The sequence below is a fragment of the Undibacterium sp. Ji42W genome, from assembly GCF_049340405.1.
Lineage (GTDB): Bacteria > Pseudomonadota > Gammaproteobacteria > Burkholderiales > Burkholderiaceae_D > Undibacterium.
In genome coordinates this window covers 398,988-455,629 of the sequence record NZ_JBMPOV010000004.1, presented here as the reverse complement: position 1 = coordinate 455,629, position 56,642 = coordinate 398,988, and the positions used below count along the sequence as shown (strand labels likewise).

Below are 56,642 nucleotides of genomic sequence, written 5' to 3'. Positions count from 1 at the left end.
GCGCAGGATAGAATGTCACAAATCATCAAAGCTGCCCTGAATGATGAAATAACCAAGCGCAAAGTGGGTGAAGTAATCTCCACTCAGCGTGGCAAGGTCATGGATGCGATTAAGAAAAAAGTGTCTGATGAAACCAAGCATATTGGCGTTGAGATTGTCGATGTGCGCCTCAAGCGTGTAGATTATGTCGAGCAAATCAATAACTCTGTGTATGACCGTATGAAGGCGGAACGTACCCGTGAAGCAAATGGCTTGCGTTCTACTGGTGCAGCAGAATCTGAAGAAATTCGAGCAGATGCCGACAAGCAAAGGCTGGTGATTAAGGCAGAAGCTAACCGCGATGCGCAAAAAATACGCGGTGCGGGTGATGCAGAAGCATCGCAAATCTATGCGCAAGCATATAGTCAAAGCCCTGAATTTTATAAATTCTATCGCAGTCTGGAAGCGTATACTGCATCATTCAAGAGTAAGAATGATGTTTTGGTAGTAGATCCTAATTCCGAGTTCTTTAAATATTTTAAAGGCCCATCTTCAGTAGGCGGTAATGCTCCTGCAGTAAAGGGTAAGTAATAAGGGTAAAGTGTAAAGTAATTGCCCGCTAAATAAAGTGACTGTAGTGACAAACAGCGATCTGCGCAAATTTTGTGCAGATCGCTGTTTGTCGGATAGCCTAAACTAAATAGTTGTTTTTTTTGATTGTTCTTCATGCCGAATTGGCTTTTACCTGAAAATATTGCTGATATCTTGCCATCAGAAGCACGCAAGATAGAAGAGTTGCGCCGTTTGTTGCTGGATAATTTCAGATTGTATGGTTACGAACTGGTCATGCCCCCCATGCTGGAATACATAGAGTCTCTGCTGACGGGTGCTGGCCAGGATATGGATTTGCGTACCTTCAAACTGGTAGATCAAATCTCTGGCCGCACCATGGGGCTGCGTGCTGACATGACAACACAAGTTGCCCGTATTGATGCACATCTGTTAAACCGCCGCACGGTTACCCGTCTTTGCTATGCAGGTAGTGTCTTGCATACCAAGCCGTCTGGTCTGCATGCTACACGGGAACCTTTGCAAATCGGTGCGGAAATTTACGGCCATGCCGGCCTTGAAGCTGACGCTGAAATTCAAGAGCTGGTATTAGCCTGTCTGGCCCTCGCGCATATTAAAGATGTGCGGCTGGATATGTGCCACGTAGGTGTTTTGCGTGCCTTATTGGCTGCCGATCCGCTGGCAAAGGCAGAAGAAAATACCCTGTATGCCTTGCTTGAGTCTAAAGACTTGCCTAGCATAGACAGGCTCAGCCAGAATTTTTCTCCTGAAGTGCGCGCAGCATTGATGGCTTTGCCAGGTTTATATGGAGATATCTCCATCATTCAAAAAGCGCGTACTGTATTGCCGGCATTCGAAGGCATACAAACAGCGCTGGATGAGCTTGAGCATCTGGTGCGTTTGACAGGCACAGCCCATGTCACGATAGACCTCGCTGATTTGCGTGGCTACCACTATCATAGTGGTGTGATGTTCAATGTATTTGTACCTGGTTTGCCAAACGCGGTTGCACGGGGTGGTCGTTATGATCATGTGGGTGAGGCTTTTGGCCGCTCACGCCCGGCGACAGGATTCTCTCTGGATTTGCGTGAGCTGGCGCGTCTGCTGCCTTCCGCTGAGAGAAAAGACGCAATTCGCGCTCCCTGGGGCAGTGATCCTGCCTTGCGGGAAAAAATCGCCGCATTGCGCAGCGAAGGCGAAATCGTGATTCAAAGCCTGCCAGGGCACGAGAACGAACAAGACGAATTTGATTGCAATCGCGCACTCACTTTCGATGCGGGTAAATGGATTCTTCAAAATGTAGGTTGAGTGATGACACAAACTAAAATTGCAAAAAACGTAGTCGTAATCGGCACCCAGTGGGGCGATGAAGGCAAGGGAAAAATCGTTGACTGGTTGACGGATCACGCTCAGGGCGTCGTGCGTTTTCAAGGCGGTCACAATGCTGGTCATACACTGGTAATCGGTGGTCAGAAAACGGCCTTGCAACTGATACCTTCTGGCATCATGCGCGCTGGAACTGCCTGCTACATCGGCAACGGTGTAGTCTTGTCCGTTCCTGATCTCTTGCGTGAAATTGACAAATTGCAGGCAAATGGCGTCGAAGTTGCTTCGCGCCTCAAGATTTCAGAAGCTTGCCCTGTGATTCTGCCGTATCACACAGCACTTGATGCGGCGCGTGAAATTGCCCGCGGTGCCGCCAAGATCGGCACTACTGGCAAAGGCATAGGCCCTGCTTATGAAGATAAGGTTGCCCGCCGTGCGATCCGCGTAGCTGATTTGCTCAATGAAGAGCGTTTTGCTGAAAAGCTGCGTGATAATCTGGATTATCACAATTTTGTGCTGACCAATTACCTGAAAGCGCCTGCAGTTGAATTCCAAAAAACCCTGGATGACACACTGGCCAATGTGCCGCGTATCCGTCCTATGGTGGCGGACGTTTCCAGTGCCTTGTATGCTGCGCACAAAGCTGGTGCCAGCCTCTTGTTTGAAGGTGCGCAAGGCAGTTTGCTGGACGTCGATCATGGTACTTACCCATTCGTTACATCCAGTAATTGTGTAGCTGGCAATGCCGCTGCTGGTTCTGGTGTTGGTCCTAACATGCTGCATTACATCCTGGGCATCACCAAGGCTTACACAACGCGTGTAGGTTCTGGCCCATTCCCATCTGAACTGCCGACCGATGCAGGCGTAGGCAAGCACCTGGCGAGTGTTGGTCATGAATTTGGTACAGTCACTGGTCGCGCCCGTCGTTGTGGCTGGTTTGATGCTGCGTTGTTGAAGCGCTCTGTGCAAATCAACGGCGTTTCAGGCATGTGCCTGACCAAGCTTGATGTGCTGGACGGTCTGGAAACATTGAAGCTGTGTACCGGTTATAAAGTTGATGGCAAAGTCGTCGATATCTTCCCGGTCGGTGCTGAAGAAGCGGCACGCTGTGAAGCCATCTATGAAGAAATGCCAGGCTGGTCTGATAGTACAGTTGGCGCGCAAAGCATGGATGCGCTGCCAGTCAATGCCCGCAATTACATCATGCGCATTCAGGAGTTGGTTGGTGTTCCTGTCGATATGGTCTCTACCGGACCGGATCGCGAAGAAACCATCGTGTTAAGGCACCCGTTTATTTAAGAAGGAACAATAAAAATATGAATATGCCTGCATCTACAGACAAGGACTTATGGGTTTCCTGGGAAGCCTATCACCGTTCCATCGAGCAGCTTGCATTGAAAGTGCATGAGTCTGGCTGGAAGTTTGATCAAGTCCTGTGTCTCGCCCGTGGTGGCTTGCGTCCTGGTGATATTTTCTCCAGAATTTTTGATGTGCCTCTGGCGATTTTATCGACTAGCTCATACCGTGAAGAATCCGGCACAGTGCAGGGCTCTCTGGATATAGGAAAATATATTTCCATGACCAAGGGAGCATTGCAAGGTAAAGTTTTGGTGGTCGATGACTTGGTTGATTCTGGCGTTACGCTGGAAAAAGTGCTCGTGCATCTGCGTGAAAACTTCCCGGCAGTGACTGAAGTAAAATCAGCCGTGATCTGGTACAAGGCATGTTCATCAGTGGCGCCAGATTATTATCTGGACCATCTGGCAAATAATCCCTGGATACACCAGCCTTTTGAAGAGTATGACAGTATCAGGCCACATCAGTTGAATGCCTGGTTGAAAAAGGGCGCAACATAATTGTTAGTCAAAAAATGGAAGCTATTTGCTTCCGTTTTTTTTGATGTCGGCAGTATGTGATTATCCAGTGTCTTATTATGATGGATGTCTTGTGTTTTACAGAAAAAAGGGGGGGCTTAATTGTTCCTGCCAGACTTTGTTTGTTTTGTATAATGCAGATATGATGCAGCTTGCGCACATGAGAAATGCAAATGAGGCAGATGTGGAATTGAAAAAGCCCGCTGATTTTCATCAGCGGGCTCTCAAATTTGTGGTGCCCACGGAGGGACTCGAACCCCCACACCCGAAGGCACATGGACCTGAACCATGCGCGTCTACCAATTCCGCCACGTGGGCAACGGAAGGCATGATTATAGGGTATTTGACTGGCTTTGGGGAAATATTTTGGGCAAAATTTTGCATCATCATGCTGACGAACAGAAAGTCACCGGCATCGTGGGCAAGAAATGCAGGGGTAGGGAATTTCTTGCTTATACTTGCAAAACTGAATGTGCCAAACGTGAAATTCGAAGTGGAATTGAAAAAGCCCGCTGATTTTCATCAGCGGGCTCTCAAATTTGTGGTGCCCACGGAGGGACTCGAACCCCCACACCCGAAGGCACATGGACCTGAACCATGCGCGTCTACCAATTCCGCCACGTGGGCAACGAAGAACAAGATTATAAATTAATCCAGGCATTTGTCAAGGTCAGCTACCTCGGTAGTACAAGAATTGTTAGGCGAAAGAGGTTTGCTACAGTAAACTATGGCCTGATAAGATTTTGGCGCAAGCCAAATTAACTTTTTTAAGAAAAAATACAAAATTTGAACAAGCATTCATACCCCATCCCCAGTCGCGAAGAGATACTGGGTGTTCTACGTACTAACACGGCAAAAATGACAGCGACTGCGATTGCAGAGGTATTGTCAGTGAAACCTGAGGAGTTAGATGGCATGACACGACGATTAAACGCGATGGAAAGAGATGGGCAAGTCAAAGTAGATAAAGGTGGAAATTATTCCATCGCCAATCAAGATAATTTCATCAGCGGCAAAGTCAGCAGTCATCGCGAAGGTTATGGTTTCCTGATTCCTGATGATGGCAGTGAAGACCTGTTCCTGCCTGAGCGCGAAATGCAAAAGGTCTTGCATGGTGACCGCGTCATGGCCCGCGTTGTCGGCACCGACAGGCGTGGTCGGCTGGAAGGTGGCATTCTTGAGATACTGGACAGAGCCAATACCCACGTTATTGGTCGTCTTCTCAATGAAAACGGCGTCTGGATAGTTGCGCCTGAAGACAAGCGTTTCAGCCAGGATATTTTATTGACTGGCGCACCAGGTAAAGCCAAGGCTGGGCAGGTCGTCAGCGTCGAGTTGACTGAGCAGCCTACCCGTTATGCGCAGCCCGTTGGCAAGATCGTTGAAATACTGGGTGATGTTGATGACCCCGGTATGGAAATCGAAATCGCCGTCAGAAAATTTGGTGTGCCACATGAGTTTTCTGAAGCAGTTAAAAAAGCTGCTGCCAAATTACCGTCAGAAGTCAGGGATAGTGATCTGACAGATCGTGTAGATCTGCGTGACATTCCCCTGGTGACGATTGATGGCGAAGATGCCCGCGATTTTGATGATGCCGTGTACTGTGAGCCAGTCAAAATAGGTCGCAGCAAAGGCCACAGGCTCATCGTTGCGATTGCCGACGTCAGTCATTATGTCAGCCCTAATGACGCGCTGGATGAAGAAGCCTTGTTGCGCAGCACTTCGGTGTATTTCCCGCGCCGGGTGATCCCTATGTTGCCAGAGCGCTTGTCCAATGGCTTGTGCTCGCTTAATCCTGATGTCGATCGCCTGACGCTGGTGTGCGATATGGTGATTACGCAGGATGGTGAAGTCACGGCCTACCAGTTTTATCCGGCTGTCATCCATTCTGCTGCGCGTTTCACATATACAGAAGTGGCAGCCATACTCGGCAATACCAAAGGGCCGGAAGCCGCCAAGCGCATGACGCTGGTACCGCATCTCTTGCACCTGTACGAAGTATTCCAGTCTTTATTGAAGGCCCGCCAGGTGCGTGGTGCTATCGACTTTGAAACGACGGAAACCTATATTGTTTGCAATCCATCTGGCAAGATAGAAAAGATATTGCCACGCACACGTAATGATGCACACAAGCTGATTGAAGAATGCATGTTGGCAGCCAATGTATGCGCAGCAAATTTGCTGGAAACTTATAAGCATCCAGGCACATATCGCATCCATGCCGGACCGACCAAAGAGAAACTGACCCAGGTCAGAAATTTCCTGAAGCAAGTTGGCCTGTTCCTCGGTGGTGGCGACAAGCCAGCCGCATCCGATTATGCCGAGTTGATGAAGAAGGTCAAGGGTAGGCCAGACGCGCCCCTTTTGCAAACCATGTTGCTGCGTTCCATGCAGCAAGCGGTTTATAGCCCGGATAATATCGGCCATTTCGGTTTGTCTTACGATGCTTACGCCCACTTCACCAGCCCGATACGCCGTTACCCTGATTTGCTGACGCACAGAGCTATCAAGGCAATCTTGCAGGGGCGCAAATACGAGCCCAAAGGAATCGATCTGACGCTCTTGAATACTTCAGTATCGAACGCCACCAGAAAACAGCAGATTGCTGACAAGGCTGCGGGCAAGAAGAAAGAAGAGAAAGAACAGACTATCTGGGATGCTCTGGGTGTTCACTGTTCTGCCAATGAGCGTCGTGCTGACGAAGCATCACGCGATGTCGAAGCCTGGCTAAAGTGCTATTTCATACGTAACAAGGTAGGCGAAGAATTCACAGGCATGATCACTGGTGTGACACAGTTTGGTATTTTTGTTCAGCTGGATGAAATTTTCATCGAAGGCCTTGTGCATGTGACTGAACTGGGCGCTGATTACTTCCAATATGACGAAGCGCGCCATGAGCTGCGCGGCGAACGTACCGGCAAGCGTTATCAGTTGACCGATAAAGTCACGGTGCAAGTCAGTCGCGTTGACCTGGACGCCCGCAAGATAGATTTGGCCATAGTCCAAGCCGTGTCGCCACGCTCTGCAGGTTTGGTCGATACTCGTGGTGCAGCTGTGAATGAGAAAAATCGCAAGGGTGCTACCAGTGCCAAGAAAGCGTTGCCTGTTCCTGAAGAAAAAGCCGTGGCAAATTATGGCAGAGGTGGTAAAACTGCTCCGGCCAAAAAAGTAAAAGAAGAAAGTTTTTCTGGTGGACGTCGCCAGAAATCCTCACCTGCTGTCGCCAGTGCGAAGAAAAAAGCACCTGCAGCTGCTGGTAAGTCAGCGAAGAAAAGACGTTAGTACCTTAAAGAAAAGCATGTAAAGAAAAGAATGAAATGAAAAGTAAAATGATTTTTGGTTTCCATGCGGTGACCTCCCGGATCCGTCATGAAGCCTCTTCCGTCGAAGAAATCTATGTAGATTCTTCCCGCGTCGATGGTCGCATGAAAGATTTATTGCAAGCGGCAAAAGCTGCTGGTGTGCGCATCATTCCGGCGGATGATCAGCGCCTCAGCAATATCGTCGGTACACGCCGCCATCAGGGTGTAGTGGCGAAGGCCAGTGAACTGTCACTGGCACGCAATCTTGATGAATTGCTGGATGCAATTGACGGCCCGCCTTTGCTGCTGGTACTGGATGGTATTACTGATCCGCATAATCTGGGTGCCTGCCTGCGGGTAGCTGACGGTGCTGGTGCGCATGCGGTTATTGCTCCCAAGGACAGGGCAGTGGGCTTGAATGCAACAGCCGCCAAGGTTGCCAGTGGTGCTGCGGAAACAGTGCCTTATATTACCGTCACCAATCTGGCGCGCACCCTGCGTGAATTGAAAGATCGTGACATCTGGCTGGTCGGCACGACAGATGAAGTGGAAAAAAATATCTATGATGTGGATTTCAAAGTTGGTTGCGCTATCGTCATGGGTTCTGAGGGTGAGGGCATGCGCCGCCTGACCCGTGAAACCTGCGATATGCTGGTCAGTGTTCCCATGTTCGGTTCTGTAGAAAGCCTGAATGTCTCCGTGGCGTCAGGTGTTTGTCTGTACGAAGCCCGCCGTCAGCGTCTGTAAGATCGTCGCGTCTGGTATTCATGATTTTTGGTGCCGGGCGCAGCTTTTTCAGAAATACGCTACTATCTTATTCCCCTCCGTCATAACCATATAAATTCCATGTTTGACCGCCTGAGAGAAGATATAGCCAGTATTATCAAGAAAGATCCTGCTGCCCGTAATGCCTGGGAGGTAATCACTTGTTATCCTGGTTTTCAGGCTATCCTCATGCATGGTTGGGCGCAATGGTGCTGGAAACGCGGTTTGAAATGGCTGGGTCGTTTTATCTCTCATATTGCCCGGGTACTGACCGGCATAGAAATTCACCCTGGTGCGACGATAGGTCGCCGGGTATTTATTGACCATGGTTTTGGTGTGGTTATTGGCGAAACGGCAGAAATAGGTGATGACTGCACGATCTACCAGGGCGTGACTCTGGGCGGTACCTCATTGTCGCGTGGCGCAAAACGTCATCCTACCCTGGAGGCGGGTGTCATTGTCGGTGCAGGTGCCAAAGTACTGGGTGGTTTTACTATTGGAGCAGGTGCCAAGATAGGATCAAACTCTGTGGTACTCAAGCCGGTGCCTGCTGGTGGTACTGCGGTTGGTAATCCTGCTCACGTCATCAAAAAAGAATTAGCTTCTGCAGATTCAGAAACTGCACATTTGTTCACCGCATATGGCGTGACTCAAAACAGTGACGACCCAATTTCCAAAGTCCTGCACAAGCTGATTGATCACGCTGCCGCACAGCAAGAACAGATAGAGAAATTATCTGCAGCTTTGGCGCAATCCGGTATCGTCTGTGACGCCCGGTCTGAGGTGGGTAAGCTGATACCGGAGCAGATTAATAGCCTGGTTGACTGATTCTTAATCCATCCATGAGTTAGGCACCAGCGCTAGTCTGGTAGGCCAACTGATTGATATGAAGTCTAATCTGTGGCAATAGCTCGCTGGCAGTCAAGCCTATCGGTCCTGTTCCATTTTTTACCAGTACATCGGCTGCATGACCATGCACCCAAGTTGCTATCCGCGCTGCATCCATGCTATTGCTAAGCTGCGCCAGTAAAGCGCCTGCTGCACCTGCCAGCACATCTCCCGTGCCACCACTGGCCAGGGCTGGGTTGCCAGTCGTATTGATATATAGCTTGCCATCTGCATCGCAAATAATGCTGCCTGAACCCTTGAGTATCACTACTGCATTGAATTTTCGCGCCAGTTCCAGTGTCGCATGCAAGCGCTTATTCTGTATCTCAGCGACACTCTTGTTCAGTAATCTCGCCGCCTCCAATGGATGTGGCGTGAGCATGCACGGGGTACTTCTGTCGTGTAATAAGGCTTGCAATTTGCTGTCTGCAGCAATCAGGTTCAAGGCATCGGCATCAATGACCAGTGCTTGCGCAGTTTGAATTGCACTGCGGAGTAAGGCATGAGCTGTGTTTGAAGTACCCAGCCCTGGTCCTATGACCACAGTTGCCTCTGCCAGACTTATCTCTCCAGCCTGACGAAACATGATTTCCGGGTGCAGGCTGTCGTAAGCTGGTGCTTCGGCCAGCATGCTGCAGTAAATCCTCCCGGCACCTGCATATTGTGCGGCCCTTGCCGCAAGTATGGCTGCGCCTGCCATGCCCTTGGCACCGCCAAGTACTATGACGTCACCAAAACTGCCTTTATGGCTGTTTTGTTTGCGAGGCTTTAGAATCCGCAGGAGGGAAGTGCGTTCGTTCAGATGGCTGCGACATTCAGGAAAGAAATCGTCGGAAATATCCAAAGTGTTGACCGTAATCTTGCCTGCATAGTCTTTGCCTGATCCTGTATGCAATCCAGGTTTATTGGAGATAAAAGTGATGGTATGGCTGGCTTGAATAAGCACGCTGTCGTGACTTACAGGCTGGCCGGTATCGGCATTCAGACCACTGGGAACATCAATCGCCAGTACTGGGATAGCCTTTTCAGACGCGAGTCGGTTCATGAAATTGATTAGCCTGGCGATGTCAGCTTCCGGTGCCCGCTTCAGACCTATGCCGAATAAGCCATCAATAATCAGGCTCCAGTTTTGTGATCGCGTATTGAGTAATGTGTGAAGGTCCGCAAACTCCAGCCCGGCATTGCGGGCTCTTTGCAGCGCGGCCTGCGCATCTGGAGAGTATTTCTCAAATGCCCCGCACATGAGGCAAACCGCTTTGAAGCCCTGTCTGGATAGCTGATATCCGGCCTCATAAGCATCTCCTCCATTATTGCCCGGCCCTGCCAGTATCAATATGGGATATTGCGTGTTCACGCAAATTTTCGCCGCCAGTCCTGCCGTCGCCAGCCCGGCTTTCTGCATGAGCGTGATCTCACTCTGATGTGCCAGTGCACGGGCCTCTATTTCACGTATCTGTTCTACGTTATAAAGCCTGGCTTCCCCGGCAAATACCCCGCATGACATAATTTACCTCTTTATCGGGAGCGGTGTAGTCTGGCCTAAGGACTGTATCATTTCCAGGCCACTCTGGAACAGGTTTTGCAGCGGCAGCAGCAGGTAAGGCATGATCAGGGCCACCATCAAAAAACCTACGCCTATGGTGATAGGAAAACCTATCCCAAACAAATTCAATTGAGGTGCAGCGCGTGTCAATATGCCGAGGGCGACGTTGGTCACCAGCAGGGCTGCAACAATGGGGAGCGAGAGGTGCATGCCCACGCTGAAAATTTGCTCCCCCCAGATTGCCAGCTTTTGATAATTGAGACCAGATTGATAGGTGGTTGCAATAGGCATGGTATGAAAGCTCTCAACCAGCGCCGCCAGCATGGAAAGATGTACATTCAGCGTCAGCATCAGCAAAGTCGATGTCAGCACCAGAAATTGCGCAATCGCTGACGAGCGCCCCTGGGTCTGCGGATCAAAAAAAGTCGCAAAGCCCAGTCCCATCGTCAAGCCAGAAACCTCACCAGCCATCTCTATTGCAGAAAAGACGACGCGCATGACAAAGCCCATTGCCAATCCTATGATGAGTTGCTGTGCGAGTACCAAAATACCATTCAGGGAAACCGGGTCAAGATCAGATATCGTTGGCAGGGTAGGAGCGACAATCAGCGATAAGACTACACCCAGCGCGATCTTGATTTGTACCGGGACAGTGTTATTGCCAAATGGCGGGGCAACCGCAATTAGCCCCAGTATCCTGGTCAGAGGCCAGATAAAGGAATTGATCAGTGCAATCAGTTCATTGCTGGAAAAAGAGATCATGGAATTGCGATGGTACGCAAATCAGGCTGCCATGGTGGCGATGCTGGAAAACATCTGGCGCATGTAATCCATGAGGACTGAAAGCATCCAGGGCCCCGCAATAATGAGTGTGACAAAGATGCCTATCAGCTTCGGAATGAAAGACAGAGTCGTTTCATTGATTTGCGTGGCTGCCTGGAAAATACTGACGATCAGACCTATGCCCAGCGCCACCAGTAGCAAGGGGGCAGACACCATTAGGGTGACTTCCATGGCTTGGCGGCCTAATGTCATTACGCTATCGGGTGTCATGGTGAACCTTAGTAAAAACTTTGTGCGAGTGAACCTATCAACAATTGCCAGCCATCAACAAGTACAAAGAGCATGAGCTTGAAGGGCAGCGATACGATGGCAGGTGAGACCATCATCATACCCATGGACATCAGCACGCTGGCAACCACCATGTCGATGATGAGGAAGGGGATGAAGATGGCAAAACTGATTTGAAAAGCAGTTTTCAGTTCACTGGTAATAAAGGCAGGGATCAAAATTCGCAAAGGTACATCTTCCGGCCCTTGCAACTCAGGGGTATTGGATAATTTTACATACAGGGCCAGATCAGTCTGTCTGGTTTGCTTCATCATGAATTGTTTCAGCGGGGTTGCTCCCTTATCCAGAGCAACCTGCATGGTGATCTTGTTTTCAGTAAACGGCTGATAAGCTTCAGCATAGATTTTGTCAAACACCGGCCCCATGACGAACAGGGTCAGGAACAGAGATAAACCCACCATTACCTGATTCGGCGGTGCAGACTGGGTACCCAACGCTTGCCTGAGCAAAGACAAGACAATGATGATGCGGGTAAAGCTGGTCATCATCAGCAAGGCAGCCGGCAAAAAGCTGAGCGCAGTCAGGAACAGCAGCGTTTGTATGCTGAGTGAATAGTTTTGTCCACCGCCGGGTGCGGGTGTGCTGGTAATCGCTTGCAGGCCCCCGTTGGCCTGGGCCATGGCGGCTTCTGGCAAGGCCAGGCCGCACAACAAGAGAGCCAGCCAGATGAATGGCAGATGAGAGCACAAAATTTTCATGCGATGTAGTTACCTGTTGTCAGACGGCTCTGTAGATTGCTCAGCGGTTCGCCCAGCATTGCGTTTTTCCAGCGTGCGTTTAAGCCAGGCAGAAAAAGGATCATTTGCGGCTATTTGTGCTGACTGATTAAGCAATTCTTGCTGTTTGGGCATGCTGCCCAGATGATTGATATTGCTTGCAGTCACGCCAAGGATCAGCCATTGGTCGCCTACTTCAACTACCATCACTCGTTCACGATTGCCTACGCTGATACCGCCAATGATTTTGACCGGGATTTTATTGCCCGCATTTATGGGACCCAGCCGGCGCATGAGCCAGGCGGCCATGACAACCAGTCCCAGCACCAGAAGTAGTGCTGTAGCAATTTGTAAAAAACCACCGCTAGGTGACACTGGCGCAGTCTCGGCAGCAAACGCGGAACTGCCAATAGTCGCCAATATTAACGACATAAAATAAGACAATTTCATCTTCATTTATTGAGTTTGCGTATGCGTTCTGCAGGCGTCACGATATCCGTCAGGCGTATACCAAACTTATCGTTGACCACAACTACCTCACCCTGAGCAATCAGGCAGCCATTCACCAACACATCCATAGGTTCGCCAGCCAGTCCGTCAAGTTCGACCACGGAGCCTTGTGCCAGTTGCAGCAGGTTTTTGATGGCAATCTTGGTTCTGCCCAGCTCTACCGTCAGTTGAACCGGTATATCGAGAATGAAGTCGATGTCATTATGGGTTTCTGGCGCAGTACTGCTCTTGCCGCTGAATTCTTTGAAAATGGCAGCGGTCGCTGGTGGTGCTTCAGGCTTTTCGGCTGCTGCAGCTTCTGCTCTTTCCTGTTCTGCAATCGCAGCACCCCAGTCATCTTCACTGATAGGTGTATCGCCGTTGTCATCCATGATTTTCTCCTTGTGCTACTTCCTGTACGCTGGAGCTGATCAGCTTCTCCACACGCAAGGCATACTGTCCGTTAAATACACCATATTTGCACTCCATCACAGGAGTGCCGTCAACTTTTGCTGAAATAATTTCTGGTATCGAAAGAGGAATGATATCGCCTTCCTTCATGTTCAGTATATCGCCCAGAGTGACGCGCGTGGTGCCCAGATCTGCAACTATTTCAACTTCTGCTATCTGTATCTGCTGCGTCATCAGCCGCACCCAGCGTTTATCTACCTCCAGGGTTTCACCTTGCAGGCTACTGGTGAGGATGTCGCGTATGGGTTCTATGGTGGAATACGGCATGCATAAATGCATTTCACCACTGACTGGCCCCAGTTCTATCGTGAAGGTGGTTGATACGACGACTTCATTCGGGGTTGCAATATTGGCGAATTGGGTATTCATTTCTGAGCGTATATATTCAAACTCTATGGGATAGACTGGCTCCCAGGATTTGGAATAGGTTTCAAAAATGATTTCCAGTATGCGGTGAATGATGCGTTGTTCAGTCTGGGTAAAGTCACGACCTTCAACCCGGGTATGGAAGCGGCCGTCACCACCAAACAGATTATCCACCAGCAAAAACACCAGGCCAGGATCAAGCACGATCAATGAGGTGCCGCGCAAAGGCTTCATGTGTACCAGATTCAGATTGGTAGGCACCACCAGATTACGGATGAATTCACTGTACTTCGATACCCTGACAGTACCAACGGAAACCTCTGCACTGCGGCGTAGGAAATTGAACAAACCTATGCGCAACAAGCGGGCAAAACGTTCATTGATAATTTCCAGCGTTGGCATACGGCCACGGACGATACGCTCTTGCGTGGCAAGATTGTAGGGCCGGACACCGGAAGTATCCTCGAGAGATTGCGAGTCGTCCTGATCTCCCGTGACACCCTTCAAAAGGGCATCAACTTCTTCCTGGGAGAGAAAATTATCTGACATGGTTTTATTGGACTACAAAAGACGTAAAGAAAACACCACTGACTTTTTGTGGTTCTCCCTTTGCCGTGAAAGGCAGGGCAACTTTTTCAATAATGTCATTGACCAGTCTTTCCTTGCCTTCGGACGATAAAATTTCAGATGCATCCTTGCTTGACAGCAGCAACAGTAAGCGGCTGCGCACTTGCGGCATATTGGCCTTGATCAGATTGACCTGTTCTTCATCCTGCACTTGCAGCGTCATGCTGATTTGCAGATATTTGTCACCATCGTTTGATTGCAGGTTCACCGTAAATGGTTCGAGCGCAAGAAATACAGGGGCTTTTGCCGGTTCGGTCTTATGTTCTTTTTCTTTGTTGGCCGGTGCTTTTTTAGACAGAAAAAAAGCTGCGCCGCCGCCAGCAGCGACCAGTAAGACGACAACCGCAGCAATGATGATCAGGAGCTTTTTCTTCGACTTTCCTGCTGGAGCATCGCTTGCTTCCGCTGCTTTCGCTGGTGCTTTCGCCATGGTTTTCCTCTCTGTAGGCAATACATGCCATGATTTTTACGTATTATGCTTGAAGGCAGGCATTTAATATCCGGGAAAAAGAGGGCGTATTTCAGCTTATCTCTGATGTTTGCAAAGTAGTGAACTCACTTCATTGCCTGGATCAGCCTGTTCATGATCATTCTACATGCATGTACAAGTTTTTTTCCAGAGAGTAGAACCTGATCTTGCTGCGTATGAGCAATACTTTTGTGTCAGAGAGTGAAATAGGGCTACAACATTGGGCCGGTCTGCGAATCCGGCCGCCATTGCGCGGCATTAGCTCAAGAAATGGTAGAGGTGACAGGAGCCTCAGGCAAAGGTATCTACCAATCCGTTATTTGTCTGTATCCTGGCCGGTGCCGTACTTGTCGTGCTGATCGTATTGTCAGGCAAATCAACGCCAGTTCTTGCCTGGCCAAGGCTGCGTGGCTGTTGTTGCGCGAAATTTTGTCCCTGGCCTGCTGCCTGTGAATTAACAGAGAAGCCTGTCAATTGAACGCCCGCATCGCTGAGCATTTGTTTTAAGCGCGGCAAGGCCGCTTCCAGTGCTTCCCTGACTTCAGGCTGGGCGGAAGAAAAACTGGCGCTTGCTTGTTCATTGCTGACCTTCAGCACGACCTGTAAGGGTCCGAGGTCCGGTGGGTTCAATGTCAACTCTGCTGATTGCAAGCCCTCACCCACCATCCAGACAACTTTTTGGCCTACTGCTTTATCCCAGCCATTGCTGCCAACGCGTGGTGCAATTTGCTCTGCTGCCAGCACTGCGGCATTGAATTGTGTACTACTGACCGCATTAGCTGCAATCGCAGGCGGTGCCATGACTTGCTGGCTGTCTTTGGCGGTTGCACCTGTTTTGACTTCAGATATACGTTCTGCCATGGCATCCTTTGCCTGTGCAATATCATTGGCAAACGATTTTGGCGTGTCCGCCGTACTTGCTACGGGGCGGGCATCCCCAATTTTGTCGTTGGTGGCTTTCGCCAAACTCAGGTCGCTGATCTTGGCGTCACTAACAGTTGTTTCGGAAGGTGTGTCTGCGCTGACTGTAGTTGCCCCTTTGCTTGTCAGTGCATCTTTTGGTGCTGGAGAGGTGAGTTCAGCCGTGCGGCTAATGGCATCCATCAATTTTCCGGCCTCTTTATCAAGAGGTGAAGCTACTGCATTTTGACCATTCTCTGCGAGTCTGGCCGTGGTTTTGCCGTCAGCCTTGCTGGCAATCATTTGCGCAGCAATTGCTGCCACATCAGCTTTTCCAACAGGGTCCTCAGGCTTGATTTGTTCCTCGCCTGTTGATTTGTTATTAAGCCGCGTAGTGACCAAATCCTGATTTTCAGCGCCTGACTTTGTCAGGCTTGCGACCGTATTGCTGTCGATCAAATCGCTTGCGATTGCCGTTGTGTCTGTACTGGTGACCGCTGCAAGACTATTGTTTTTGCTGGTATCAATATCGCTGGCAACAGGTTTCTTGGCTATATCTGCAGCCGCAGGAGCAGGATTGAGATTGCCTACCAAGGCCAGAATTTGTTCGCTGATACTGAGTTCATCTTCTTTTTTGACATCAGTCTCGTCTTCTTTGGTAACTGTGGCATCAGTATTTGCCGTGTCTGTTTTTACTGCACCAGTATTGGCATTGGCAGCTGCATTGTCGTCATTTTTTGCCAATTTATTGCCTGCATTAGCCTGATTATTAGCATTACCGTTGTTGTTAACGTTATTGTTGGTGTTGCTATTTGTCGCGTTATTGTTGTTTTTGTTGGCTTGAGGGGGCTTGTTCGCGTTGTTGGCACTCGCAGGGCGCGGCGCTTCCATCTCCGGCCTTTTTGCGCCAGAAATTTCTTTGTTCAACATTTGATTGAAATTGTTTTCGTTATTGCCAGACGAGCTGTTTTTGCTCGCTTTGGTGGCCGCAGCAGTTTTGTCTGTCGCTGTCAGTAGAGGATTAGCTTGCATTTGCGGTACCTGTAGATAAATTAGCGCTTGTAAAAGAGGGCGCGCGCTGCCATTTCATCGGTTTGCTTCTGATCTCGTTTTGCTTCTTTCTTTTGCTGCACAGTTTGTGCCCGGTTTTGCAAAGTGTCATAAGAAAGGCGTTTTTTTTCGCTTGCCTGCCATTCGGTTTTTGCCATGACGATGCGATGTTCTGCATCCATGACTACTTGCTTTTGTCCGTCTATGGCTGAATCAAGTTTGGCCAAAAAAGATAAAAAATTCGTATATTGCGATACATTCAAGCCCTTAGCGGCACCATCCTGCAATCTTTCCGCGTAATCATCGCGGTATTGTTGCAGCAAACTAAGTTTTTTCTCGGTATCTTCATGCGCACGTATGGCCTTACCCAGAAGTTTGGCGGCATCGTCAACTTCTCTTTCTGTAATTTCTATCAGTGTGCTAATTGGTGATTTCAACGCCATGGTGATTTAAGTATAGTCGCTGGCAGGATTTTCTATCCGTTGAATAGAGCCTGAAGTTGGCTCAAGCTTTCGGGAATGCTGCATTTTTCAGTAATATCTTGTTGCAAAAAGGCAACTATCCGTCCGTTGAGGCGTATCGCTTCATCCAGCAAGGGATCAGATCCTGGTGAATAGGCGCCAACGCTGATCAAATCCCGGCTACGTTCATAGCGTGAATATAATTGTTTTAACCTTCTGGCCAAAGCCTGATGTTCGGGCGTGGTTATGCCATGCATGGCGCGGCTGATCGATTGTTCAATATCAATGGCAGGGTAGTGGCCGCTTTCTGCCAAGGTACGGTTCAGGACAATATGACCATCCAGAATTGCCCTGGCAGCATCTGCGATAGGGTCTTGCTGATCATCACCTTCGGTCAATACCGTATAAAAGGCGGTAATTGACCCGCCTCCAGATTTGCCATTGCCCGCCCGTTCAACTAATACAGGCAACTTGGCAAATACGGAGGGGGGATATCCCTTGGTTGCTGGCGGTTCACCTATGGCCAGGGCAATTTCCCTTTGGGCCATGGCATAACGGGTCAACGAGTCCATGATTAGCAATACGCTGCGGCCCTGATCCCTGAAATATTCAGCAATGGTGGTTGCATAGGCTGCGCCTTGCAAACGCATCAAGGGAGGGGCGTCGGCTGGCGCGGCTACGACAACGGAGCGGGCCAGGCCTTCAGTACCAAGAATCTGCTCAATAAATTCCTTGACCTCACGTCCACGCTCACCAATCAAGCCTACCACGATGATGTCGGCAGCGGTATAGCGGGCCATCATGCCCAGCAACACGCTTTTACCTACGCCTGAACCGGCAAAAAGGCCCAGTCGCTGGCCTTTGCCAACGCTGAGCATGCTATTGATGGCGCGTACACCCACATCCAGTGTTTCAACAATCGGGGCACGTTCCAGCGGATTGTAGATGCGTGCACCCAAAGGGGCTGATTCGTGTGTGCCTAGTGGGCCAAGTGTGTCAAGAGGGCGGCCATTACCATCCAGAACGCGACCAAGCAGCTCATAGCCTACTGGCAGATGACGGCTGCGGTCGCTGGGACGGCGGCGTGGGTGATTGGCAATTTCATGCGCTTCAGGTTCTGCCGGAAAAACCGGGGAGCCAGGTGTCACGCCGTCAAGATCACTGTGTGGCATTAAAAACAGCCTGTCACCGTCAAAGCCGACGACCTCGGCTTCTATTTTTGCACCGCTTTGCAGATGAATGCTACAGGCACTGCCGACTGGCAGGCGCAAGCCTACTGCTTCCATCACCAGGCCAGTGACGCGGGTGACTCTGCCAGACATGGACGTGGTTTGTGCATGATAAACTTGCTCACGACCTAGATTGAGCTTGGATTTCCAGTCGTTGATGAAGGTATCTGACATGTGCGTCAGCCTTCTTTGCGATCACTGATTTGCATGCTGTCCAGCAGCTTTTGCCAGCGGCTTGGGTAGCTTGCATCGACGAGATTATGCTGGGTTTCCAGTTTGCAGCCACCGCGTGCCATCATGGGATCGACGATGATGCGCCAGCCATCTTCACTCAGTGTTTCACCGAGCTGATTTTTAACCATGGCTGCGTCTTCAGGGTTCAATAAAATATGGGCAGGTTGCTGTACGTTCGCCAACTGTGCAATGGCGTCTTCGACGATAGGTAATATCACGGTCGGATCGCTATCGAGTTTAGCTTTGAGCATGGTTTTTGCCATGTCTAGCGCAAGATACATTAATTCACTGCCCATTTGCTGGGATGCTGAATGCAATTGCTCCGAGAATGCCTGCGCCAAGAGTTGCAAGGAGTGGATTTCAGTTTGCACTTGTTCCATCGTTTCAGCATACGCAGTTTCCTGACCATCTTTAAGGCCACGTTCGTAGGCTTCTTTGTAACCAGCCGCAAAACCTTCCTGTTTAGCTGCCTCCCTCGCTTTGTCAGCTTCCAGTCGGCTTTGGGCAGCCTGGTTCGCATTTGCTGCCCTGACTTCTTCTACCTGAGCAGGTCGATTGTCCCCAAAAGACGCCATTTCCCAGCGCTGGAATGCTGTCATGTCACCTCTACGGGGAGTATTATTAGACATAGGCATCTTCGCCTTTTGCACCTAACATGATCTGGCCTTCGTCGGCCAGGCGTCGGACAATGAGCAGGATCTGTTTTTGTTGCGTTTCCACTTCAGACAAGCGTACCGGGCCTTTGGATTCCAGATCCTCGCGCATCATTTCTGCAGCGCGTTGCGACATATTCTTGAAGATTTTTTCGCGCATATCCTGATTTGCACCTTTCAGGGCGACGATCAGTGAATCAGACTGTACTTCGCGCAACAGTAACTGTATGCCCTTGTCATCAATTTCAAGGATGTTATCGAAGACAAACATTTCATCCATGATCTTTTCTGCCATGTCGCCATCGTATTTGCGCAGATTATCCATGACTGACGCTTCATTCTCGCCACTCATGAAGTTCAAAATTTCTGCGGCAGCACGGACGCCGCCTATGGATTTTTTCTTCAGGCTTTCGTTGCCTGTCAGCAGCTTGGTCAGTACGTCATTCAGTTCGCGCAATGCAGTTGGCTGGATGCCGTCGAGCGTTGCGATACGCAGCACGATGTCATTGCGCAGGCGTTCGGTAAACTGGTTCAGGATCTCGCAAGCCTGATCACTTTCCAGATGGACCAGGATGGTGGCAATAATTTGCGGATGCTCATTCTTGATCAACTCTGCAACCGAGGGTGAATCCATCCATTTCAGGCTCTCTATCCCGCTGGCATCCTTGCCACCGAGAATACGGTTCAATAAAGAAGCGGCCTTGTCGTCGCCCAGGGCTTTGGTCAGTACGTTGCGGATGTATTCATCTGAATCCAGACCGACCGAGGAACTGAGGTCGGCCGCCGATTTGAATTCTTCCAGAACCTTGGCGATGGCCTCATGCGGGATGGCACCGATAGCAGCCATGGCTGCACCGATTTTTTGCACCTCGCGCGGGCCAAGATATTTCATGACCTCGGCAGCGCCATCTTCACCCAGTGCCAACATCAGGGTGGCGGCTTTTTGGACTCCATCTTCACTCATTGCTGACCCATGCCTTTACTACGTTAGCCACAATACGTGGATCGTCTTTTGCCAGTTGTTTCGCCATTTCCAGATTCATTTCATAACTGGAACCATGTCTGGTATTCTGTAGTTCTGCTTCTTTCGACAAATTAACAATGGCAGCTTCTTCTTCCTCTTTTTCTGCTTCTTCCTGCGCCCGTTTTTCAGCGTCCATTGCTTCCAGAGTTGCTTTGTCTTTGCCCATCATCTTCAGTAACATGGGTTTCAAGAAGCCAAAAAACAAGTAGGCAAGGACGATGGCAACACCTATGTATTTGGCGATTTCTTTAGCCATTTGCAATACATCAGGTTGTTTCCACAGTGGTAAATCCACTATAGGCTCTTTTTCAGGGCTGGCAAAGGGGCTGTTGACTACGTTCAAGGTATCGCCACGGTCTTTGTTGAAACCCATGGCTTCTCTGGTGAGGTCAGTGATCTGGGTTTTTTCTATGTCTGTCAACGGACGTGTCGTGGTTTTGCCATTTTTATCTGTTTCTGTTTTGTAATTGATGACTACAGCAACAGAAAGACGTTTCACCCCGCCCATAGGTTGCTGCGTATAGCGTATGGTCTTGTCCACTTCAAAGTTCATGGTGGAGTCTTTTTGCATCAGGCCTGCGCTGGATGCGGCACTCTGTGTATTGGCTGCACCGCTGGCGACGATGGGGGCTGTTGCCGGGACTGGTGGTTGATTACTCAATGCCCCTGGTATGCCGGATGGGTTGCCCGCCTTGTTATACGACTCGCTGGTTTGCTGGCTACGTATGGCGGAAGCCTCAGGCGGTGAATTGGGCTTGTAAGTTTCAGCGGCTTGTTCTGAGCGTGAGAAATCGATATCTGCAGTCGCTTCAGCGCGCACATTATTGGCACCTACGATAGGTGAAATAATCGACTCTATGCGTTTGATAATGTTTTGCTGATATTCCTGTACGTATTTAAGTTGTGATGGGTCAAGGCTGTTGTTCGCCATCTGTTTGGTCGGATCTGACAGTAAATTGCCATTTTGATCGACGATAGTGACATTCTTGGCAGATAACTCAGGCACGCTACTGGCAACCAGATGAATGATGGCGCTGACCTGCTGTTGATCAAGCACACGGCTGGGGTAAAGATTCAATAAGACCGAGGCGGTCGGTTTTTGCTGGTCGCGGATAAAAACCTGTGATTTGGGAATGGCCAGATGTACGCGTGCAGTCTGGACTGATGAGACCGCCTGGATAGAGCGCGCCAACTCACCTTCCAATGCACGTTGAAAATTCACTTGTTCCAGAAACTGTGAGATACCCAGCTTTTGGTTTTCCATCAATTCAAAACCGACATTGCCGCCTTTGGGCAGGCCCTGTGACGCCAGTTTCAGACGCGCATCGTGGACCTGGTTGGCGGGCACAAGGATGGCATTGCCACCTTCTGAGTATTTGTAAGGAATGTTTAATTGTTGTAATGAGGCAACAATGGCACCACCGTCCCTGTCATTAAAGTTGGAAAACAAGACCTTGTAATCAGGTTGCTGGCTCCATAGCCATACACCCACCATGATGGCAATGGTAATTGCGGCACCGACCGACAGCATGATGTTGCGCATGGCGGGCGTCTGCGGCAAGCCAAATATGCCCGACAGGGCAGGTCCAGGCGGGGCAATTGCTATATTTTCTGCGGTTGCCATAGTTCACCTTGTGCTAAGTAATGTGTCAGTGGATTGCATGCTTGCTGTTCCAGATATGGTTTTTTCCTTGATAGCGATTTTCCACTTAATTACCGAAATCAAACGCAGGAAAAACGATGCCTTTACAGTTCTTTTCCAAGCTCCCATTTGCCTTCTGGGTGTTAATGTAGCAAATGTGAAAGTCCACAAGATAGGTGATCAAATGAAAATGGGGGGCATAGACGCCAGCCGCATAGAAACCATGGTTGCGCAATTAAAAGCGACCGCGGCCAGAATGGAAGCGAGTTCAGGTCTGGGAGTGAGTACGACAGATGGTACGGCAGCTCCTGGCAGGCTGGATTTTGCAGAGGCATTAAAGGCTTCGCTGGAGAGCGTGAATCAATCTCAGATCAGTTCACAGCAACTGGGACAAAAGTTTGCTATGGGTGATGATAAAGTCAGTTTGTCTGATGTCATGATTTCCATGCAAAAAGCCAATATCTCGTTCCAGACCACCGTGCAGGTGAGGAATAAACTGGTATCGGCTTATCATGACATCATGAATATGCAGATATAAGCGCTCAGCAAAAGTGCGCGCAGGTTTTAGAGACGGGCCCTGGCATCAGTCGTCAGTCTGAAAAATAAAGTCCGATTGCTGGAAATGGGGCTATGCCTGCGCAACTACTCAGCTAACTATGTATTAATTTTTAGCGTATACCGGTTAACTTGGCATTGCGTTCCCGCTCGAGCTTCATGATGTAGCGCTGTATGCTCGCCAGTACGCCGTTGGACATGTTAATGAACTGGCAGCCGAGGCGGCGATTTGATTTGCCATTCAACAAAACCAGATCCTGAGAGTTACGGATTTGCAGTATCACATCTACCAGGCCTATGGTCGGCAAATCAAGTTTGCATTGCTCATAGATAATACCTATGGTGCTATCCAGGATTTTTCTTTCATCCAGTATTGCTATGCCACCACAGCTGATATCTACCAACGCGAGCTTCAATGTTTCCTGTCTATCCTCCAGATGCACGGGTATCATCGCACGGATAGGGTTGGATAAAGGGGTATTGATACGATAATATTCGCGCCTTTGCAGACGTATCATATTCGTTGGTATTTCAAACTGTAGGGCAGGGCGATCTTCAAACTCTATGCGTTCAAGATTCGATGCAGAAAACTGTATGCTGATCCTGTCTAGCAGGCCTTCAAACGATACTCTTGGAGCCTCAATGATGCGCTGGTTTGCCAATTGACCAGGAGCACTATCAATGATCACCAGATTGGTGTCGTCATCAACGTCAAGTATGGAGGTGATGAATACTTCTGAGCCACTATTGATGAGCATGCTGATCAATTGTTTGCTTTCTTTCAGGCCGCGCAACAGACCGATGATTTCCCGGCGGGAATCAACTTGAAACGGGCTTTGATTTTCTGTACCCAGACTCGGAGGTGTCGATGGCATATTTTTATAGTCGTATTTTAAAATTGGGGCTGTTTAATTATTGTTGCCCTGAAGTCTCCGAAATTGTCTCAGACTTTTCCGTATCAATATGGTAAAGCCAAGCGAGCAGTTCTGCAACTGCCCGATACAGGGCAGGAGGAATATCCCGGTCAAGATCGACTTTCATGAGCAAAGAGACTAATTCTTTGGACTGATGTACATGCACGCCATGCTCTTTTGCCCTGTTGATGATTTCTTCGGCAATCAAACCTTTGCCTTTGGCAACTACTTTAGGCGCTGCATCACCATTCTGGTAAGCCAGAGCAACGGCATTTTGTACTGGTTTGACTGGCGGATCAGCTGCGCTCATTTTTATTCACCACAAAAGACATCAGTGGTGAACCGGCCACCTGCATGGCAGTTGCCAGTTCACTTGCGTGATCCTTTAGGGCAGAGACAGTGCTACTTTGCTCAGCCCGTAAGGACAGGCCCAGATTACTTGACTGTAGATTGATGATCGCTGTGACTGGCCCCAGATTGGGCAAATCAAAGCGAACCACCGATTGCCAGTTTACATTCTCAATTTCCTGCTGATGGCGATCTCCCTGGCTTTCTTTTTTTATTTCCCATTCGATTTTTTGTCCGGGGAAAAGCTCTCCCTGCCATCGTACAATATTTTGTTCCAGAACATTTAATTGCTGGTGAATTATTTGCCCCATTTCTTTATTGACAGGGCTTAAAGCTGTAGCAGGGTTGCTGGCAGTGATGTCGGTGGCGCCAATTTTTGCTTGAGGCTCTGCCTTGATGTCATTGATAGGCCGCTTGCCCTGTGCCCATTCTGCAACATGGGATTCATAAAACAAGCCGCTGGTGCTGATCTGGTGCTGGAGCTTACTCGCTGTCGTACTGGTGTCTTTTAATTCCACTGCAGTAGCAACGATCGGAGTCTGGCTGGCAATACTCAGTTTCTCCCCTTGATTGGGGGCAGTCTGCAAAATTTGAGTAATGAATTTCCCTGTGTTGCTCAGTGATGTCGGTGCGCTGCTCAGGCGATCCGGTGTCGTATCAAAGGCATTGTTATTGCCAGGGAAGAGCTTGCCGTTGATTTCTCCCTGTTTTGCAGTCGTTACTTCATGTGGGCTGACTTTGGGGGAGTTGATGCCAGTATCATTGTTGACCTTCCTGGCAGCTTCATTCACTGACAAACTGACTATGCTCGAAGTATCGGCTTTAATGCTTGTTTCTGGAGTGCTTGGTCTGCTGATTGTTTGCGAGACTGGTGTCTCCACTTCATTGACAGCCGCACCGAGATAATTACTGGTTTGAAGCTGTGGGCGCTTGTCAGCACCTACAGCGTAGTTTTGCGGTAGCGGAGTAGGGAACTGGGCGTCGCCGTTGTGTTCCAGCAGGAAGGTGGGGCGGGGTTCGGTTGCGATCAGTCGCAATGGAATCTGGTCGCCTGTTTTTGTACCTTCTGGCAGCATCATCTTGGCGGTAATGCCTGCCACCCGCACGGTAAAACTGCCATCCATCAACTTCGACAGGATTTCGCCTTTGAGCAATTGCCCGGTAACCAGTTGCGCCAGTTTTGGAGTGATGTCCTGCCTGGTTTCGTTGATGGATAATGCTGCTGCTGGTGCCTCGATATTGGCAACTGGTTTGGACAAACTATCGAGTGGGGTAGCCATAAAAATCAGGCTGCACTACCTGCACCATAAGCATTAGATAATTTTCTGTTGGTACTGGAGTTTTTTATCAGATCTGACAACTGCGCCATCCATGGTTCGGTAATATCACGGATTTCCTTGTCGTCAGCAAGAATTTTCTTGATGATGCGGACTTTCTTGTCGCGCATGTCTGCGGACAGGTCAAAAGGGATTTCGCTTTCACGTATGGTTTGCACGCGGCTGGAGCAGTCATTCTCCAGTTGTTCCAGCAGCTCCCAATTGCCTGAGCGTGCTGCTTCAAGCATATTGCCTGTAATTGCGGCAACATTTTCATACAATGAGATTAGTTCCAGACTATTCATCTTGATTCAAGCCTCAACAAAGTTGGCAGGACGAGGGGACAATGGGTCCATATTCATTTTTGGTGCTTCTGCGACAGGTTCGTTGCTGGGTGCAATCGCTTCCCATGAAGATTTTAAATCCCTTAAGAGATTTTTTACTTCATTGAGCATGTCATCGTTATTGTCCAAATTGGCGCGAATCAAACGGGCGCTCATATATTCGTAAAGCGCATCAAGATTATTGGCTATTTCACCACCTGCCTTCTTATCGAGACTTGCGCGCAGTCCGTTTTCGATAATGGCGATAGCTTTTGAAATTGACTGGCCTTTAGAGGCAATTTCACCGTTGCTTAAGTGTTGCGATGCATTGGAGATCGCTACGATTGCTCCTTCAAAAAGCATCACAATCAATTTATGGGGACTGGCAGCAATCACGCCAGTCTCTATGCCAACTTTTGCGTAGGCATTTGCACCACGTACTTGAGATGAGCCAAACATAGCGATTAATCCTCTCTGATATTATTGATACTGCTAACCACATTCACTTCGTACTTGACGTCAGTGCTGCCAGTTGTTGCGTGAGAAATGAACTAGTATTATTCAAACTACTAACAATAGTGTCCAAAGCTGTAAATTGTGCCCGGTAGCGTGCTTCTGTATCGAACAGGCGGCTATTTAAAATATCCCTTTGTTTGCCTATGTCCTTGATGCTACGGTTGATACCATCTGTAGCACTGGATATAGAGCCTGAAGTGCCAACAACACTAGACAGCAAAGACGATACCTGAGATGCATAACCTCTTGAAAAATTGACCGTACCGCGTGCGCCAAGTGAGCCACCGCTGACCAATATTTTCAAACCTTCGGCATCGGAACCAGTCGCGCCCGTCAAATATTGCCCACTACCGGCTGCTGTAATGCCATTCAGTTTCCCTGCTACGTCCACGCCCGCAGTACCATTCAGCACAGTACCGGTAAAGCTGGCTGCACCAGTACCTGTGCCATCAGCCAGACTCACATTCGACGCGCTGCCATAGCGGGTTGATTGCAATTGCAACTGGCCGCTGCCATTGATCGTTGCAGTGACTGTTGAGCTGTTGTCTTTGAATATAGAGTTGCCATTGATCGAAGTCTGCAGCAAGGTCGCCAGTGAAGACGCCGTGTAAGTGCCCGCAGCCAGCGACACCAGAGACGTCTTTCCATCCAGGGTTACATTGATGCCAGTGTTGGCAGCAATGGTGGTGCTGGCAGCAGTCAGGTCCAAGTCGCCTTGCAAACCACCTTGCGTGGCAATGGCTGTGATTTCCAGTCCATAAGCGCCTTGTTTGGTTGCGCTGGTCGAACTGGTATAACTGACCAGGCTGTCCGTTGCTTTGCCGACAGAGGCAAACAGACCGCTGATTTCATTGAAATTCGTCGACAAGGCAGTATTTAGTTTCGAAGAATCTACAGAAAGTGTACCGTCTTTTTGAAAACTGATGCCTATGCTGGCGAGACTCGTGATATTCCCACCCAGCCCGTTGACAGCGGTACTGAGTGTCGACCTGATCTGGCTTTGTACATTCCTGGCGGTAGAATCGCCAATTAGGATGCCGCCTTTTTGCGTACTGGCATCGTAACCGGTCAGGGTTTTTAACGTGGCCTGAAAGTCATTAAAGCCTTTCACAAAACCATTGATTGCAGATTGTATCCCGCTGGTATTGGCGCTCAATGACAAACTGGTCGTGCCCACTTTGCTCAGGTTCAGGGTTGTGCCCTGTATGGCGCCAGTTACCGCATTGGATGTACTGGAAATTGCAATACCATTAACAGTCAGCGCTGCATTTTGTGCCGTCGTTGTTTCCGTAAAATTTTGTGCGCCAGCCGGATCATAATTCACCAGGCTTTGAATTGCGGCATCGCCAGTAGCAGAGATTTTCAAGCTAGAAGTGGCACCAGTTTTTGCTGATGTAAGCACAAGATGATAGGGCGTAGCACTGCCGTCACCAACAATGGCTGCAGTTGCACCTACCTTTGCGGCATTAATTGCATCACGAATACCTTGCAGCGAATTGTTCGCGCCATCGATCGTCACTGTACCGATCGATTGTGTTGCATCCTGGGTAAAAGTCGAACCTGTATACACGCCATTTGCAGAAGTGCCGCCAGCGATAGTGCCAAACTCGAAGTTGATTGTCGTGCTGGTGCCGCTACCTATGCTCGCAGTGGAGCTGAGTTGACCAGCACTGGAAATAGTTTGCGCCTGTGCCAGCTTGGTGACATTGACGTTATAGCTACCTTGAGTAGAAACGCTGGTGGTGGTGGCAGATAAAATTGAGCTGTCGCCTGCAGAAGCAGTAAGCGACTGGAAAGTGCCCAGATTGCTGAGGCCGGTAACATTGGACTGAAAAACGCTGAGCGCGCTATTAAGCGTGCCATAAGCAGATAGCTTTGCCTGAAAACTGGCTTCTTTCTTCGCCAGTGTTGTCAGTGGCTGACTCTCCACCTGCATTAGTTTGGTAATGAGACCGTTGACGTCCAGATTGGCGCCTAAGCCTGTCGATTGTATGCCCACATTGTTCCCCTTGTCAGACCGTACTGTACTAAATTATCGGCAAAGACAAACCAGACTTTAGAGGGGAATTTACATGCCAATTTAAAACTTAGATGCAGGACTGACTATAGATTAGCTAATTACGCTTGTTGTTTGATCAATAGACCTTGTAGTTTATCCAGAGAGCGCGATATTTCAAGGGCTTCTTCAGACGGGATCTGGCGCAAGACTTCTTTGGTTTGCAGATCAACCACCTTCACGACTACTTTATTACTATGTTCTTCTACACTGAATTCCAGGGATTGTGACAGAGACTGGATTGTTTTGTTGATATCGTCGACTGCTTTGGTCACTTTATCAAATTCTGGTGGTGTTGACGCAGAGGAGGCTGCCTTGACCGCATCAATGGTTTGCGTTGAAGCTGCTGCAGACTTATAAACGGGTGAGCTGGTATCAGGTGCGACTGTACGATCGGCGATCAGTTGTCCTGATGGAGATGCGCTCCCTATCGACCGGATGTCCATGATCTTTTCCTTCAAGAAAAATACCCCTGATCAAAAAGATGACCAGGGGGACATGCTTTATGCTTTAAGTATAAACCTAATTTACTTAAGCCTACTTCTATTAGCCACGCAACAGGGCCAGAACGCCGTTTGGCAAGCCATTTGCCTGAGCCAAAATCGCTGTACCAGCTTGTTGTAACACTTGGCCACGAGTCAGGGACGCTGTTTCTTGGGCGAAATCTGCATCACGGATACGGCTGCGGGATGCTGTCAAGTTTTCAGAGTTAGTCTGCAAACTTTCGATCGCGGAAGAGAAACGGTTTTGATACGCACCCAGAGAAGCCCGGGAACTATTGATTGACTGCAATGCCGCATCAATGGTCGTCAGCGCAGAGGTGGCCCCGGCAGCCGTACCCAGATTCAGTGACGATACACCAGCACCAACCGTTACCGAAGCAGATGTAAAGGCACCTGTCAGATTGGCAGCTGTCAAACCAGTACCTGTACCGTTAGCCAGAGTGATACCAGCAGAGCTGGTAGAAGTCAGTGACAGTGTTGATGTAGCTACGTCAGTTGCGCCAGTTGCTGATACGGTAATACCTGTATTTGCAGCGGCAGCCGCAGCGTTTGAGCTCGCTGTTACAGTGATGTTACGGCCATCGGCAGCAGCCAGTGCAACTGCACCAGTTGATGTATTGAATGTTGCTGTAACGCCTGTTTGTGTACTGATTGCATTGACAGCAGCAGCTACTTGAGCACCACGTTGTGCGCCAGAAGTAGATGCATTCAAGGCACCCAGATTTACGCCGTTAATAGTAATGTCGCCAGAAGCAATGGCTGTTGCAGAAGTGCTTGCAGTACCTGCAACAGTTGTCGAACCAACAGTTGCTGTAACACCTGTGCTGCCGCTGATTGCATTGATCGCAGCTGCTTTGGAGATGCCGCTAGCTGTAGAGTTGGAGAAGGATACGCCATCTGCTGCAGAAGCACCAACTTGGTAGCCATTGATGGACAAGTCACCAGCAGCCAGGGCTGTGGTAGTAACTGCACCGGCACCGGCAACTGTTGTTGCGTAGCTGGAAGATGCACCGACACCCAAGGCACTAGATTTTGCGCTGGAGATGGAAGCGATACTGATTTGATCGTTCGATGTACCGTTAGCGCCAACTTGGAAAGTTTGTGCGGAGAAGCTACCGTCAAGCAGGTTCACACCGTTGAAGTTAGTGCTGCTGGCAACGCGGTTGATCTCAGAAATCAGCTGACTTGCTTCATTGTTCAGAGCGGCACGATCAGAAACGCTGTTAGAACCGTTGGCAGATTGTACGGCCAGATCACGAATACGTTGCAAGTTGGAACCGATTTGTTGTAATGCGCCCTCAGCAGTTTGCGCCAGGGAGATACCGTCGTTCGCATTACGTGCAGCTTGATTCAAGCCACCAATTTGAGAAGACAGACGTTCGGAAATAGCCAGACCAGCGGCATCATCTTTGGCGCTATTAATACGCAGACCGGAAGACAGACGTTGCAGGGAAGTGTTCAGAGCAGATTGGGATGTGCTCAAGTTACGTTGTGCATTCAGCGATGCAATATTGGTATTAATAACAGCCATGGTAATTCTCCCTAAGTTATTCAAATTGGCGTAGTAGCCTGAAACTTTGGTCTTTCGTGCTGACTATTGGACCGCCGTTGTAAAGGGTATCGGTACAGATAAAAAAAGTTTTAGCGTGTTTCTGAAAATAAATCTTATTTTTTTCGCTCAAGTTTTTTTAGTCATTCCGCTTGTCGGCGCTTTTTTTAAATACTTTAGGGTCTAATTTGATTTAGTTTTGGGGCTTTATTTAACACATGGAAACAAATTCATTGGTTATAAAATAAGCCTGAGCAGGGTTGTTTCTGGTATTTTCCATTCTATGCATGCAGTTTTACTCATTTTGCTTAAATAATTTGTAAGCAAACCGAGGCATTTGTAAAAATAATTAATGATAAAAAATCTTACTTAGGAACTGGTCATGGCAAAAACAGGTTTTGATGCCCGAAAAGCAATGCGTGAAGTTCATAAGTTTTTCGATGCTGGAGCGCTGGCCGAGGCAAAACATGCCGCACTGAATATTATCCGGCATTTTCCGCGCCATGCTGAAGCGCTCTATGCTTTAGCCAGAATCTGTGGCGATACAAACGAGTGCGATGAAGGTATGACGTATATCAAGCTCGCCTTTGACGTCATGCCACATTTTGCTGATAACAGGAAAATCGCTTTCGGTATATTTAATAAGTACTTATTGGCAAAGCAGTATGCGCAACTGGAAGATGGCAGTTTGTGGCTGTCATCTTATTTGCCTCGTGATGGCATCGTCTGGGATTATCTTGGTCTTGCCAGGATAGAACAGGCCAAATTCCCTCAGGCTTTGGATGCATTAAGCAAGGCAGTTAGCCTGTTGCCGAATAATTCGCATGTTCTTGTAAATATGGGAAATGTGCTGATTTCCCTGGAGCGCTGCGCCGACGCTATTGTTTATCTGGAAAAAGCACTGGCGATACAGCCAGATATGGTGGTCGGGCTAAATAATCTTGGCAATGCGCAACGTTTTATTGGTAAAACAGAAGAGGCGATTGCCAGTATATCGAAAGCTGTTCAATTAAACCCCAACCTGGCCTACCTGTTTAACAATCTTGGGTTGGCTTATCGCGAGCACAGCATGTACAGCGTCGCTATTGAGCAATACCGGCATGCCTTGCAATTGCAACCCGATCTGGTTCAGGTTTACCCTAATCTGATTGATGCTCTGCGTCAGAACGGGCAGGTGCAAGAATCTATAGAATGCGGTCAGCATGCCTTGACACTGACGCAGAATATTCCAGAGATCTGGGCCGCCTATGGTGATACCTTGCGTGAAGCAAATCACCTGGATGCAGCGATAGAAGCCTACATAAAAACACTGTCTTTCAGACAAGATGGTGAATCATCTTTCAACAGAAAAATTTATACCAACTTATTGTTTTGCCTGAATTACCATCCAGATTTGACGCCGGAAGTCATTTTTAATGCTTACCACGAGTTTGATGTACGGTTTACCGCTCCACTAAAGGCAACATGGAGGGCATTTGAAAATGCCCCTATACCTGGCAAACGGCTTAAAGTAGGCTATGTGACCCAAGCTTTTTACAATCATGTTTGCAAGTATTTTCTTTTGCCACTCATAGAAGCGCATGACAAAGGGCAGGTTGAAGTGTATGCCTATGCCAATCCACCGTTTGAGGACGAGGTCACAGACTATTATAAAAAACAGGTAGACCATTGGGTGCCAACCCGGGATATGACAGATGAGGTGCTGGCAGAACGTATTCGTGCTGATGGCATCGATATCTTGGTGGATGTCGCGGGTCATACCAATGGTAACCGCCTGTCGGTATTCGCACGCAAACCGGCACCAGTTTCCTTGCATTGGCTTGAATATGGTTATACAACTGGCTTGAGTGCGATTGATTATTACTTGACGGACAAGCCCACAATTACGGACAATTGCGCCCATTTATTTTCAGAGAAAGTATGGTGCCTGGATGGTCCTGCATATGTATACAGACCCGACACGCGCAAGGCAGAACTGACAACTTCGCCTTTTGAACAGACTGGCATGGTTACCTTTGGCAGTTTGTCACGCTCCACCAGGATTAATCACCGTGTTGTACGTGTTTGGGCAACGATACTGGATGCGATGCCCAATTCCCAGTTGATCATTAATAGTGGCGACTTCAAGGATCCGCAAGTACAGGATGAAATGGCGTCAAGGTTCATGCGTTATGGAATCGAACGTTCACGTTTGCATATAGGCTTTACTACACCTTCCTGGGAAGTGCTGAAACATATAGATATCAGTCTGGATTGTTTTCCGCATAATTCAGGAACGACCTTGCTGGAATCTTTATATATGGGCATTCCGTTCATCTCCCTGGCAGACCGGCCTTCTGTTGGCCGTATCGGCGCAAGTATTCTGACTGCGATTGGCCATGAAGAATGGCAAGCGTATACTGAGGATGAATATGCGCAAAAAGCCATTATTCTGGCGCACGATCTGGATGGATTACGCAGACTAAGGGGCAGTTTGCGTCAGGAAATGGAGCAGTCTCTGCTCATGGACGAGCCGGCTTTTGCACGTTCAGTAGAAAAAGCATTTCGCCAGATGTGGCAAATTTATTGTGAAGGACAATAAGAGTGAAGGCAGTTATCTTAGCCGGTGGCCTGGGGACGCGTATTTCTGAAGAAACCCACCTCAAGCCCAAGCCCATGATAGAGATAGGAGGGCATCCTATACTCTGGCACATCATGAAGTCGTACTCGGCGCATGGTGTGAATGAATTCGTGATCTGTTGTGGCTACAAGGGCTATTTGATCAAGGAATATTTCGCCAATTATTTCCTGCATATGTCAGATGTCACTTTCGATATGCAGAATAATAGTATGGAGGTGCATGAGCACCATGCCGAACCCTGGAAGGTAACCCTGGTGGATACCGGGGAAGACACCATGACTGGCGGGCGTCTCAAGCGTGTCGCCCGTTATTTGCAGGGTGAAGAAGCATTTTGCTTTACCTATGGTGATGGTGTTGCAGACCTGGATATTGCTGCTTCCATCGCATTCCATAAACAGCATGGCAAACTGGCTACCGTGACAGCAGTTCTTCCGCCCGGACGCTATGGCGCACTGGAACGTGACGGTAATCAGGTCGCCGGTTTTATCGAAAAGCCGCGTGGTGATGGTGGCTGGATCAACGGCGGATATTTCGTGCTGTCTCCCAAAGTGCTGGATTTTATCGATAATGATGGCGTTAGCTGGGAAGCCGCGCCACTTGCCGAATTGGCCAAACGCCAGGAATTAATGGCCTTCGAGCACAGTGGATTTTGGCAGCCCATGGATACGCTGCGTGAAAAAAATCTGCTGGAAGACTTGTGGCAATCAGGAAAAGCACCGTGGCGAGTATGGTAAATCACATCACAAAAACAAGCATCGTTGATCCCGCCTTCTGGCGCGGGCGGCGTATCTTGCTGACCGGGCACACTGGTTTTAAGGGCGCCTGGCTGGCATACTGGCTGTCTGGCATGGGCGCTGTGGTGCACGGGCTGGCTTTGGCGCCAGCAACCGAACCTAATTTGTTCGATTTGCTGACGATTGAAGACAAGGTCAGCAGTCACATTGGCGATATACGCGATATTCATGCGGTGACCGCTGCGATGGATGCGTGTCAGCCAGAGTTTGTATTCCATCTGGCAGCCCAGGCCCTGGTGCGCGCTAGTTATCGTGAGCCTCTGGCGACTTTTGCCAGCAATATCATGGGCACAGCCAATCTGCTGGAGGCACTCAGGGGGCGCAGCGATGTAAAACTTGCACTGATCGTCACGACGGATAAAGTCTATCGCAATCTTGAGCAGATCAATCCTTATCCAGAAACTGCTGAATTAGGTGGCCATGACCCGTATAGTGCCAGCAAAGCTGCGGCAGAACTGGTGCTGGCAAGCTATCGCGCTTCATTTCTGGCCGGGCAGGGCACCGCCGTGTTGGCAGCCAGGGCCGGGAATGTGATTGGCGGGGGCGACTGGTCTGAAGACAGATTGCTGCCAGATGCTGTAAAAGCCTGGCAAAGCGGGCAGACTTTGCAGATTCGCCGTCCCGACTCTGTCCGGCCATGGCAGCATGTACTGGAACCACTGTCAGCATATCTGTGTCTTGCCCAGTATGCGCATGCTAATCCACAGGCCAGCCATGCCTGGAACATAGGCCCCGATGATGCAGCAAGTGTAAGAGCAGTAGTAAAGCTTGCACAGGCTGCTTATGGCAGTGGGCAGACTGAATTTGCGGCTGATATTGTTGGCCCGCATGAAGCGGCCTTATTGGCATTGGATGCCAGTAAATTGAGGCAGACCCTGGGGGTTGCCCCGCGCTGGAATCTTGAGCAGGCGGTCAGCCGCAGTATGCACTGGTATCGTGATTTTGCACAAGGTCAGTGTGCTGCAGAATTATGTGACCAGGATATTGCCGCTTTCATGGCAGGTAATGCATGATGCAAGTCTCAGCCTCAGGCCGCTTTGAGATTTTATCGACGCCTTTGGATAGCCTCTACCTGCTGCAAAGAAAAGTGCTGGGTGATCAGCGTGGTTATTTTCAACGCATGTTTTGCGCAACAGATTTGGCCGGGCTAGGCTGGCACGAGCCAATCGCACAAGTGAATCATACCTATACTTCAGTGAAGGGGTCGATACGCGGCATGCACCTGCAATTGCCCCCAAGTGCAGAAATGAAATTAATCACCTGCATGAAAGGCGAGGTCTGGGATGTGGCCGTAGATTTGCGTGCTGATTCTGCCACTTTCTTGCAGTCGCATTCTGTGTTGCTGTCACAAGCGAACCAGCGCTCGTTTTTAATACCTGCCGGTTTCGCTCATGGTTTTCAAACCATGTCGGATGAGGTTGAGATGCTATATTGCCATAGCAAGCCTTACGTACCTGCAGATGAAATGGGATTAAACCCATTTGATGCCCGGTTAGCAATAGAATGGCCTGTGGGGACAACCGAGATGTCGGATAAAGACCGCAACTGGCCCATGTTAAGTAAAGAATTTCAAGGAGTGATTGTATGAAGTGCAGGCATTGCGCGCATGAATTGACGCAAACCTTTCTCGATCTTGGTTCAGCACCACCATCGAATGCTTATTTAAAACCAGAAGCCCTGAGCCAGGCAGAAATCTGGCTACCTTTGAAGGTAATGGTTTGTGATGCTTGCTGGCTGGCACAAACCCTGGATTTTACCGGGCGTGAAAATTTATTCGATGCCGACTACGCCTATTTCAGTTCATTTTCTTCTAGCTGGCTGGCCCATGCGAAGAAATTTGTTGAAGCGATGTGCCAGGATTTGGGCTTGAATTCGCAAAGCCTGGTGATGGAAGTGGCAGCAAACGATGGATACTTGTTGCAATATGTGCAAGAGGTCGGCATCCCCTGTTTTGGTGTGGAACCAACCGCCAGTACCGCTGAGGCAGCAAGGAAAAAAGGCATCAATATCGTAGAGCGCTTCTTTGGCGTAGAACTGGCTCACGAGATATTGGCGCGTGGTCAGCGCGTCGATCTATCAGTAGCAAATAATGTATTGGCGCATGTGCCTGACATTAATGATTTTGTCGCTGGCTTTAGCCTGCTCTTAAGTGAGCAAGGTGTCGCCAGTTTTGAATTCCCGCATTTGTTGAATATGGTGGAGCAAAACCAGTTTGATACTGCTTATCATGAACATTATTCTTATTTGTCATTGCATGCGGTCAGGACGGTGTTTGCAAAAAACGGATTGCATGTATTTGATGTACAGGAGTGGCCAACGCATGGTGGCAGTTTGCGCGTGCTTGCGCAGAGAATGGATATCAGGTACCGCGAAGAAAAAGCCAGTGTCGCGCAAGTACTGCAAGCAGAACAGGCAGCGGGTATTCTCAGTGACGATTTCTATAAGGCGGCACAGCACAAGGCAGAGTCTGCCAAGTTTGCATTGCTGGAGTTTTTACTCAACGCAAAACGCAATGGCAAGCGTGTAGCCGCCTACGGCGCTGCTGCCAAGGGCAATACCTTGCTGAACTTTTCTGGAGTCAGGCCTGATCTCTTGCCGTATGTGGTGGATATCAACACCCATAAGCAAGGTAAGTTCATGCCTGGCAGCCATATACCTATTGTTGACATTCATCATTTAGTGGCAGATAAACCGGATTTCATTCTTATTTTGCCCTGGAATTTGCAGGCAGAAATCATGCAAGACCTCGCCCAGGCAAAAAACTGGGGCGCGCAATTCGTCGTTGCGATTCCTCAATTAACGGTGGTGTAAGAGCTCAGCATGATAGAAATACATCCAGATGCGCGAATTTCCAAATTGGCTGATATTGAAGATTCAGTCAGAGGGACGCGCATTATCATAGGTGCTTTTTCCAGCATAGACAGCTTTGTCAAATTCAAGCCTGCCGGTGGCGTGGCCGATGTTGTGATTGGTGAGCGCAGTGTCATCAATTCTGGCTGCGTGCTGTATACGGGGAACGGCATCGTGATAGGAAATGATGTGGCGATTGCCGCCAATTGTACTTTTGCGCCAGTCAATCATGCCTATCACGACAAAAGCCGGCGCATCAATCAACAAGGTTTCTTGCCTGGCAAAGGTGGCATAGTCATTGAAGACGATGTCTGGATAGGGGCAAATTGCGTGATACTTGATGGTGCCATTTTAAGGCAGGGTTGCGTCATAGGTGCGGGTTCTATCGTCCGTTCTGAGGTCGCTGCGTACTCCATCAATGTTGGCAACCCCTTGCAACAAATCGGGATGCGCAAATGAGCGAGACTTTGCGCGCAACCCTGATAGGTGGCAAAGGCTTTGTTGGGCGGCATCTGCACCAGGCTTTGCGAGCAAACGGGTGGGACAGTTATGTCGCAGAGCGTGATGATTCACGGCTGGCGACGGATGATCTGGGTCATGTTTTTTATTGCGCTGGCCTGACGGCAGATTTCCGGCAACGCCCCTATGCTACAGTAGATGCCCATGTGCACTTGCTATCAAGTATTTTGCAACAAGCCCAGTTTGCCAGTCTGACTTACTTGTCGAGTACCCGTGTTTATGCTGGCGCTACGAATACGCAAGAAGACACAGCATTGACCGTCAGCTCTCATTTGTCTGGTGATTTATATAACATTTCCAAACTCATGGGTGAAAGCCTGTGCCTGCATGGTGGTCGCAATGTGCGCGTAGTCCGTTTATCGAATGTGTATGGAGCAGGGATGCCAGAGCAGAATTTCCTGGCAGATATCTTGAATGCCGCAACAAAAACGAAAAGGGTGGTATTTCGCAGCAGTCCTGATTCAGAAAAAGATTACATTTCCATCGCAGATGTAGTGCGTTTTTTACCCATAATTGCTACACAAGGTGAGATTGGCATATACAATTTAGCCAGGGGCAGGAATACTAAGCATGCCAGAATAGCAGCTTTGCTGGAACAGTTCGGGATCAGTTGTGAATTCGAAAATCATGCGCAGTGCATCAGTTTTCCGCCTATTTCTACATTAAAGCTGGAGTCCTTGTCCGGTCAGCCGGAGTTGGATATAACAAGTGAATTACCAGCGCTTTTTAATCATTACACAAAAAACCATGAACCCGATTAAACAATTTGAAGCAGAACGCGATGCCCGTATAGAGCAATTGGGCAAAGATCTTGAGTTCCAGGCGCAGTCCCGCGATTGGCTGGAGCAAAGCATGCGTCGTCAGTATGTTTATAACTTTTCATGGTTGGGGCGACCCATCATACAAAACCCGATAGACATGATGGCGATGCAAGAACTGATCTGGACGGTGCAGCCAGACCTCATCATAGAAACCGGTATTGCTCATGGCGGTTCTATTATTTACTCCGCTTCCTTGCTGGAGTTAAATGCTGCTTGCGGTGGTAATCCTGATGCTAAAGTTATTGGCATCGATATTGATATTCGAGAACACAATAAGGAAGCAATTCTGCAACACCCTATGTCCAGACGTATCCAGATGCTGCAAGGATCAAGTGTCGCTACTGAGATTGTGGATCAAGTGAAGGCAATTGCACAAGGTAAGCAAAAAGTCTTGGTATTCCTGGATTCCAACCATACCTACGAACATGTATTGGCTGAGTTGCAGGCTTACGCACCATTGGTAACGAAAGACAGTTATTGCGTCGTATTTGATACTTTTGTAGAAGATGTGCCGGCAGATGTCTTTGATAATCGTCCGTGGCAGCCGGGAAATAGCCCGAAGACTGCCGTTTTCGAATATCTGAAAACCCATCCAGAATTTGTGATAGACAAGGCCATGGATTATAAATTGCAGATTACCGTTGCACCTGATGGTTTCCTGAAACGGGTCAGCTAGAAAAAAGCTCAAAAAAACACGGAGGACATCATTTTGTCCTCCGTGTTTTTTTATATTCTCTTTACTAATCCGCGATATATATACACCTGATACGCTGATCCCCTGATATCAGCCCGCCTTGATGACGCGGTTTTTCCCTGATTGTTTTGCCTCATACATTGCCTTATCGGCACGCTTGATGGTTTCTTCTTGCGGCTCAAGCGGATTGCGCAAGGCAACCCCCGCACTGAAAGTAATGAACAAGCGTTGATCATTGGCTGTGAAGAAGTGTTTTGTCAGTTCTCTTTGTACGCGCATCATGGCCTGAGCAGCTTCTTCCAGCTGCGTTTCCGGCATGATGATGACAAATTCCTCACCACCGTACCGTGCTACCACGTCGATGGATCTCAGGGTTTGCTTGACGATACGTACCAGGTGAACCAGCGCCTCATCACCGGCGGCGTGGCCGTGGGTGTCATTGAGCTTCTTGAAGTTATCAAGATCCAGCAGGGCTACGCAAAGTGGTGTGTTACGACGGTCAGACCTGTCGGCTTCACGTTCAAATACATCGTCCATGCCTCTGCGGTTCAGGCTGCCTGTCAGTTGGTCTTCCCTGACCAGTTCGCTCATGTGGGCAAGCTTGTTTTCCAGTTCCTTGATGCGTGCTTCTGCCTCACTGACCTCTTTTTGGGCGGCGACTATCATGTCGCGCGAACGCAGGGTTTCAGACTGGACTTCCTTGGTTTCGTTGAGGATATTCCGGATCAGGTCGTTGACCTCGGCAACATTCTTGGCGGAACTCAGTTGTTGTGAATAGGTACCCATCTTGTGCTGATAAGCCCCAGTGCTGTCTGCCATGGCATTCAATCTGTCGATAAACGCCGTCATCATGTTCTTGACAGAGGTTTTTGACTCGTCAATACTGGTTTTCAGTACGCCTTGCTTATAGATGACATCTTTCAGGCTGCGCGTGGCTTCTTGCAGGGCACGGTGATCAATCGGGCCTGCGATGAGATTTTGTACTACCTCGATCTGGCCACGTAGCCAGTTATCGTTGTCGAGCAGATCGTGGATATTGGTCAGCAGAAGGTCAAACAGGCGCAGCAGCAATTCCTGTTGTTCAGCGCTGTCACCACTTTGCAGTTCAATCTGAAAGCACAATTGCTTGAGTCTGCCAGCAATCAGATTCAGCTCACCTTCATTGCCAGCAACCTTGACTGCCGTGCCCAGGCTTTCCGACTCTTCTGCAAGTTGCGGGCTAGGTTTCAACAGTGACGTGAGGGCAAGTGTCAGGGTGCGGTACAGCAAGTCCTTAAGTATGCGCAATCTGCCATCTTCAACCGGGCCATCATCAACCAGCGAGATGCTTTTGTTGGCAACAGGCAGTGGCAGCGGATCGACGAGACTGATGTTACTGGACGGTGCTGCCGGCGGTGCCGTAATACGTTCAGCCAGTTGGGTCAGGCCCCGGCCATAATCTTGCCAGTTGCCAGTTTTGATGGCCCGGCTGAAGCGTTGGCCAAAAGTGGACATCTCACCTGTCGAAATTTGCAGGCTGTTGGCAAAATTGGCAAGTAAAATCTCGGCTGGCGGAATGACTGGGGCTGCCTCCACTTCAGGCGGGGCTTCTACCGGAGTATCTGGAATGCCAGCAATGTCGTTATATAGTTTGCGGTAGGCTTCGGGTGTTGGCGCGATACGCTGTATCGCCAATTGTTTGAATGTCTCGCGCGCAATATCTGTGGGACTTTTAAACTGCGAATTATTTGGAGTTTTCGACATTTTGCTTTGCCAATGACCTTGCTAACAAGAGTATTGCCTACGACATTAATATTGCCGCTTAATCTACAAGCTGATTTTTTATTGCATAGTGCGTTAATTCAGCATTGTGCCGCAATTTCATCTTCAATAGAATTCTCGACCTGTATTCACTAATGGTTTTTACAGAAAGTGACAATTCTTTTGCGATATCGCTGACAGACTTGCCAGACGCGATTAAAGTCATGGTTTGAAACTCACGGTCAGACAGGGTTTTGTGCAGCGCATCTTCATGTTCTTGGTTCAGGTTGTTTGCCAGCTCCTGGGTAAGTTGCGTGCTGATGTATTTCAAGCCACGGGCTACCTGCCGTATCGCTTCTAGGATTTGCGCGCTGCTGCATTGCTTGTTCAGAAAACCAGAGGCGCCAGCTTTCAAGGCACGGACTGCATACTGGTCTTCTCTGTGGATGGAGAACATGAGGACTGCAATATGTGGTTTCTCGGACTTGATTTGCTTTAAAACTTCTATGCCATTCCTGTCTGGCAGGGCAATGTCCAGCAACATGACCTCAAAATCGAGCTGACGGCTCAGGCGTATCGCCTCCAGGCCTGTTTCTGCCTCTGCGATGAGCGCCATATCTGTTGTGGTTGAGATAATGCTCTTTATCCCTTCCCTGACCACCGCATGATCATCGACCATGAGTACGTTGATTGCTGCTTTTTCTGTCATGCAAAATCCATTTTCTTATTCAGGCAACTTGGTATTGCCAAACATCCTATCAGTACTGATATTGAATGGTAACGGCAAGCAAAGTATTCTTCTATTTTATAAGCTAAGTGTGGGCTTTCGGTGCCACAAAGAAAATTATTTTGATCAACTCCGCTACAATGATTATATGAGCAAAGCATTTATGAAAGAAGCAGACCCTGACGACGAAGAAGAATTCGGTGCGCCAGCTATTCCTGCGGGTGTAAAAAACTATATGACGCCGCAAGGGCATCAGCGCATGAAGGACGAGTTCTTGCAACTCATGGACGTTGAGCGACCTGAAATTGTCAATATCGTGCACTGGGCTGCTTCCAATGGTGACCGTTCCGAGAACGGCGACTATATCTATGGCAAAAAACGTTTGCGTGAAATAGACAGGCGCATACGGTTTTTGACCAAACGCCTTGATATTGCCGAAGTCTTTGACCCACGTATTCATCATGGTTCTGATCAAATCTATTTTGGTGCCACCGTCACCTATGAAAACCAGCATGGTGAATCACATACTGTGACGATAGTCGGTGTTGATGAGTTTGATCCTCTGCAAGGCAAGATCAGCTGGATTTCTCCTGTAGCCAGAGCACTTATCAAGGCCAGGGTTGACGATACAGTGACCTTGCGTACCCCGGGTGGGATAGAGGAATTGACCATACTTGAGGTTGATTACCCGGCATAAGATTTTTAATTTGGCGATGAATCCACATGTCCCTTGTTTATTCCAAACTCAACCATCCCTTGCGCGTACCGCTGGCAGCGGAAGTCCATTCCAGGCCTTCATTACGCTTGCATGCACCAGAGACGCTAACTCATCTGGCGATTTTTGCCAGGAATGATGCCCATCTCGGTGGCGATAATCTGCTGACGCAACAAGTCATATTGGGCGACTTTTGCCGGCACTTTGCTGTGGCGAGCCCCTCAGGTGATGCCAAGTATTTCTTTCATGATTTCGGACGTTTTCGCCTTAAATGGGAGTGCCATACAGAGTTTGCCACTTATACCTTTGTGGAAAGCCAGGCAGAGCCGCATGATAGCGTTCAGCATGAGACCGAGTTGTCCCAGGTATTTGCCAATGTTCCCATCCGGCATTTGCCTCAGCACTGGTTGTTTGAATTGCAGGAAAAGGTCATGGTCGCCACCCATGTGGCCCTTATTCCAGAAGCGCAAGAATTTCATCCGCCTTCGCCAGTAAAGCAGATATTTGAGGGTGGGGTGGTGGTGGGCAGTGAAGTCTTGAGTCGCGGTGAAGTGTGGACAGATTTTCTGATACAGGCTGATGGCTTCAGCCGCTTCGTCGTCATGGATAATGGCTTTCTGGATCAACAGGCGGGCCGCACGGTGCAGCGGCTGCTGGAGATCGAGACCTACAGGATGATGGCACTGCTGGGTTTGCCGCATGCGCAAAATGCTTCTTTTGTGTTGAATGATATCGAGAGTGCGCTGGTGACCCTGACTGCAGCGATGACCATGGCGGGTAATGGTCATGGTGAATCAAGTTCGACAGACGCCGAGCAAAGCTTGCTGCGGCAAATTATCGACCTGGCTGCCCGTACTGAAAAACTGGCGCTGGAAAACAGTTATCGCTTCGCGGCTTCCAAGGCTTATTTCAAGCTGGTGCAGTCGCGTATTGCCGAGTTACGTGAATTCAGGATAGAAGGTGTGCCGACCATAGGTGAATTCATGGACAGACGTCTGGCACCAGCCATGAACACCTGTGAAGCTATCGTAAGACGGCAAGAAACACTGGCAGAGCGTATCGCCAATACCAATGATCTGTTACGCACCAGGGTAGGCATCGTACAGGAGCAGCAAAATCGCAAGATATTGCAAAGCATGAATGCCAGGGCGGGCCAGCAATTGCGTTTGCAGCAGGCGGTCGAGGGTTTGTCGGTTGTGGCAATCAGCTATTATATGACGGGCCTGGTCTACTATACGGGCAAGGGCTTGAAGGCGATCGGTTTGCCGATTAACCCAGATATTCTGGCGGGCCTGTCTTTGCCCGTGATTGCTGGCGTGGTCTGGTGGGGTTTGCGCAAGATGCACAAGACTATACACTAACGATAAGTGTCAACCGTGTTCCCTGATAATGCGGGTGACGCCATTCAAATGCTTGATGTTGCGCATGATTTTTGCGAGATGGGTGCGGTCTTCGATCTGTATCGTGAAGTGAATATTGGTCATGTCATTGGCGTCACCATCTTCCATATTGACATGGCTGATATTTGCATCTGATTCGCCTATCTCCGCGGCGATGCGGGCAAGGGCACCACGTTCATTGGTCACCGTGACGGCAATGCGGCAATCAAAGCGACGGTTCAGGTCTTCACCCCAATTCACATCGATCCAGCGGTCTGGTTCCTTGATGTGCAGACGCTTGGCATGTTCGCAATCATCCGTATGCACAACCAGACCCTGATCACGTTTGAGCTGGCCAACAATGCCATCGCCTGGTATCGGCAGGCAGCAGGCCGCCAGTTGCACCGACAAGCCTTCGCTGCCATAGATAATGACGGGGTCGCGCTTATTGCTTATTTTGTCGCCATATTGCTGGAAAGGGATGGACGGTGAATCATCTTCCACCAGATCAAGTATATGTCTGGCCACAAGCGCTGCCATGCGTTTGCCTATGCCGATATCGGTGTGAATCTCATCAAGGGATTTTGCGCTGGATTCATTGAGCAGCTTATCGACCAGGCTATCCGGCAAGTCAGGGTTCAAATTCACTGACACCAAAGCCTGCGCCAGCAATTGCTTGCCCAGTTCTGTCGATTCATTCAGGTTGATCGTACGCAGGTAGTGGCGTATCGCGGATCTGGCCTTGCCAGTGCGCACATAAGTCAGCCAATTAGGCGTAGGGCGTGAATTGGGTGAAGTGATAATCTCGACGATGTCGCCATTTTTCAATTCAGAGCGCAGTGGTACCGGTTCATGATTAATGCGTGTAGCAATCGCCTGGTCACCAATATCAGTATGTATATTGTAGGCAAAGTCCAAAGCTGTTGCTCCGCGTGGCAGGGCAATAATTTTGGATTTTGGGGTGAACACATAAACAGAGTCAGGGAACAAGTCGATTTTGACATGCTCCAAAAATTCCGCAGAGTCACCGGTCTGTTTTTGTATGTCCAGCAGAGATTGCAGCCAGGCGTGCGTGCGCTGTTGCAAGTCGGTCAGGCTACCTTCTTCATTCTTGTACAGCCAGTGTGCAGCGACGCCTGATTCGGCAACATGGTGCATATCACGCGTGCGTATCTGGAATTCGACGGGCGTACCGTAAGGACCAATCAACGTCGTGTGCAGGGATTGATAGCCATTGGTCTTGGGGATGGCAATATAGTCCTTGAACTTGCCTGGCATGGGCTTGTACAGGGCATGCAAACTACCCAGCGCATAATAGCTGTCTCGAAAATCGCTAACCACGATACGGAAACCATACACGTCAAGTACCTGGGAAAAACTTAAGTGTTTGTCGTGCATTTTGCGGTAAATGCCGTACAGGGTTTTTTCACGGCCATATACTTCAGCCTTCAATCCAGCTTCGGCCAGGGCGGTTTTTACTGCATCCATGATCTTGTTGACAACTTCGCGACGGTTGCCGCGCGCCGCTTTGACCGCTTTTGACAGTGTGCGATAACGCATAGGGTAAAGATGCGAAAACGCCAGATCCTGTAACTCACGGTAGATATTATTCAGTCCCAGTCTGTGCGCTATAGGCACATACACATCCATGGTTTCGCGTGAGATACGGCGCTTTTTTTCCGCCGACATGAAGTCCAGCGTGCGCATATTGTGCAGGCGGTCGGCCAGCTTGACCAGAATCACGCGCACATCCCTCGCCATCGCGAGTAACATCTTGCGGAAGTTTTCTGCCTGTGCCTCTATCTGGCTCTGGAATTCTATTTTTTCCAGTTTGGAGAGACCATCAACCAGGGTGGCAACTGGTGCGCCAAAGCGCTCGATAAGCTCGTCTTTTTTAACGTCCTGATCTTCCATCACATCATGCAAGAGCGCAGCCATAATAGCTTGCACGTCCAGCTTCCATTCCGCACAGATTTCTGCCACAGCGATGGGGTGGGAGATATAGGGCTCACCAGACTTGCGTACCTGACCCAAATGCATTTCATCAGAAAAGCGATAGGCTTCCTTGACCAGCTTCAATTCACTGGCCGACATGTATTCGCTGATGCGGTTGGTTAATGCAGTAATGGAGGCGACACCGGTATTCGTTGATGATGCACGAATATGGTCTATTTCATCCAGGTGGGAGGTATGCTTGTTGATGGTATTAATGCTGCCAGGGATATTAACCGTAGTCGCAGGGCTGCGCATGACAGCCAGCGCGACAGGACTTGAATCGGCCGGTTTGTTTTCCAGAGATGAATGACTATCATTAAGGTTCATTCTGTAATTCCCGGCCGGATAAGGCGTGAAGAAGGAGCGGCTAAGAATGCAGATGCGGTTGTTTACACCGGCACTTTTTTCAACATTTCTATACCAATTTTACCTTCAGCGATTTCACGCAGGGCGATGACCGTCGGTTTGTCTTTGGAGTCAACCTTAGGTGTGTGGCCTTGCAGCAGTTGGCGTGCGCGGTAAGTGGCGCACAGTGTCAACTGGAAACGATTAGGGATTTGTTTCAATGCATCTTCAATGGTAATACGTGCCATATTTTTTCCTCGATACTAAAAATTCACTAAATTGGGTTTGCGAATCAATTCGCGTTGGCGTGAATGCCAAGTTGGGTGAACAGCTCGTAGTGGCGTGTTGCCTGTTGTGCAAATCGGCAGCGCGTGGCTTTCACAATTGCATTCAATTCTGACAAGGCTGTTGCAAAGTCTTGATTAATAATAACATATTCGAACTCTGGAGAGTGCGCCATTTCACCGCCAGCAGCCAAAATGCGCTTGGTAATGACATGCGGCTCGTCCTGGCCGCGCTTCCTCAGGCGCTCTTCAAGTGCCGGGATGGAGGGCGGCAAGATGAAAATGCCAACAGCGCCAGGGAACTGTTTCCTGACTTGCTGCGCACCTTGCCAGTCTATTTCCAGCAAAACATCGGTGCCAGAGCGCATCTGGTCTTCTATGATAATGCGTGAAGTACCATAGTAATTCCCAAATACTTCTGCCGACTCCAGAAATTCACCCTGCGCCTTGCGCACCAGAAAATCTTCTGGTGTCGTGAAATGGTATTCCCGGCCATCTTGCTCGCCTGGACGCGGTGCGCGGGTAGTGAAAGAGATTGATAATTTGATCGCAGGTTCTTGCGCCAGCAGGGCATTGACCAGCGAAGACTTACCCGCACCAGAGGGGGCGGCGACCACAAAAAGACTGCCAGCAGTCGTATTATTGGTTTGCATGATGTTCCTCCGGTAGATTAATTCGGGTCAGCTCAGGTCATTTGCAAGATAAAATCGGGCTGCATACTCCTGTCAGCCCTTATCCCGAAACATTTCCCAAGAAAAAGAGTGCGGGAGTATAAGCAAATGTGCCTGTTTATTCAAGGTTTTGCACTTGTTCGCGCATCTGTTCTATGAATAACTTCAATTCCATGGATGCATCAGACAATTCCTTGGATGCTGCTTTAGAGCCCAGAGTATTCGCTTCGCGATTCAATTCCTGCATCATGAAATCCAGTCGTTTGCCAACCTGGCCACCTTTTTTCAGGATGTGCCTGGTTTCTGTCAAATGGGCTGACAGGCGCGCCAACTCTTCGGCCACATCCACGCGTATGCCATACATGGTCACTTCCTGACGGATGCGGTCCAGCGCTTCTTCGCGGGAGATGGTCTGACCAGCGTTATTGCCGCTGGATTGCAGAGCCAGACCCAAGGCTTCTTCCAGTCTAGTAGTGGCCTTTTGCTGGAATTGCTGGACGATTTGTGGCATCAAAGGCGTGATACGGATGACAATTTCTTCCATTGCCGCGATGCGGCTCAACAGCACTTGCTCCAGCGCTGCACCTTCACGCTCACGGCTGACGACGAATGCTTCCAGCGTCTTGTTGATCGTGTCATTGATAGCAGTTTGCAAGAATTCAGCATTGATTTCGCTTTCTTCTATGACGCCGGGCCAGCGTAGGATTTCATTGGTGCTCAGGGGTATAGCATCAGGGAACTGCTGTTTCAGATTGACCTGGAAACTGGCAAGCTGCTCTAGCAAGCTTGCATTGAGGCTTTTATTATGTGTTTCTGTCAGTTTTTTGCCAAAACTGAAGCGACACTCCACTTTGCCGCGCGCCAGCTTGCGCGTCAGTGCTTCGCGAAACTGCGATTCAACCGAGCGAAACTCGTCGTTAATACGAAATTGCAGGTCCAAAAAGCGAGAATTGACGCTTTTGATCTCTATGGTAATGGTGCCAGCATCGGTTTCATTGGTGCTGGTGGCATAACCTGTCATGCTGAAAATGCTCAAGGTAATTCCTTAAAAAAGCGTGAACTGTGTACTGGAGTGGCAAAATTGCGCATTAGACACTAGGATATTCTTTACAAATACCGCAATAATCAACACAATCCGTTTTGTATAGTGAATTGGACGATTGATGGCCGCACAAAATAACGCACCTCTGCCAGATGGACTGGAAATTGCCGGATACCGCATTGTAAAGAAAATTGCGTCCGGTGGCTTTAGTATTGTATATCTGGCTTCTGACGAAGATGGCAACGCAGTTGCAATTAAAGAGTATTTGCCCAGCTCCCTGGCTTTACGCCAGCAAGGTGAACTGGTGCCAGCAATCTCGAATGAGAACTTGCCGATTTACCGCATAGGATTGAAGTGTTTTTTTGAAGAGGGCCGTGCACTGGCACGCATCTCGCACCCGAATGTGGTCAGCGTTATCAATTTCTTCCGGGCCAATGAAACTGTGTACATGGTCATGGCTTATGAATCTGGCCGCTCTTTGCAAGAACACATCCTGCGTCGTCGCGACAAAGGTGAAAAGCCACTGGTGTCAGAACGCTTCATCCGTCGCATGTTTAATCAGGTCATGAATGGCTTGCGTGAAGTGCATACCAATAAGCTGCTGCATCTGGACTTGAAACCAGCGAATATCTACCTGCGTCTGGATGGTACGCCCATTTTGCTGGACTTTGGCGCTGCCCGCCAAACTCTTAAAACTGACATACCCAAGCTCTACCCAATGTATACTCCGGGTTTTGCTGCGCCAGAGTTGTATTTAAAGAATGGCAATCTGGGGCCATGGACTGATATTTACAGTATTGGTGCTTCGATTTTTGCTTGCATGGTAGGTGCGCCACCGCAACCTTCAGACCAGCGCAAGACCAGTGACAAGATGGAAGGGCACTACCGCAAGCTGGAAGGTTTATACTCTTCAGAACTGATAGAAGTAGTACGCTGGTGCCTGCAACTGGATCCGCTGGAGCGGCCGCAAAGTGTGTTTGCCCTGCAAAAAGCCTTGGCTATCCAGGCACAACCGCAGCGGGAATTGACCTTTATGGAAAAAATGACATTGAAGTTCAAGACCCTGATTGCTGGAAGAAGAAAAAAAGTCGAAAGCGATCATACGACCATACAGGAAAGCACCCTGAATTAAAGCTGCATTAAGCTGGTAAAGCTGTTTTCGCTGTGAATGTTCGTCGCTGGTCAGGCTCTGGAGCAAATGTATGCGCTCCCTGGCTTGTTTGTATCAATAACCATTATAAAGTTTTAAAAATCTCATGCGTTTTTCCGTTTATCAAGAAAGTCATATTGGTGGCCGCAAGGTCAACCAGGATCGTATGGGTTACAGTTTTACCCGCGATTCGATTTTGCTTTTGCTGGCGGACGGCATGGGTGGTCACATCATGGGCGAAATGGCCGCAGCCATTGCCATGCAAACTATAGGTAACCTGTTCCAGCAGCAAGCACATCCGATGATAGGGCGGCCAGAGCGCTTCATGGAAGACAGCTTCCTGGCGGCTCATCAAGAGATACATCGTTATCGTGCCATCAATAATCTGCCCGAAACACCACGTACGACCATCGTTGCCTGCCTGATACAAAACGGCTATGCCTATTGGGCGCACTGCGGTGATTCACGTTTGTACTGGATGCGTCAGGGCCAGATTTTGTTGCGCACCAAAGATCACTCCCGTCTGGAAACCCTGATTGCCCAGGGCAAGGTTGATCCGGCAGAAAGACACACCCATCCTGACCGCAATAAACTGTTCAACTGCCTGGGTGCACCCAATGCACCTATTGTTGAATTGTCACGCCGCGCGGTATTGCAGCCTGGCGATTTGCTGTTACTGTGTTCTGATGGCCTGTGGTCTGTCTTGCCTGACCATATGCTGGCGCAGCGCCTGCATGACCACACCATCGTGCGTGCCGTGCCTGAGCTGATACGCTCGGCCGTTGATATCGCTGGCAAGCAAAGCGACAATGTCACGGCGCTGGCCATGATGTGGGAAGGTGACGACAGGATGGATAATTCCACCATCATCTCGACCAATACCTTGCCTATAGGCTCGGTCACGACCACCATACAGGCCCCAGTCGATGCAGAAATTGAAACCACCGATGGTGACGTCTTCAATGACGCCGAAATTGAAAAAGCCATAGCAGAAATTCGCAACGCGATCCACAAATCATCACGCATCACCTCCAAGAACTAAACATCATGTCAAACTCATTTCGCCCTAGCGGGCGCGCACCGGATGCACTGCGTCCGGTGGTTATCAGCCGCCATTTTACCAAGCATGCAGAAGGTTCTGTCCTTATCGAATTTGGCGACACCCGTGTTATTTGTACCGCGAGTATAGAAGACAAGGTGCCAGGCTTTTTGAAAGGCAAAGGGCAGGGCTGGATGACTGCAGAATACGGCATGTTGCCACGCTCCACCCATAGCCGTATGGACAGGGAAGCAGCCAAGGGCAAACAATCGGGCCGCACCCAGGAAATCCAGCGCCTGATAGGCCGTTCCCTGCGTTCAGCCTTTGATCTCGAAGCCTTTGGTGAGCGTACCCTGCATATAGACTGTGATGTGATCCAGGCGGATGGTGGTACCCGCACTGCTTCCATTACCGGCGCCATGGTCGCAGCCTATGACGCATTTACCAAGCTTGTAGAGCGTGAAGTCATTCCCGCCGTCCCACTCCGCCATTTTGTGGCAGCTATCTCGGTTGGTGTGTATCAGTCCCAGCCTGTGCTGGATCTGGATTATCCAGAAGATTCTCAATGCGACACTGACATGAATGTCGTCATGACTGAACATGGCCACTTTGTTGAAGTGCAGGGCACAGCAGAAGGTGAAGCATTTGACCGCATGACCATGAATGCCTTGCTGAATCTGGCACATGACGGTATTGCCGATCTGATCGCCTTGCAAAAAGAAGTATTGGGTTTGCAGGTCAGTTGATTGGAAGTATGAGTATAAGAGTAGATGAGTATGAGCAAAAACCAGAAAATAGTCCTGGCCTCGAATAATCAGGGCAAGCTCAAAGAGTTTTACCAGATACTGTCACCGCTGGGTATAGACCTCAGGGCACAATCTGAATTTGACGTGCCTGAAGCTGAGGAGCCTTATCCCAGCTTTGTCGAAAATGCGCTGACCAAGGCCAGGCATGCATCACGCCTGACGGGTTTGCCAGCGCTGGCCGATGATTCAGGCATCTGCGTGAATGCCCTGCAAGGTGCACCTGGTGTGCTGTCTGCCCGCTTTGCTGGTGAGCCCAAGTCTGATGTGCGCAACAACCAAAAGCTCATCGCAGATTTGGCTGGCATGGCTGATAAGTCCGCCTATTATTACTGTGTGCTGGTCTTTGTGCGTTCAGAATCTGACCCGCAGCCCGTAATTGCCGATGGTATCTGGACGGGTGAGATTATTGCAGATGCGCGTGGTGAAAACGGTTTTGGCTATGACCCACACTTTTTCATCCCCAGTTTGAACAAGACTGTGGCTGAACTCGCAGCAGCAGAAAAGAATCAATTGTCACACCGTGGGCAAGCCTTGCGCGCCCTTGTAGAAAAACTGAAATGATACCCATCAAGCCCATAGCGGCAAGCCAGCCAGTGCAAAAAAAATCACCGGATTTATCGAATATACCCGGTAACGTGGCCAGCCAGTATCTTGCACCAGGCAACCTCAACCTGACGCAATTGCCGCCGCTATCGCTATACATCCATTTCCCCTGGTGTGTGCGCAAATGCCCTTATTGCGATTTCAATTCGCATGAAGTCAAAGGCAGCTTCGACGAGTCCGCCTACCTGGATGCCATGCGCGCTGATCTGGAAGCAGCCTTGCCACTGATTTGGGGTCGCAAGATTTACACCATCTTCATCGGCGGGGGTACGCCCAGCCTGATGTCGGCGGCTGGGTTGGACAGATTGCTTTCTGACGTGCGTACGCTATTGCCACTGGATGGCAATGCAGAAATCACCATGGAAGCCAATCCCGGTACTTTTGAAGCAGAAAAATTTCGCTCTTATCGCCAAAGCGGCATCAACCGCTTGTCGATAGGCATACAAAGTTTCAACTCCAAAAATCTGGCAGCTTTGGGCCGTATCCATGATGGTGACGAGGCGCGCAGGGCCATAGAAATCGCGCAGGCAAATTTCGATAACTTCAATCTGGACCTCATGTTTGCCCTGCCAGGCCAGACCATGGATGAAGTCAGGGAAGATGTGGAAACAGCCATTTCTTTCGCACCACCACATCTGTCGCTATACCACCTGACGCTGGAACCCAATACCTATTTCGCCAAGTTCCCACCAGCGATACCTGATGACGATCTCAGCGCAGAAATGCAAGACCTCATCCACGGGCGCATGGCAGCAGCAGGCTACGGCAATTATGAAGTCTCTGCCTATGCGCAAGCGGGCAAGGCATCAAAGCACAATCTCAATTACTGGAACTTTGGTGATTACCTTGGCATAGGCGCGGGTGCGCATTCAAAAATATCTTTCCCACACCGGGTAGTACGTCAGGCGCGCTACAAGCAACCCAAGGCTTATATGGACGCCATGGCTGCTGGTAATTGCATACAGGAGTCGCATGAAATTCCTGTGGATGAAATGGGTTTTGAATTCATGTTGAATGCACTGCGCTTGCAACAAGGGTTCAAGGTCAATTTGTTCCAGGAGCGCACTGGCATGCTGCTCAACAGTATAGAAAAAGAATTGCTGATTGCTGAGAGCAAAGGTCTGCTTTACCGCGACCATGAAATCATTTCCCCCACACCGCTGGGCAAACAATTTTTGAATGACCTGCAACAGATATTCCTCGGTAGCGAATAATTTATTTGCCTGAATTAAGTCTGACACGAGTCCAATAAAGCATGGCATTTTTACTACATGCTTTATTGGTGAAATCTAAAATATCTCCTATCCTGATAGCTGAGTATCAGCATCCATATGCCTGTTGGAACATCAACAGCGAGGCAGTTTTAAGTTGGAATTCTGGTAATTGTGTCAGATTGCACTCATCAAGTATCAAAATACCTCACCTGTCGCTTTAAATTGTGTTGCAATTGGTTAAGTCCCAAACTAATATCTCTACCAATTTTTGTAACATTTGACATCTTTCTTTATGACTCTGGCTCGTGGAATAGGCACTTTATTGCCCGTGATGAATAGCAAGCAACAGTTGCTTGCACTTCAAGCTGATTTTGGTGCTTTGCCAATCGGCGATGTCATTGCTTTGCTCCAGTTTTTGCATGAAAAAGAAATCTTTTCGAGACTTTCTGGCATTTCTGTTCTGGTCAGGATTGCAGATCCCCTGCTTGTCCCGGCAGACATCGATACACGCTTGCCACTGGCACGCATAGTCCTCGGTGTGCCTGCAAAATCTACAGAAGACAAGGAAGTGCAAACCAGGCTTAAGTATTTCAACTCGCATGGCGCACGCATCATCATTGATGATTTGCAGGCGCACGACAATGCGATATGGGAAGGCGCAAAAAAAATCAGTGTTGATTGCAGCAAGAACATTCCTGCCCACATCAAACCTTTGCTGTTACGCCTGCACGGCGGAGATCACCTGGCGCAACATCTGCCTCATGCAGCCTTGCAAGAGCAGGCGCATGAGGCCGGTTTTAAATGGTTCTCTGGTGATTATGCATTTCACCCACCCGTCAGCAACAAAGCAGCAGATGCCACTGCCAGAACACGTTTATTGAAGTTACTGGGCCTGGTCGCCCGAGATGCAGAATCGCGCGAACTGGAAGAATTATTCAAGCAAGATGCAACCCTGTCCTTCATGCTGTTCAAGCTCGTCAGTTCTGCCGCCTTTGCGCAAACCGTGCGGGTGTCCAGCTTTGGTCAGGCTATTAACTTGCTGGGGCGCAGACAGTTGCAAAGATGGCTGCAATTATTACTGTATGCACGCCAGCTAGATCACAGCGGCAGCTTGAACCCCCTGATGCCGCGCGCCGCATTTCGCGCCAGCTTGATGGAAGCAATTTGCCTCAAGCGTGGCGGCAACAAGGATGAGCTCGATTGTGCCTTCATGGTCGGCATGTTTTCTTTGCTCGACAAACTGTTTGGCAATCCCCTGGTTGAAGTGCTGCAACCTCTAAACCTGCATACAGAAGTGCTCGATGCCTTGCTGCATAAATCAGGCACGCTAGGCAAAAGCCTGGATCTGGTAGAAAGGGCAGACCGTCCTCTCAAAGACTTTGATGCTGGCTTGACAGGCGAACTGGGCTTGAGTGCCGATGATTATTACGACTGCATGATCACTGCATATACATGGGTGAATCAGGTTTGCCAGGATATGTAGCCAATGACCAGACAAGCTGCGATAGACGAACTCGAAGTTGGTGCCAGTCTCGGAGAGGCTGTCTTGTGCCTGCAAGGTCAGGAGCTCGACGCCGCTTTAAATCGCATAGTCAAAGAAGTTTTTCGTGACGCCAATGCGGCATTTCGCCGGGGCAAACTGGATGAACAAAAAACACAGGTTGATGTGCTGTGCATGGCATCACCTGAGACCTATTACATCCTGTCCGGTAAAAAAGGGCAGATCAACGAAGCCGACCTGGCAAAACTAAATACCCTTGCCAGCCTCACCGCCAAGCTGTTTTGCAAACGCGCAAAACTTGACCAGGAGTTACAGGCATCTGCCCAGGCACAATGGCAACAGACCCAGATCATCGACCAGATTCACGAGTCCGTCGTTACCATGGATTTGGCAGGTTTCATCCTTAGTTGGAACCGCGGCGCAGAAAGACTCTTTGGCTATGTCGCGCAAGAAGTCATAGGCAAAAACATCCTGTTCTTATACGACGATGAGGGCGAACCGGATCCCCATTTGTATGACAGCTTCCTTGAGCATGGTGGTCGCGAAATGGAGGTGCGCCGCAAGAAAAAATCTGGCGACGTATTCTGGGCCAGCCTCAGCCTCTCACCTTTATGCGATGCCCAAGGCCTGCCCATAGGTATCATAGGCTATCTCAGCGATATCACTGCCCGCAAAGAAGCAGAACAAAAAATCAATCACCTCGCTTATTACGATGCACTGACCAACCTGCCCAACCGCAGCCTGTTCCGGCAACTCGTCGATAATGCACTGTTGCACTCACAAAGAAACAGCAGCAGCGCTGCGATTATCTTTCTTGACCTGAACCGTTTTAAACTCATCAATGACACACTTGGTCATGACATAGGCAATGAGTTATTGCGCCAGGTCGCCGCCCGGTTCTTGCTAACCCTGCGCGAGAATGACATCGTAGCCCGCCTTGGTAGCGACGAATTCGCCATCGCCGTACTTGACATCAACCAGCATTTCCATGCCAGCCTGGTCGTACAAAAACTCTTGCAGTCATTGAATGACGCCTTCATCGTCTCTGGCCACGAATTGCGCGTCGGTGCCAGCATAGGCATCAGCATCTTCCCGCAAGACGGCAATGACGCCAATGCCTTGCTGCAAAAAGCCGACATCGCCATGTACAAGGCCAAGCGTAGCGCCGGCAATGTCTCTGGCAGTTTTGTGTTTTACAGCGACAGCATGAACCAGAGCATCGCTGGCAGGTTGTATCTTGAATCCAGCATGCGCAAGGCGCTGGAAAATCAGGAATTTTATTTGCAGTACCAACCCAAAGTCGATATCAAAAGCGGAAAGATCATCGGTGTAGAAGCCTTGCTGCGCTGGCAACACCCAGAAAAAGGCCTCATCTCGCCGGCAGAATTCATCCCTGTCGCAGAAGAAACCGGCCTGATTCTGCAAATCGACGCCTGGGTACTCGAAACCGCCTGCGCCCAGGCCAGGGAATGGCAAGACAGCGGCATAGCGCCGTTCCGTATCGCAGTCAATGTCACAGCGAGAGAATTCACCAACAGCCTGCCCCTGCGTGTTAAAGAGGCCCTGCAACGCTACCAGATATCACCACTATGGCTGGAACTCGAAATTACCGAGAGCATGCTCATGCACAGCACCGAGAGCGTCATCGCCATCATGGAGCAAATCACCGCCCAGGACGTCGTGCTGGCCCTCGATGATTTTGGCACAGGCTATTCCAGCCTCTCATACCTCAAGCGTTTCCCTATCGACACCCTGAAGATAGACCGCTCCTTCATCCTCAACATCCCCACAGACCAAAACGACTGCGCCATTGCCAGCGCCATCATCATGATGGCCAAGCAACTCAAACACAAAGTCATCGCAGAAGGCGTAGAAACCCGCGAACAACTGGCCTTCCTCATTAACGCCGGTTGCGACGAAGTGCAGGGCTACCTTTACTCCAGACCCGTCAGCCCCCAGCATTTGCTTGCTTTGCTGGATAAAAATTTCCATTTCGAAATTTGATCCTTGCCCAAGCCCGCCACTCAGGTTATACTGTGCGGCTCGGAAGCTTGGCAGAGCGGTTGAATGCACCAGTCTTGAAAACTGGCGAGGTGTTATAGCCTTCGTGAGTTCGAATCTCACAGCTTCCGCCACGGAATACGAAAAAGCCCTTGATAATCAAGGGCTTTTTTATTTTCACCATTTATTGTCGCCAGGCCGCCAAGCCCTCAAAATACGCAAATTGGGCTGAGTTGCGGAGACGATCTCCGCAACCCCCGTATTTATCGGGTCGGTTTGACCTCTTCACCGATACGGCGATACACTTTTTCTGTGATCTGTTTGTCATTATGACCAAGCAATTTGCTGGCATCGTGCAAACTCGCGATTTCGCTGGCGGCTTTTGATCGGATATCCCTGAATTGAAACTTTTCAATTTTGCTAGCAAGGTGACCATTTCCATCAAGCCTAGCTTTTTCCGCTGCAGACGACCTGGCTTTCTCAAAACGCAAGCGTAACGTCCATTTGTTTAACGGCTGATCTTGTTCCGTAGTAACAATATAAGATTTGTTAATTCGGTGCAGCCGTGCAAGAATCTGATCGAGCGCAAGGCCCAGCTCCGAACGCACGCCATTGATATCAAGCATGATCCGTAAAAACTTCTTGGTTTTGCCTTGTTTGACATGCAGTGCACCGTTATGGATATCCGTCTCCAGCATGCGCAGCACGTCACCTGGTCGTTGACCAGTTAAATAGGCCATATCCATCGCATCACGTAACTCGAAGGGGGCGAGGGCGTATACAGCCTCCCATACATCCTTTGATGCGTAAAAATCCCTGGGCTCCTCCTTATTCTTGCGCACTCCACGGCAAGGGTTTTCTTGTGCGGTATATCCCCATTCTCGCGCAATGTTAAAAATATGCGACAACAACGCCAATTCCCTGTTTGCGCGGATCTTCGCCGTTCTCACATCTCTATAAGCAGCAATCATTTGCGGCGTAATAGCATCAATAGGCGCAGAGTCGAACACTTTACGCAATTGTCGTATTGAGTCTGCATTGTCTTTCTGCGTGCTTCGTGCCTTATCCGGCAGGATATACCGCTCATAGCGATCAAAAATATGACACATCAGGCCAGTTTCAATCGGCGCAGCAACGCACTCCAGTTCAGCCCATTTTCGCTTGGCCTCGTTCAAGTCCTTACCCAAAGGGATTTCCAATCGCTTACCGACTTCATCGCGCCCGTTGTAGTAATAACTTGTCCAAAGTTTGCCACTCTTCAGCTTCTTAGTCCGTTTTAGCATTTTTGGTGGCAATTCCCGCGACGTAGTTTTTGGTCTCATAGTAAAAATCAAGATAATTTA

At 49.3% G+C, this 56,642-nt stretch carries 56 protein-coding genes and 3 tRNA genes (2 of these 59 cut by a window edge); 27 read left to right on the top strand and 32 right to left on the bottom strand.

Annotated elements, in window-relative coordinates; translation table 11 throughout:
* From hflC to ACO0LG_RS11555, 4 genes are all read left to right on the top strand, one after another.
* Positions 1-570, top strand: the 3' portion of a protein-coding gene (gene hflC / locus ACO0LG_RS11570; RefSeq protein WP_423026390.1) for a protease modulator HflC. The gene continues 333 nt to the left of window position 1, outside the view; 570 of the gene's 903 nt are visible here — the last part of the coding sequence; its start codon lies beyond the left edge, outside the window; the stop codon is at positions 568-570.
* 135 nt (positions 571-705) lie between these two features.
* Positions 706-1,857 carry an ATP phosphoribosyltransferase regulatory subunit gene (locus tag ACO0LG_RS11565; protein ID WP_423026388.1) on the top strand — a complete coding sequence of 384 codons (1,152 nt, stop codon included), beginning with the start codon at positions 706-708 and terminating at the stop codon, positions 1,855-1,857.
* Positions 1,858-1,860: 3 nt separating this feature from the next.
* On the top strand, positions 1,861-3,174 hold the full coding sequence (locus ACO0LG_RS11560; RefSeq protein ID WP_423010964.1) for an adenylosuccinate synthase: 1,314 nt from the start codon (positions 1,861-1,863) through the stop codon (positions 3,172-3,174).
* 23 nt (positions 3,175-3,197) lie between these two features.
* Positions 3,198-3,731 (top strand): phosphoribosyltransferase, encoded by a 534-nt coding sequence (locus tag ACO0LG_RS11555; protein ID WP_423026386.1) that lies wholly within the window; start codon positions 3,198-3,200, stop codon positions 3,729-3,731.
* 251 nt (positions 3,732-3,982) lie between these two features.
* Here ACO0LG_RS11555 and ACO0LG_RS11550 read toward each other — a convergent pair.
* Positions 3,983-4,067: transfer RNA gene (locus ACO0LG_RS11550), tRNA-Leu, on the bottom strand.
* Between ACO0LG_RS11550 and ACO0LG_RS11545 the strand changes: the two genes are divergently transcribed.
* Positions 4,038-4,265 carry a hypothetical protein gene (locus ACO0LG_RS11545; RefSeq protein ID WP_423026384.1) on the top strand — a complete coding sequence of 76 codons (228 nt, stop codon included), beginning with the start codon at positions 4,038-4,040 and terminating at the stop codon, positions 4,263-4,265. The genes ACO0LG_RS11550 and ACO0LG_RS11545 overlap by 30 nt on opposite strands.
* Before the next feature lie 26 nt (positions 4,266-4,291).
* Here ACO0LG_RS11545 and ACO0LG_RS11540 read toward each other — a convergent pair.
* A tRNA-Leu gene (locus tag ACO0LG_RS11540) sits at positions 4,292-4,376 on the bottom strand.
* A gap of 159 nt (positions 4,377-4,535) precedes the next feature.
* Between ACO0LG_RS11540 and rnr the strand changes: the two genes are divergently transcribed.
* From rnr to cysE, 3 genes are all read left to right on the top strand, one after another.
* On the top strand, positions 4,536-7,031 hold the full coding sequence (gene rnr, locus ACO0LG_RS11535; protein ID WP_423026382.1) for a ribonuclease R: 2,496 nt from the start codon (positions 4,536-4,538) through the stop codon (positions 7,029-7,031).
* Between the two features lie 35 nt (positions 7,032-7,066).
* The gene (gene rlmB, locus ACO0LG_RS11530; protein ID WP_423003757.1) at positions 7,067-7,798 is read left to right on the top strand and encodes a 23S rRNA (guanosine(2251)-2'-O)-methyltransferase RlmB; all 732 of its coding nucleotides are present in this window, start codon (positions 7,067-7,069) and stop codon (positions 7,796-7,798) included.
* A 99-nt stretch (positions 7,799-7,897) separates the two neighbouring features.
* Complete coding sequence (gene cysE, locus ACO0LG_RS11525) at positions 7,898-8,644, top strand: serine O-acetyltransferase (RefSeq protein ID WP_423026380.1); 747 nt, start codon at positions 7,898-7,900, stop codon at positions 8,642-8,644.
* Positions 8,645-8,663: 19 nt separating this feature from the next.
* On the opposite strand, the gene ACO0LG_RS11520 is transcribed toward cysE, so the two are convergent.
* The 14 genes from ACO0LG_RS11520 to fliF form a co-directional block, all read right to left on the bottom strand.
* On the bottom strand, positions 8,664-10,208 hold the full coding sequence (locus ACO0LG_RS11520) for an NAD(P)H-hydrate dehydratase (protein ID WP_423026378.1): 1,545 nt from the start codon (positions 10,206-10,208) through the stop codon (positions 8,664-8,666).
* 3 nt (positions 10,209-10,211) lie between these two features.
* The gene (gene fliR, locus ACO0LG_RS11515) at positions 10,212-11,009 is read right to left on the bottom strand and encodes a flagellar biosynthetic protein FliR (RefSeq protein ID WP_423026376.1); all 798 of its coding nucleotides are present in this window, start codon (positions 11,007-11,009) and stop codon (positions 10,212-10,214) included.
* Between the two features lie 21 nt (positions 11,010-11,030).
* The gene (gene fliQ, locus ACO0LG_RS11510; protein WP_162041086.1) at positions 11,031-11,300 is read right to left on the bottom strand and encodes a flagellar biosynthesis protein FliQ; all 270 of its coding nucleotides are present in this window, start codon (positions 11,298-11,300) and stop codon (positions 11,031-11,033) included.
* A gap of 8 nt (positions 11,301-11,308) precedes the next feature.
* Positions 11,309-12,076, bottom strand: a complete 768-nt coding sequence (fliP, locus tag ACO0LG_RS11505) for a flagellar type III secretion system pore protein FliP (RefSeq protein WP_423026374.1) — start codon at positions 12,074-12,076, stop codon at positions 11,309-11,311.
* Between the two features lie 9 nt (positions 12,077-12,085).
* On the bottom strand, positions 12,086-12,526 hold the full coding sequence (fliO, locus tag ACO0LG_RS11500; RefSeq protein ID WP_423026372.1) for a flagellar biosynthetic protein FliO: 441 nt from the start codon (positions 12,524-12,526) through the stop codon (positions 12,086-12,088).
* 20 nt (positions 12,527-12,546) lie between these two features.
* Positions 12,547-12,975, bottom strand: a complete 429-nt coding sequence (gene fliN, locus ACO0LG_RS11495; protein WP_423026370.1) for a flagellar motor switch protein FliN — start codon at positions 12,973-12,975, stop codon at positions 12,547-12,549.
* On the bottom strand, positions 12,968-13,969 hold the full coding sequence (fliM, locus tag ACO0LG_RS11490; protein WP_110253184.1) for a flagellar motor switch protein FliM: 1,002 nt from the start codon (positions 13,967-13,969) through the stop codon (positions 12,968-12,970). The genes fliN and fliM overlap by 8 nt, the downstream gene beginning before the upstream one ends.
* Before the next feature lie 4 nt (positions 13,970-13,973).
* Positions 13,974-14,477, bottom strand: a complete 504-nt coding sequence (gene fliL / locus ACO0LG_RS11485; RefSeq protein WP_423026368.1) for a flagellar basal body-associated protein FliL — start codon at positions 14,475-14,477, stop codon at positions 13,974-13,976.
* 330 nt (positions 14,478-14,807) lie between these two features.
* Positions 14,808-16,448, bottom strand: coding sequence for a flagellar hook-length control protein FliK (locus tag ACO0LG_RS11480; protein WP_423026366.1), 1,641 nt, complete (start codon positions 16,446-16,448; stop codon positions 14,808-14,810).
* A gap of 20 nt (positions 16,449-16,468) precedes the next feature.
* Complete coding sequence (gene fliJ / locus ACO0LG_RS11475; protein WP_423026364.1) at positions 16,469-16,909, bottom strand: flagellar export protein FliJ; 441 nt, start codon at positions 16,907-16,909, stop codon at positions 16,469-16,471.
* Positions 16,910-16,941: 32 nt separating this feature from the next.
* The gene (gene fliI / locus ACO0LG_RS11470) at positions 16,942-18,330 is read right to left on the bottom strand and encodes a flagellar protein export ATPase FliI (protein ID WP_423026362.1); all 1,389 of its coding nucleotides are present in this window, start codon (positions 18,328-18,330) and stop codon (positions 16,942-16,944) included.
* Between the two features lie 5 nt (positions 18,331-18,335).
* Positions 18,336-19,019, bottom strand: coding sequence for a flagellar assembly protein FliH (locus ACO0LG_RS11465; protein WP_423026360.1), 684 nt, complete (start codon positions 19,017-19,019; stop codon positions 18,336-18,338).
* A complete protein-coding gene (gene fliG, locus ACO0LG_RS11460) occupies positions 19,012-20,007 on the bottom strand; it encodes a flagellar motor switch protein FliG (protein WP_423026358.1) in 996 nt (331 codons plus the stop codon). The genes ACO0LG_RS11465 and fliG overlap by 8 nt, the downstream gene beginning before the upstream one ends.
* A complete protein-coding gene (fliF, locus tag ACO0LG_RS11455; RefSeq protein ID WP_423026356.1) occupies positions 20,000-21,691 on the bottom strand; it encodes a flagellar basal-body MS-ring/collar protein FliF in 1,692 nt (563 codons plus the stop codon). The genes fliG and fliF overlap by 8 nt, the downstream gene beginning before the upstream one ends.
* A gap of 202 nt (positions 21,692-21,893) precedes the next feature.
* On the opposite strand from fliF, the gene fliE reads away from it, so the two are divergent.
* On the top strand, positions 21,894-22,247 hold the full coding sequence (gene fliE / locus ACO0LG_RS11450; RefSeq protein ID WP_423026580.1) for a flagellar hook-basal body complex protein FliE: 354 nt from the start codon (positions 21,894-21,896) through the stop codon (positions 22,245-22,247).
* A 130-nt stretch (positions 22,248-22,377) separates the two neighbouring features.
* On the opposite strand, the gene ACO0LG_RS11445 is transcribed toward fliE, so the two are convergent.
* The 8 genes from ACO0LG_RS11445 to ACO0LG_RS11410 form a co-directional block, all read right to left on the bottom strand.
* Positions 22,378-23,139: a flagellar brake protein gene (locus tag ACO0LG_RS11445; protein WP_423026354.1), complete on the bottom strand. Its 762-nt coding sequence runs from the start codon at positions 23,137-23,139 to the stop codon at positions 22,378-22,380.
* A gap of 37 nt (positions 23,140-23,176) precedes the next feature.
* Positions 23,177-23,488 (bottom strand): EscU/YscU/HrcU family type III secretion system export apparatus switch protein, encoded by a 312-nt coding sequence (locus tag ACO0LG_RS11440; protein WP_423026352.1) that lies wholly within the window; start codon positions 23,486-23,488, stop codon positions 23,177-23,179.
* The gene (locus ACO0LG_RS11435) at positions 23,475-24,806 is read right to left on the bottom strand and encodes a flagellar hook-length control protein FliK (RefSeq protein ID WP_423026350.1); all 1,332 of its coding nucleotides are present in this window, start codon (positions 24,804-24,806) and stop codon (positions 23,475-23,477) included. The genes ACO0LG_RS11440 and ACO0LG_RS11435 overlap by 14 nt, the downstream gene beginning before the upstream one ends.
* A 5-nt stretch (positions 24,807-24,811) precedes the next feature.
* Positions 24,812-25,147, bottom strand: coding sequence for a flagellar protein FliT (locus tag ACO0LG_RS11430; RefSeq protein ID WP_423026348.1), 336 nt, complete (start codon positions 25,145-25,147; stop codon positions 24,812-24,814).
* Between the two features lie 6 nt (positions 25,148-25,153).
* Positions 25,154-25,624, bottom strand: coding sequence for a flagellar export chaperone FliS (gene fliS / locus ACO0LG_RS11425; protein WP_423026346.1), 471 nt, complete (start codon positions 25,622-25,624; stop codon positions 25,154-25,156).
* A 43-nt stretch (positions 25,625-25,667) separates the two neighbouring features.
* Positions 25,668-27,680, bottom strand: a complete 2,013-nt coding sequence (fliD, locus tag ACO0LG_RS11420; RefSeq protein WP_423026344.1) for a flagellar filament capping protein FliD — start codon at positions 27,678-27,680, stop codon at positions 25,668-25,670.
* Positions 27,681-27,799: 119 nt separating this feature from the next.
* Positions 27,800-28,183: a flagellar protein FlaG gene (locus ACO0LG_RS11415; protein WP_423026342.1), complete on the bottom strand. Its 384-nt coding sequence runs from the start codon at positions 28,181-28,183 to the stop codon at positions 27,800-27,802.
* 100 nt (positions 28,184-28,283) lie between these two features.
* Positions 28,284-29,771, bottom strand: coding sequence for a flagellin (locus ACO0LG_RS11410; RefSeq protein WP_423026340.1), 1,488 nt, complete (start codon positions 29,769-29,771; stop codon positions 28,284-28,286).
* A 400-nt stretch (positions 29,772-30,171) separates the two neighbouring features.
* Between ACO0LG_RS11410 and ACO0LG_RS11405 the strand changes: the two genes are divergently transcribed.
* Genes ACO0LG_RS11405 through ACO0LG_RS11370 form a run of 8 tightly spaced genes read left to right on the top strand, consistent with a single transcriptional unit; the run spans position 30,172 to position 38,069 of the window.
* Entirely contained in the window at positions 30,172-32,370 is a 2,199-nt protein-coding gene (locus ACO0LG_RS11405) for a tetratricopeptide repeat protein (RefSeq protein WP_423026338.1), read from the top strand.
* A 2-nt stretch (positions 32,371-32,372) separates the two neighbouring features.
* A complete protein-coding gene (gene rfbF / locus ACO0LG_RS11400; protein WP_422951350.1) occupies positions 32,373-33,143 on the top strand; it encodes a glucose-1-phosphate cytidylyltransferase in 771 nt (256 codons plus the stop codon).
* Complete coding sequence (gene rfbG / locus ACO0LG_RS11395) at positions 33,137-34,216, top strand: CDP-glucose 4,6-dehydratase (RefSeq protein ID WP_423026578.1); 1,080 nt, start codon at positions 33,137-33,139, stop codon at positions 34,214-34,216. The genes rfbF and rfbG overlap by 7 nt, the downstream gene beginning before the upstream one ends.
* Complete coding sequence (locus tag ACO0LG_RS11390) at positions 34,213-34,791, top strand: dTDP-4-dehydrorhamnose 3,5-epimerase family protein (protein WP_423026336.1); 579 nt, start codon at positions 34,213-34,215, stop codon at positions 34,789-34,791. The genes rfbG and ACO0LG_RS11390 overlap by 4 nt, the downstream gene beginning before the upstream one ends.
* Positions 34,788-36,014 carry a methyltransferase domain-containing protein gene (locus ACO0LG_RS11385; protein WP_423026334.1) on the top strand — a complete coding sequence of 409 codons (1,227 nt, stop codon included), beginning with the start codon at positions 34,788-34,790 and terminating at the stop codon, positions 36,012-36,014. Before ACO0LG_RS11390 ends, ACO0LG_RS11385 begins: the two co-directional genes overlap by 4 nt.
* A gap of 9 nt (positions 36,015-36,023) precedes the next feature.
* On the top strand, positions 36,024-36,512 hold the full coding sequence (locus ACO0LG_RS11380; RefSeq protein ID WP_422951353.1) for an acyltransferase: 489 nt from the start codon (positions 36,024-36,026) through the stop codon (positions 36,510-36,512).
* The gene (locus ACO0LG_RS11375) at positions 36,509-37,333 is read left to right on the top strand and encodes an NAD-dependent epimerase/dehydratase family protein (RefSeq protein WP_423026332.1); all 825 of its coding nucleotides are present in this window, start codon (positions 36,509-36,511) and stop codon (positions 37,331-37,333) included. Before ACO0LG_RS11380 ends, ACO0LG_RS11375 begins: the two co-directional genes overlap by 4 nt.
* Positions 37,320-38,069: a cephalosporin hydroxylase family protein gene (locus ACO0LG_RS11370; protein ID WP_423026330.1), complete on the top strand. Its 750-nt coding sequence runs from the start codon at positions 37,320-37,322 to the stop codon at positions 38,067-38,069. The genes ACO0LG_RS11375 and ACO0LG_RS11370 overlap by 14 nt, the downstream gene beginning before the upstream one ends.
* Positions 38,070-38,177: 108 nt before the next feature.
* On the opposite strand, the gene ACO0LG_RS11365 is transcribed toward ACO0LG_RS11370, so the two are convergent.
* Both ACO0LG_RS11365 and ACO0LG_RS11360 read right to left on the bottom strand, forming a co-directional pair.
* Positions 38,178-39,830: a GGDEF domain-containing protein gene (locus tag ACO0LG_RS11365; RefSeq protein WP_423026328.1), complete on the bottom strand. Its 1,653-nt coding sequence runs from the start codon at positions 39,828-39,830 to the stop codon at positions 38,178-38,180.
* A gap of 58 nt (positions 39,831-39,888) precedes the next feature.
* A complete protein-coding gene (locus tag ACO0LG_RS11360) occupies positions 39,889-40,536 on the bottom strand; it encodes a response regulator (protein ID WP_423026326.1) in 648 nt (215 codons plus the stop codon).
* 166 nt (positions 40,537-40,702) lie between these two features.
* Between ACO0LG_RS11360 and greB the strand changes: the two genes are divergently transcribed.
* Entirely contained in the window at positions 40,703-41,251 is a 549-nt protein-coding gene (gene greB / locus ACO0LG_RS11355; protein WP_423026324.1) for a transcription elongation factor GreB, read from the top strand.
* Positions 41,252-41,277: 26 nt separating this feature from the next.
* On the top strand, positions 41,278-42,630 hold the full coding sequence (locus ACO0LG_RS11350; protein WP_423026322.1) for a DUF3422 family protein: 1,353 nt from the start codon (positions 41,278-41,280) through the stop codon (positions 42,628-42,630).
* A gap of 9 nt (positions 42,631-42,639) precedes the next feature.
* On the opposite strand, the gene ACO0LG_RS11345 is transcribed toward ACO0LG_RS11350, so the two are convergent.
* The 4 genes from ACO0LG_RS11345 to ACO0LG_RS11330 all read right to left on the bottom strand — a co-directional run bounded on the left by ACO0LG_RS11345 (position 42,640) and on the right by ACO0LG_RS11330 (position 46,964).
* Positions 42,640-44,742: a RelA/SpoT family protein gene (locus tag ACO0LG_RS11345; protein ID WP_423026576.1), complete on the bottom strand. Its 2,103-nt coding sequence runs from the start codon at positions 44,740-44,742 to the stop codon at positions 42,640-42,642.
* Between the two features lie 290 nt (positions 44,743-45,032).
* Positions 45,033-45,236 carry a DNA-directed RNA polymerase subunit omega gene (gene rpoZ / locus ACO0LG_RS11340; RefSeq protein WP_186946559.1) on the bottom strand — a complete coding sequence of 68 codons (204 nt, stop codon included), beginning with the start codon at positions 45,234-45,236 and terminating at the stop codon, positions 45,033-45,035.
* 44 nt (positions 45,237-45,280) lie between these two features.
* Positions 45,281-45,925 (bottom strand): guanylate kinase, encoded by a 645-nt coding sequence (gmk, locus tag ACO0LG_RS11335; protein ID WP_423026320.1) that lies wholly within the window; start codon positions 45,923-45,925, stop codon positions 45,281-45,283.
* Positions 45,926-46,061: 136 nt separating this feature from the next.
* Entirely contained in the window at positions 46,062-46,964 is a 903-nt protein-coding gene (locus ACO0LG_RS11330; protein ID WP_423026574.1) for a YicC/YloC family endoribonuclease, read from the bottom strand.
* A gap of 142 nt (positions 46,965-47,106) precedes the next feature.
* Here ACO0LG_RS11330 and ACO0LG_RS11325 point away from each other — a divergent pair, with 142 nt between their 5' ends.
* From ACO0LG_RS11325 to ACO0LG_RS11290, 8 genes are all read left to right on the top strand, one after another.
* Positions 47,107-48,117 (top strand): serine/threonine protein kinase, encoded by a 1,011-nt coding sequence (locus ACO0LG_RS11325; RefSeq protein ID WP_422951362.1) that lies wholly within the window; start codon positions 47,107-47,109, stop codon positions 48,115-48,117.
* A 124-nt stretch (positions 48,118-48,241) separates the two neighbouring features.
* The gene (locus ACO0LG_RS11320; RefSeq protein ID WP_162041117.1) at positions 48,242-49,177 is read left to right on the top strand and encodes a PP2C family protein-serine/threonine phosphatase; all 936 of its coding nucleotides are present in this window, start codon (positions 48,242-48,244) and stop codon (positions 49,175-49,177) included.
* A 5-nt stretch (positions 49,178-49,182) separates the two neighbouring features.
* On the top strand, positions 49,183-49,920 hold the full coding sequence (rph, locus tag ACO0LG_RS11315) for a ribonuclease PH (RefSeq protein WP_423026317.1): 738 nt from the start codon (positions 49,183-49,185) through the stop codon (positions 49,918-49,920).
* A 30-nt stretch (positions 49,921-49,950) separates the two neighbouring features.
* Complete coding sequence (rdgB, locus tag ACO0LG_RS11310; protein WP_423026315.1) at positions 49,951-50,541, top strand: RdgB/HAM1 family non-canonical purine NTP pyrophosphatase; 591 nt, start codon at positions 49,951-49,953, stop codon at positions 50,539-50,541.
* A complete protein-coding gene (hemW, locus tag ACO0LG_RS11305) occupies positions 50,538-51,797 on the top strand; it encodes a radical SAM family heme chaperone HemW (RefSeq protein WP_423026313.1) in 1,260 nt (419 codons plus the stop codon). Before rdgB ends, hemW begins: the two co-directional genes overlap by 4 nt.
* Positions 51,798-52,089: 292 nt before the next feature.
* Positions 52,090-53,280 (top strand): EAL and HDOD domain-containing protein, encoded by a 1,191-nt coding sequence (locus tag ACO0LG_RS11300; RefSeq protein WP_423026311.1) that lies wholly within the window; start codon positions 52,090-52,092, stop codon positions 53,278-53,280.
* 3 nt (positions 53,281-53,283) lie between these two features.
* The gene (locus ACO0LG_RS11295; protein ID WP_423026309.1) at positions 53,284-55,302 is read left to right on the top strand and encodes a putative bifunctional diguanylate cyclase/phosphodiesterase; all 2,019 of its coding nucleotides are present in this window, start codon (positions 53,284-53,286) and stop codon (positions 55,300-55,302) included.
* Positions 55,303-55,343: 41 nt separating this feature from the next.
* Positions 55,344-55,433, top strand: a tRNA-Ser gene (locus tag ACO0LG_RS11290).
* A gap of 129 nt (positions 55,434-55,562) precedes the next feature.
* Here the strand turns inward: ACO0LG_RS11290 and ACO0LG_RS11285 are convergent.
* Together ACO0LG_RS11285 and ACO0LG_RS11280 are read right to left on the bottom strand one after the other, a co-directional pair.
* The gene (locus ACO0LG_RS11285; RefSeq protein ID WP_423026307.1) at positions 55,563-56,621 is read right to left on the bottom strand and encodes a tyrosine-type recombinase/integrase; all 1,059 of its coding nucleotides are present in this window, start codon (positions 56,619-56,621) and stop codon (positions 55,563-55,565) included.
* An 8-nt stretch (positions 56,622-56,629) separates the two neighbouring features.
* Positions 56,630-56,642 carry the 3' portion of a DUF4224 domain-containing protein gene (locus tag ACO0LG_RS11280; protein WP_423026305.1) on the bottom strand. Its footprint extends 239 nt past the window's final position, so only the last 13 of its 252 coding nucleotides appear in the window; its start codon lies beyond the right edge, outside the window; it ends in the stop codon at positions 56,630-56,632.

Coding starts and splice junctions, on each gene's coding strand:
- ACO0LG_RS11565 (WP_423026388.1), top strand. CDS start 706: ATGCCGAATTGGCTTTTACCTGAAAATATTGCTGATATCTTGCCATCA.
- ACO0LG_RS11560 (WP_423010964.1), top strand. CDS start 1,861: ATGACACAAACTAAAATTGCAAAAAACGTAGTCGTAATCGGCACCCAG.
- ACO0LG_RS11555 (WP_423026386.1), top strand. CDS start 3,198: ATGCCTGCATCTACAGACAAGGACTTATGGGTTTCCTGGGAAGCCTAT.
- ACO0LG_RS11545 (WP_423026384.1), top strand. CDS start 4,038: ATGCGCGTCTACCAATTCCGCCACGTGGGCAACGGAAGGCATGATTAT.
- rlmB (WP_423003757.1), top strand. CDS start 7,067: ATGAAAAGTAAAATGATTTTTGGTTTCCATGCGGTGACCTCCCGGATC.
- cysE (WP_423026380.1), top strand. CDS start 7,898: ATGTTTGACCGCCTGAGAGAAGATATAGCCAGTATTATCAAGAAAGAT.
- ACO0LG_RS11520 (WP_423026378.1), bottom strand. CDS start 10,208: ATGTCATGCGGGGTATTTGCCGGGGAAGCCAGGCTTTATAACGTAGAA.
- fliR (WP_423026376.1), bottom strand. CDS start 11,009: ATGATCTCTTTTTCCAGCAATGAACTGATTGCACTGATCAATTCCTTT.
- fliQ (WP_162041086.1), bottom strand. CDS start 11,300: ATGACACCCGATAGCGTAATGACATTAGGCCGCCAAGCCATGGAAGTC.
- fliP (WP_423026374.1), bottom strand. CDS start 12,076: ATGAAAATTTTGTGCTCTCATCTGCCATTCATCTGGCTGGCTCTCTTG.
- fliO (WP_423026372.1), bottom strand. CDS start 12,526: ATGTCGTTAATATTGGCGACTATTGGCAGTTCCGCGTTTGCTGCCGAG.
- fliN (WP_423026370.1), bottom strand. CDS start 12,975: ATGGATGACAACGGCGATACACCTATCAGTGAAGATGACTGGGGTGCT.
- fliM (WP_110253184.1), bottom strand. CDS start 13,969: ATGTCAGATAATTTTCTCTCCCAGGAAGAAGTTGATGCCCTTTTGAAG.
- fliL (WP_423026368.1), bottom strand. CDS start 14,477: ATGGCGAAAGCACCAGCGAAAGCAGCGGAAGCAAGCGATGCTCCAGCA.
- ACO0LG_RS11480 (WP_423026366.1), bottom strand. CDS start 16,448: ATGCAAGCTAATCCTCTACTGACAGCGACAGACAAAACTGCTGCGGCC.
- fliJ (WP_423026364.1), bottom strand. CDS start 16,909: ATGGCGTTGAAATCACCAATTAGCACACTGATAGAAATTACAGAAAGA.
- fliI (WP_423026362.1), bottom strand. CDS start 18,330: ATGTCAGATACCTTCATCAACGACTGGAAATCCAAGCTCAATCTAGGT.
- ACO0LG_RS11465 (WP_423026360.1), bottom strand. CDS start 19,019: ATGTCTAATAATACTCCCCGTAGAGGTGACATGACAGCATTCCAGCGC.
- fliG (WP_423026358.1), bottom strand. CDS start 20,007: ATGAGTGAAGATGGAGTCCAAAAAGCCGCCACCCTGATGTTGGCACTG.
- fliF (WP_423026356.1), bottom strand. CDS start 21,691: ATGGCAACCGCAGAAAATATAGCAATTGCCCCGCCTGGACCTGCCCTG.
- fliE (WP_423026580.1), top strand. CDS start 21,894: ATGAAAATGGGGGGCATAGACGCCAGCCGCATAGAAACCATGGTTGCG.
- ACO0LG_RS11445 (WP_423026354.1), bottom strand. CDS start 23,139: ATGCCATCGACACCTCCGAGTCTGGGTACAGAAAATCAAAGCCCGTTT.
- ACO0LG_RS11440 (WP_423026352.1), bottom strand. CDS start 23,488: ATGAGCGCAGCTGATCCGCCAGTCAAACCAGTACAAAATGCCGTTGCT.
- ACO0LG_RS11435 (WP_423026350.1), bottom strand. CDS start 24,806: ATGGCTACCCCACTCGATAGTTTGTCCAAACCAGTTGCCAATATCGAG.
- ACO0LG_RS11430 (WP_423026348.1), bottom strand. CDS start 25,147: ATGAATAGTCTGGAACTAATCTCATTGTATGAAAATGTTGCCGCAATT.
- fliS (WP_423026346.1), bottom strand. CDS start 25,624: ATGTTTGGCTCATCTCAAGTACGTGGTGCAAATGCCTACGCAAAAGTT.
- ACO0LG_RS11415 (WP_423026342.1), bottom strand. CDS start 28,183: ATGGACATCCGGTCGATAGGGAGCGCATCTCCATCAGGACAACTGATC.
- ACO0LG_RS11410 (WP_423026340.1), bottom strand. CDS start 29,771: ATGGCTGTTATTAATACCAATATTGCATCGCTGAATGCACAACGTAAC.
- ACO0LG_RS11405 (WP_423026338.1), top strand. CDS start 30,172: ATGGCAAAAACAGGTTTTGATGCCCGAAAAGCAATGCGTGAAGTTCAT.
- rfbG (WP_423026578.1), top strand. CDS start 33,137: ATGGTAAATCACATCACAAAAACAAGCATCGTTGATCCCGCCTTCTGG.
- ACO0LG_RS11390 (WP_423026336.1), top strand. CDS start 34,213: ATGATGCAAGTCTCAGCCTCAGGCCGCTTTGAGATTTTATCGACGCCT.
- ACO0LG_RS11385 (WP_423026334.1), top strand. CDS start 34,788: ATGAAGTGCAGGCATTGCGCGCATGAATTGACGCAAACCTTTCTCGAT.
- ACO0LG_RS11380 (WP_422951353.1), top strand. CDS start 36,024: ATGATAGAAATACATCCAGATGCGCGAATTTCCAAATTGGCTGATATT.
- ACO0LG_RS11375 (WP_423026332.1), top strand. CDS start 36,509: ATGAGCGAGACTTTGCGCGCAACCCTGATAGGTGGCAAAGGCTTTGTT.
- ACO0LG_RS11370 (WP_423026330.1), top strand. CDS start 37,320: ATGAACCCGATTAAACAATTTGAAGCAGAACGCGATGCCCGTATAGAG.
- ACO0LG_RS11365 (WP_423026328.1), bottom strand. CDS start 39,830: ATGTCGAAAACTCCAAATAATTCGCAGTTTAAAAGTCCCACAGATATT.
- ACO0LG_RS11360 (WP_423026326.1), bottom strand. CDS start 40,536: ATGACAGAAAAAGCAGCAATCAACGTACTCATGGTCGATGATCATGCG.
- greB (WP_423026324.1), top strand. CDS start 40,703: ATGAGCAAAGCATTTATGAAAGAAGCAGACCCTGACGACGAAGAAGAA.
- ACO0LG_RS11350 (WP_423026322.1), top strand. CDS start 41,278: ATGTCCCTTGTTTATTCCAAACTCAACCATCCCTTGCGCGTACCGCTG.
- ACO0LG_RS11345 (WP_423026576.1), bottom strand. CDS start 44,742: ATGTCGGCCAGTGAATTGAAGCTGGTCAAGGAAGCCTATCGCTTTTCT.
- rpoZ (WP_186946559.1), bottom strand. CDS start 45,236: ATGGCACGTATTACCATTGAAGATGCATTGAAACAAATCCCTAATCGT.
- gmk (WP_423026320.1), bottom strand. CDS start 45,925: ATGCAAACCAATAATACGACTGCTGGCAGTCTTTTTGTGGTCGCCGCC.
- ACO0LG_RS11330 (WP_423026574.1), bottom strand. CDS start 46,964: ATGACAGGTTATGCCACCAGCACCAATGAAACCGATGCTGGCACCATT.
- ACO0LG_RS11325 (WP_422951362.1), top strand. CDS start 47,107: ATGGCCGCACAAAATAACGCACCTCTGCCAGATGGACTGGAAATTGCC.
- ACO0LG_RS11320 (WP_162041117.1), top strand. CDS start 48,242: ATGCGTTTTTCCGTTTATCAAGAAAGTCATATTGGTGGCCGCAAGGTC.
- rph (WP_423026317.1), top strand. CDS start 49,183: ATGTCAAACTCATTTCGCCCTAGCGGGCGCGCACCGGATGCACTGCGT.
- rdgB (WP_423026315.1), top strand. CDS start 49,951: ATGAGCAAAAACCAGAAAATAGTCCTGGCCTCGAATAATCAGGGCAAG.
- hemW (WP_423026313.1), top strand. CDS start 50,538: ATGATACCCATCAAGCCCATAGCGGCAAGCCAGCCAGTGCAAAAAAAA.
- ACO0LG_RS11300 (WP_423026311.1), top strand. CDS start 52,090: ATGACTCTGGCTCGTGGAATAGGCACTTTATTGCCCGTGATGAATAGC.
- ACO0LG_RS11295 (WP_423026309.1), top strand. CDS start 53,284: ATGACCAGACAAGCTGCGATAGACGAACTCGAAGTTGGTGCCAGTCTC.
- ACO0LG_RS11285 (WP_423026307.1), bottom strand. CDS start 56,621: ATGAGACCAAAAACTACGTCGCGGGAATTGCCACCAAAAATGCTAAAA.